This is a genomic window from Candidatus Micropelagos thuwalensis (assembly GCF_000469155.1).
In the GTDB taxonomy this organism is placed as follows: domain Bacteria; phylum Pseudomonadota; class Alphaproteobacteria; order RS24; family RS24; genus Micropelagius; species Micropelagius thuwalensis.
This window is the reverse complement of sequence record NZ_AWXE01000004.1, coordinates 1-57,671: the sequence shown is the minus strand read 5'-3', so window position 1 is coordinate 57,671 and position 57,671 is coordinate 1. Positions and strand designations below refer to the sequence as shown.

The window sequence follows — 57,671 nt, the reverse complement described above, 5'->3', positions numbered from 1 at the left end:
TCCAACACTTCAGTTCTCTGCAGATGGCGAATTTCAACGGCAAGGCGTTCCATAGTGGATGCGATAACCCCGAGCGTGGCGAAAAACATGGCGTGTCTGTCCCGAGGAATAACCTGTGTTGAGATTGGTTCAACAGATAGTCCCATAGCTTTGGCGACATGGGCCTCAACTGCAGGGTCAATATTGGCAAATGTCCCAACCGCGCCGGATATCGCACAAACCGCAATTTCTTCTCGTGCGGCAAGGAGGCGGGTTTTGCATCTTTCAAATTCGGCATAAGCCTGTGCTAATTTGAGGCCAAAAGTTGTCGGTTCAGCATGGATACCGTGACTACGCCCAATACAAGGCGTCATTTTATGTTCCATTGCTCTGGTTTTAAGCGCTGCAAGAAGGGCATCCAGATCGGCGAGCAGAATGTCTGAAGCACGCGTCAGTTGAACGTTAAAGCATGTATCCAGCACATCTGAAGATGTCATGCCTTGATGGACAAAGCGCGCTTCCTCTCCGACATGCTCAGCGAGGCTGGTGAGAAAAGCAATGACATCGTGTTTAACTTCGCGCTCGATCTCGTCAATGCGGTTAACGTCAAATGCACCCTTTTCCCGGACAGCCTTGGCGGCTTCGGCTGGGACAATTCCTAAATCTGCCATGGCGTCCATGGCGTGAGTTTCAATGTCCAACCAGATTGAAAAGCGGGTTTCTGGCTCCCAGATATTGACCATTTCTGGTCGTGCGTAACGCGGAATCATAATTTTTTCTCCAGACCAGCGATGTACCAGATTGCCAAAGGAATCTCCAGCCAAAATGGAAACTTATCTACAAAAGCCCCTCAGATTTAAAACTGTACTCACTGCCTCGCGCAATAATCAAATGGTCGTGAAGGACTATTCCTAGGCTCTTACTGATCTCATCAAGCTGTTTGGTCATTTGGATATCTGCTTTAGACGGTGTGGGGTCTCCGCTAGGGTGATTATGCACAATTATCATTGCTGAAGCAGATAGGGTTAAAGCCCGTTTCATTACTTCTCGTGGATAAATAGGTGTGTAATCAACTGTTCCAGTGCTTAAAATCTCATCAGCGATAAGCTGGTTTTGTCGGTCAAGAAATAGAGCACGAAATTCCTCAATTTGTTTTTCAGCCATGGCAGTTCGGCAATAAAGAACTAGGTCATCCCATGATTTAAGAGCTTGCCGCCCTATAATTCGACTTTGTCCGATTTTTTTGGCTGCACTCTCTACAATTTTTAATTATGTAATTACATTTTCAGAAATGCCTTTGACTTCGCGCAATAACTCTCTATCTGCGGACTATACTCCGGAGAGGTCGCCAAATTTCTGGATGAGATCTTTTGCAATAGGTTTAATGTCACGTCTGGGTATTGCTCGGAACATAATCAGTTCCTGCATCTCATAATCCTGTAAAGCCTCAGCACCGCCATTTCTAAATCTCTGGCGAAGTCTGTCTCTGTGTCCTTTGAAGTGTTTGTCGGCTGGTTTTTGTTGTTTTTCTTTTGCCAAAATAAACCTTATTGAGATGGTGTTTTATGGGGTTGATGAAGTCCTATAGGGGATTCGGTAAAAATTTCACACCCGTCCGGTGTGACGCCTACTGAATGTTCATATTGCGCTGAAAGTGATCGGTCTCGGGTTACGGCAGTCCATCCATCGGATAGTATTTTTACCCCCGGCTTGCCTAGATTGAGCATCGGCTCAACAGTGAAAATCATGCCGGGTTTAAGTTCCATCCCCTCACCAGACATGCCGTAATGTAAGATATTTGGGGCGTCATGAAAAACTTGCCCTAAACCGTGACCACAAAAGTCCCTAACGATTGCCATGCGTTGACTTTCGGCATGAGATTGAATTGCCGCGCCGACATCGCCGAGCGTAGCGCCGGGGCGAATAGCATCCAACCCTGCCATCATCGAGTCATAAGTTGCATCCATCAGTTTTTTGGCACGGATAGGGACATCCCCTAGGGAGAACATGCGGCTATGGTCGCCGTGCCAACCCTCATAAATCAGCGTCACATCTATATTCATAATATCGCCATCTTTAAGAACACGGTCACCCGGTATGCCATGGCATACGACGTGATTAATGGATGTACATATAGATTTTTTGAAGCCACGATAATTTAACGGAGCCGGTACGGCCTTATGGTCAAGGATAAATTCATAGGCAAGCATATCGAGACTGTCAGTTGTCACGCCTGGTTTGGTGAAGTCTGCCAGCATATCTATGCATGCTGCCGCCATTTTCCCGACTTTACGCATGCCGTCAAAAGCTTCAGGGCCGTGAAGTTTGATTTGACCGTTATTCAGAAGCGGTGCGCGGGATGCGTCTATGTAATTCATCTATCGTTTCCAGAATGATTATTCATATTTGTTAATGTTTGTTGGTTGCAGATTACACAATGAGAATTAACAAAGCGACAAAAATTGCTCAAGAAGTGATTATTCGGGCTTTAGTCGGGGCAAGCAAAGTGCTATACGGTTTTTCTGTTTACCTAGCAATGAGCTTGGCCCCCTGGTGGAAGTGGTAGACACAGCAGACTTAAAATCTGCGGCCGAATGAGGCGTGCCGGTTCAAGTCCGGCGGGGGCCACCACCATTCTTCTTAATTTTAACTGAAACGCAATTAAAGTGTTTCGATAATGCCGGAGAAATCTTTGACATCGCCGCCATTGTCACAAAAGGCCTGATACATTTCGGCGGCGTGGCTGCCAAACGGAATATTGGCTCCGCTGGCTTCAGCTGACTCAAGTGCAAGTTTTAGGTCTTTGAGCATCATGGCACCTGCAAAGCCAGGTTGATAGTCCCGGTTGGAAGGTGCTGCCGGTACGGGGCCGGGGACTGGGCAATAACTTGTCATTGACCAGTTCTGACCGGAGGCTTGAGATGAAATGTCAAAAAAGTTTTGCGCATTGAGGCCAAGTTTTTCAGCCATTTTAAAAGTTTCACAGGTACCAATCATGGTGATTGCCAGCAACATATTATTGCAGATTTTAGCTGCCTGACCTGCACCGAAACTGCCTGCAAGCAATGTCGCTTTTGACATGGGCTCTAGCGCTTCTTGCACAGAAGTGAAATTTTCTTCCTTGCACCCAACCATAAATGCCAGCGTGCCAGCATCTGCCGCCGCTGTGCCACCTGAAACAGGCGCATCAGCTGAATTAAAGCCCGCTTCCTGGCACATATTGGCGACTGTTTTAGCGCTTTCAACATCAATCGTAGAACAATCTATTAACAGAGCCCCGCTTTTGGCGTTGGGTAAGACTTCAGCTTCGTAAAGGCCACATACATGCTTTCCAGCTGGGAGCATGGTGAGAACGATATCGGCTCGTGAAATAGCGTCTGCCGCACTGGTGGCTGCTTCACAACCATTTTCAACAGCACGGGCCACAGCGTCTGGGGAGAGGTCAAATGCCAAAACTTGGCGTCCGGCTTTGGCCTGATTAGAGGCCATGCCTGAACCCATATTTCCTAATCCAATAAAAGCTACAGTTGTCATCTTTCCCTCCGATTTACTTACATATCAAGTGGTGCCCATGCCTGGTCAGCAGGCAGTGGGTCGAATACGGCATCAATATCGGCATCCGGCACATCAGCGATGCTGGCATAACGCCATTTCGGGTCATTGTCTTTGTCCAAAATAACTGCGCGGACACCCTCATGAAATTCTGCGTCCATGACGATTCGCGAGACGGCGGCATATTCCATCGCCATATTATCGGCGAAGTCAGACATCGCGCCGCCCAAACGAATTTGCATTAACGCGACCTTGACAGATTGTGGCGACTTTGTTGCCAAAGTGGCAAGCTGTTTAGCTGCCCATGAATCATCTCCGAGTTTGGATTTCTCATCTTCCAACTTTGCAACTATTTCTTCGGCGCGGTTAGAGGCAAAGCAAGCATCTATCGTGGTGCGCGTCTCTTTATTGAGTTGCACGGGCGCGCCAGGATCCTGATGTATTTCATCCAGCAAATCGGCGGTGTTTTTGTCTGCCGAAAGACCCTCGGTAATAAACGCACGTGCGGCATCTATTTGGTCGGTGGTGACAAAATGCGTTGCAATGCCAGCCGCAAAACTATCCGCAGCTTTTAATCTGTTGCCGGTCATTGCGAGCCATGCACCAAGCTCTCCGTCTAGGCGTGGCAGAAACCAACCACCGCCTACATCGGGCATAAGAGCAATACCGGTTTCTGGCATAGCGAAAACCGTGTTCTCGGTAGCGATGCGAAAAGCGCCATGAACTGAAATCCCGACACCCCCACCCATTGTCACACCGTCCATCACAGCTATGACGGGCTTGGGATAGGTCTTGAGCAAATGATTAAGCTGATATTCGAGGCGGAAGAAGGCGCAGGCCTCAACACCGTCGCTTTGACCACTTTCAGAGAGCATTCTAATGTCGCCGCCTGCGCAAAAGCCGCGGGTTTCAGGTTGGTGGTCAATCCATATAGCTTTGACCGCGTCATCTGATCGCCACGCCAGCAATGCGTCAATCATAAGCTTACACATGACGAAATTCAGAGCATGTAAGGCACTCGGCCGGTTAAGTGTTAAGCGACCCAGAGGCGCTTCAAGGCGGCAAAACACTTCATTTTCTTCAGACATGCTTACTCCTATTTTAGAAGAGTTCTTGAAATAATGACGCGCATGATTTCATTCGTGCCTTCAAGAATTTGATGAACCCGCAAATCCCTCAATATGCGTTCGATATTATATTCAGACAGATACCCATATCCCCCATGCAGTTGCAGGGCTTGATTGGTCACATCAAAGGCGGCATCCGTGACATGCTTTTTGGCCATGGCGCACCATTTAGTCGCGTCTACATCTTTTGCATCAAGGCGTGCGGCAGCGTTATAGAGCATCAGTCGCGCGGCCTGAAGCTCGGTTTCCATATCGGCAAGTTTAAATTGTGTGGCTTGAAAATCTGCAATGGCTTGACCGAATTGAGAGCGTTCTTTCACATAGTCTAAACTTTGCTCCAATGCAGCTTGTGCGCCGCCTAAGGAACATGCAGCGATGTTAAGACGTCCGCCATCAAGCCCCATCATGGCGAATTTAAAGCCGTCACCTTCCTGCCCGATAAGGTTTTCGGCAGGTACTTCAGCTTCATCCATAATAACCTGACGTGTTGGTTGGCTGTTCCAGCCCATTTTTTTCTCATTGGCGCCAAAAGATAGCCCCGGTGTATCCTTCTCAAGCAGGAAAGCAGAGACACCGCCAGCACCGTCGCCACCTGTGCGCGCCATAACCAGATATAAATCTGAGGCACCTGCGCCGGAAATGAATTGCTTAGTGCCGGTCAATTTGTAGGTCTCGCCATCTTTTACCGCCTTGGTGGACAAACTTCCCGCATCGGATCCGGCACCTGGTTCAGTTAAGCAATAGCTGCCGATTAAATTCATGGCGGTCATATCCGCACCGTATTTTTCTTTCAGGAGGTCGGAGCCGAAACTCGTCAGCATCCATGTCACCATATTGTGAATAGAGATAAAGGCTGCTGTTGATGGGCAGGCGCGGCTGAGCTGTTCGAAGATCAACACAGCATCAAGCCGCGAAAGTCCGGTCCCGCCGCATTCCTCTGGTGAATAAATGCCACCAAAGCCAAGCTCTGCGCCTTCGCGCATCATGTCGACGGGGAAGTGCTTTTCCGCATCCCACTCATTTGCAAAAGGCTGGATTTTTTCATCCGCGAAATTTTGCGCCATATCGCGGATCATTCCCTGTTCTTCAGTTAATGCAAAAACCATTTTTAAGCTCCGGCTTACTTATCTTTGAATTCGGGGTCGCGTTTTTCGATAAAGGCTTGCATGCCCTCTTTTTGATCGTCAGTTGAGAACAACGCATGAAACAGGCGACGCTCAAAACGGATACCTTCTGCAGTAGATAGTTCCAACGAGGCCGCAACCATTTCTTTCGCTGCCATGAGTGACGGAATAGAGTAAGAGGCAATTGTTCCGGCAACTTCAGCCGCGACAGTCATCAGATCGTCATGTGGCACGACGCGACTTGCCATTCCACATTGCTCAGCTTCTTCAGCTTCAACCATGCGGCCGGTGAGAATCATGTCCATAGCTTTGGCTTTACCGACAGCTTTGGTAAGGCGTTGTGAGCCGCCCATGCCGGGGGTTACGCCGAGTTTAATTTCTGGCTGACCAAATTTAGCTTTGTCGGAAACAAGCACGATATCGCACATTAGCGCCAATTCACAGCCGCCGCCCAACGCAAAGCCGTTAACCGCCGCAATCACTGGCTTGCGGCATGCGGCAAACCTGTCCCATCCTGCGAAGAAATTAAGCTCAAACATATCGTTAAAGCTTTTCGGCTGCATTTCTTTGATATCTGCACCTGCTGCGAAGGCTCGGCCTGCGCCGGTCAGTATACTCACGGCGATGCTATCGGTTTTGTCGATGGTCTCAAAGACTTCGGCAACTTCAGCCATTACTTCACTGTTAAGTGCGTTTAAGCTGTCCGGGCGGTTAAGAGTCACCTCGGCAATACGGCCCTTTTGTTCGAAAGTTAGTGTTTTAAAATCTGCCATTAACGCCTCTTTTTATGAGCTATTGCATGGTTGGAATAATGAATGACTGGTCGTCAACATCGCCGGAAGGCCAGCGTTGTGTCATGGTTTTGACTTTCGTATAGAAACGCACACCTTCAGGGCCATGTTGGTTCACATCACCAAAGGCAGACCGTTTCCACCCGCCAAATGTATGATAGGCAACCGGAACAGGAATCGGGACATTAATCCCAACCATGCCGACATTGACTTTGGACGCGAATTCCCGTGCGGCCAGCCCGTTTCGGGTGAAGATTGCCACGCCATTACCATATTGATGGCGACTTGGTAGGCTTGCGGCCTCTTCAAGGTTCTCTGCTCGGACAACTTGCAGAACAGGGCCAAAAATCTCTTCCTGATAGCTCTGCATATCCGGTGTCACATTGTCGAATAATGTGGGGCCAATAAAGAATCCATTTTCATGGCCTTGCAGGGAATGTCCGCGCCCATCAACAACGAGATCAGCACCTTCATCCACACCCATTTTAATGTAGTTTTCAATTTTTTCTCGATGCGCCGATGAGACCACCGGGCCGTAATGTGCTTCTGCGTCAGTAGAAATGCCGATTTTCAGCTTTCCGACTTCTTCCTTCATGCGGGAGACAAATTCATCAGCCGTATCTTTGCCGACGGGGACAGCCACCGGCAACGCCATGCAACGCTCACCGGCAGAGCCATAAGCTGCGCCAGAAAAGTCAGCAATAACCTGATCCATATCTGCATCCGGCATGATGATGCCGTGGTTTTTTGCGCCGCCCATAGCCTGTACGCGTTTACCGTTGGCTGTGCCGTTGGAATAAACATAGTGAGCAATATCCGAGGAACCGACAAAACTGACTGCTTTGATATCTGGGTGGGTCAAGATTGCATCCACGGCGGTTTTATCACCATGAACAACATTCAGGACACCGTTAGGCAGTCCGGCTTCTGTCATGAGTTCGGCCAGTCTGAGAGGCACGGTAGGGTCTTTCTCTGACGGTTTGAGGATAAAAGCATTACCGCATGCAATCGCCACACCGAACATCCACATGGGGATCATGGCAGGGAAGTTGAACGGGGTAATGCCCGCGACAACACCAAGGGGCTGACGTACGGAAAAGACGTCAATCCCAGGGCCTGCACCTTCGGTATATTCACCTTTGAGCAAATGTGGGATACCGCAAGCAAATTCAATAACTTCAAGGCCACGTTGAATGTCACCTTTGGAATCGGCAATCACCTTGCCATGTTCGGATGACAGTATGGCAGCCAACTCGTCCATATTGGCTTCCAGCAGTTCTTTAAACTTGAACATCACCCGTGCGCGCCTTTGAGGGTTCGTTGCGCTCCAACCTTGCTGGGCTGCCACGGCGACTGCGACGGCTTCTGACAATTCGTCCTGGGTGGCAAGCTGAACTTGAGCCTGAACTTCTCCAGTGCTGGGGTTGTAGATATCCCCGAAGCGACCAGATTGCCCTTCAACGGTTTTGCCAGAAATATAATGGGGTACGGTGCGCATGTTAGTCCTCTCTCAAAAAATAAGGCTGATGAATAAACTTTGCCAGTAAGATAGTATAAATTACTGAAAAACTTCACTGTTAAGAAAATTAGTTAAGTCTTTAGCTGTGACCTTTGGAAGCACATCCATTGGCAGGTGTCCGACCCCCTGATAACTCACCAAACGGGCAGATAAGATTATGGATCTCAACCTTTTGGCATATTTTAGACCAACTATTTCGTCCTCCTCTCCCCAGATTAATAGTGTCGGGTGATTTAACCGACCGATGTGCGCATCAAGCGGTTCATCTAACGACATTTGTTTAATCTGCTTAATGTAAATTTCTCTGTTGGTGCTGTTCACCATTAACTCGTAATATCTGTCAACTAGCTCTTTATTTACAAAAGACTCAGAGCCATAGGTTCTGATGACTGTGTTTTTAAGGGTTTCATAGGGTGTGATGTAGCGAAGGGCCGTGGACATGCCGGGATATTTTGTCAGTTTCATAACGCGAGGGGCTTCATCTGATCTGTCTATTTTAAGGCCAGATGCCCCGATAAGCACAAGTGCTTGAACTTTTTTGGGGTTATCTACGATATAATTCATGGCAATGCCGCCACCCATGGCATGACCAACAAGCACGAATTTGTCGATATTCATCCAGTCCAGAACATTTGTCAGGTAACTGGTCATTGCATTTCGGCTGTAATCGTCGTCTCGCACAGGGGTTGAAAGGCCATGCCCTGGCCAGTCAAAACTAACCAGCCGATAGGTATCGCCAAGTTCCGCTACCCATTTTTCCCAGACATGCAAAGACATACCAAAGCCATGCAGTAATATGAGAGCCTCGCCATCGGGATTGCCTTCATCCCGTATATGGACAGTACTCCCATTTTCTAGCGTTATAAACATGGAGTTCTGATTGCTGTATTTATCTGCCACTTGCGAGCGCGGTAGGTCAGAAACAACGAAGAAACCCGAGATAAAAAATCCGGTGATGAGAAGGAAAAAAAGGCTGGCCGCGAGGATGGCTAGCGTCTTGAAAATATATTTTTTCACGGAATTTCCCCGGATACTCAGACGCTCTCAGTTTCCAGAGCGCACCCTTCAGGAACAGTTTGAGTGGCCTTGAGAGAAGGGTCGTATTTATAAACTGTAGAGCAATAGGGGCAAATGATATTGGAATCTTGACCCATATCTAAAAAAATATGAGGGTGGTCATAAGGGGCGGATGCGCCGATACATTCAAATTCACGCACACCAATTGTAATTTCTTTTACGCCTTTATCATTTTTGAATTTTGGAGTTAATTTACTCGCCATATTACTTGTTTACCCCTCATTTTTTATTTTTACATTCAGAAAATCTATAGCACAAATTAACCTAGATGCTGAGTATAATTGCCACACTTAGGTTCCTTTTAAACGTCTTTTAAACGTCTTGCAAACTATGGTGTGCCATTCACTCGGGGCTAGCGAAGTTCCAAATTAGCTTCTTTTAACTGCACCCGCACCCGCCTAGATGGGCAAGGCCATTTTCGCGCCACGCACTCTCAACAGACTTTTTGGAGGCATCACCGGTTTCAGCAAAACTGTCTTTTGTTTTTTGGCGCAATTCTGCGTCAGTCATGAAATCCAGAGCTGTCATTGCCATGGATTTAGCACCATCAAGCACTGCTAAGTCGCCAGATTCTGAACCCGCATAATGTGCAAATTCAGGATTATGAATGACAACTTCTGGCGGCGCACAGGCAATCATAGGGTGTATGGATGGAACACGGTGGCTGACATTGCCCATATCTGTCGACCCGGCGGCATTTGTTGGTATCATATCAATCGGGAAGAATTCCCTGCCGAGAGCTTCAGCGTTTTGACGATATGCTTCAGCCATATCCCATGAATTTTTAATTTCGAGATAATCCACTTTAGCCCAGTTAATTTCTGCTGTGCACCCGGTTGCCAATGCGCCGGCCTGCAAACAATTTTCGACGCGTTTTTTTAAATCTGCCAATTCCGTTCCGTCCGATGCGCGGACATAAAAAGTGCCTGCGGCTCGATCCGGAACGATATTGGGAGCTTGTCCTGCATCCGTGAAAATCCCGTGAATGCGTTCAGATGATTTAATATGTTGACGTAACTGCGCGAGCGATTGGTAGGCTGAAACAAGCGCATCCAGCGCGTTTATTCCCTCATGCGGCGATCCTGCGGCATGGGCGTTTTTGCCGTGATATATAACGTTAACTTCTGTCATCGCAAGGCTTGGCATAGTGAGTAAATTGACTCCAGCGGGGTGAACCATCATGGCAGCATCAAGCCCGTCAAACGCGCCTTTTTGTGCCATATATTCCTTACCACCACCTTTTTCTTCTGCCGGTGTACCGAGATAACGCACCCGTCCAGGTAACTTGCTGTTAAGTCTAGAGAGTGCCAGTGTTGCGCCTAATCCAGCAGCGGCAATGATGTTGTGTCCGCAGGCATGTCCGATACCTGGAAGGGCATCATATTCCGAGATAATAGCGACTTCGCAATCATGTTTGTTTGGATCTCCGAATGAAGAAACAAAAGCTGTCTCAAGACCATAGGCTTTGCGTGTGACTTCAAGGCCGTTATCTTCAACCATCGTGCAAAGACGATCAGCGGCATAAAATTCTTCAAAAGCCAGTTCCGGGCGCGCATGAATATCTTGGCTGACATTAATAAGATCAGATGCCATGCTGTCTATCGTGTCGATGACATTTTGTTTTAACTCATGCACCTGCATCAGATTCTCCTTTTTTACATGCTACGCATTCCGGTCAGATGGAGCAATCATATCTTCATGTGCTTGCAAGCAATGAAAAACGATTATAGTTATGGATATAACTATACACATTAATGAAGATAGCTAGGGAATAAAACATGGCGGGCGAGGGTATATGGGAAGTCATTCGACAGCAGGTGGAAAACGTGATTGCCTCAGAACCGGTCATGGAGTCCTTTCTTAAGAAAGTTGTTCTCGATCGTCAGTCCCTTTCGGACTCAGTGGCTTATAATCTGGCCACTAAATTTGGCAATGAGCACATTCCACATGATAAAATCCATACCATTCTATCAAACGCTTATAATGCTGATGAGGCAATTATTGCTGCCATTGAAGAGGATATCATGGCGGTCTATGACCGTGACCCGGCTTGTACTTCTTATTTCGCGCCACTTTTATTTTTCAAAGGGTTTTTGTCTTTGCAAACTTATCGCGCAGCGCATCACCTCATAACAAATAATCAACACGGAACAGCACTTTACTTGCAAAGTCGAGCATCTGAGCTTTTTGGCGCGGATATTCACCCCTCGGCGAAAATCGGCACAGGCATCATGATTGATCATGCAACCGGTGTTGTGATCGGTGAGACGGCAGTTATTGGTAATGACGTGTCCATGTTGCATGGCGTGACGCTGGGCGGTAGCGGTAAAGAAGGTGGCGACAGGCATCCCAAAATTGGCAATGGTGTATTAATCAGCGTCGGGGCGAAAGTACTGGGCAATATCCGGGTTGGTGATTGCGCCAAGATTGGTGGGGGGAGCGTCGTTTTAACTGACGTGCCTGCCTACTCAACCGTTGTAGGTGTACCGGCAAAAGTCATCGGTAAAGTTTCCACGCCGGAACCGTCACGCGAGATGGACCATAATATTGGAAAAGATATTTGAGTATTGGGAGAGATTAATATGAATAATGACGAGATCGTCAAAGTTGAAGCCTATTTGAGGAAGCTATTTAAAACCGACGCGTTGGAGCTAAAAAGAAGTCCACGTCAGGATATGGTTGAGGTGCTGATGGATGAGGAATTTATCGCTACATTAACCAAAGATGAAGAAGATGGCGAGGTTAGCTATAATTTCTCAATGGCAATTCTTGATTTTGATTTGTCAGATGATTTTTCCGGCGATGAAAGATTTGATTGATGACTCTTTATGCCTTGGGGGCGTCTTCCCCTGAATTTCCTGAAAGTGGCAACTGGTGGTCTGCTCCGGATGCTCAGATTATCGGCAAGGTGATTTTTAAGGAAAATGCCAGCGTTTGGTTTGGGGTAGTTATTCGCGGTGATAATGAAGCCATTATCATTGGCGAAAACTCTAACGTTCAGGATAAGTGTGTTCTTCATACCGATATGGGTTATCCGCTAACAATCGGCAGTCATAGCGTGATAGGTCATCAGGTTGTTTTACACGGTTGTGAGATTGGCGATAACACGCTCATCGGCATGGGGGCTACCGTGATGAATGGCGCTAAAATCGGTAATAATTGTCTGATTGGCAGTCATGCACTGATTACAGAAAATGTCGAGATACCCGACAATTCGATGGTTCTGGGCGCACCTGGTAAAGTTGTTAAGACATTGAATGATGATGCTGTTAATTTTATCCGGCTATCGGCGCTGTCCTATGTTGATAATTGGAAGCGTTTCAAATCCGATTTATGTGAGCTGGACACATAAACTTCTTGCCTGATGTTTGCACTTCTCACATTATTTTGGATTGTGATTTAATCTGCTTTAGTGCTTGATTAATTTGAAGGCGTGGAGGGGTAAGGTGGAAAAATATGATTATATTATTGTAGGCGCCGGAAGCGCTGGCTGTGTGCTTGCCGCGAGGCTGAGTGAGGATCCCGATTGCCGTGTGCTTTTGTTGGAGTCCGGGGGGCGAGATAGAAGCCTCTTCATCCATATGCCAGCAGGATATTCTCAAATCGTTCCTGAAGCTGGCAAACATAATTATGGTTTTGAGACGGAGGCCGATCCCAATATGGATGGCCGGCAACTCTATTGGCCACGCGGCAGAGGTTGGGGAGGGTCTTCATCAATCAATGCGATGATTTATACGAGAGGTCACGCTAAGGATTATAATTTATGGTCGCAACTCGGCAATAAGGGTTGGGCTTATGAGGACGTCATTCCTTATTTCAAACGCGCAGAGACCTATAAGGGTAATGGGGATGCCGCTTATCATGGCGACTCAGGCCCACTAAGTGTTCAAAAATCTGACCGCAAAAATGATATCTTGCTTGATGTTTTTGTACAAGCGGGAGTTGAGGCCGGTTTTCCTGAAACGCAGGATTTTAATGGAAAGCAGCAGGAAGGTTTCTCGCGCTATGAGCATACAATAAAAGGGGCGCGTCGTTGGAGCGCTGCACGCGCCTATTTGCATCCTTCCCTGAAGCGTAAAAACCTGACTGTCCTCAGTTATGTAACGGTTGATAAAGTTGTTTTTGAGGGTAATCGTGCAGTAGGCGTCGACATTATGAACAAAAGAAAAAAACAAAGACTGACTGCCGACAAGGAAATTATTCTTTCTGCAGGTGCACTTAATTCTCCACAAATATTATTGAGATCCGGTGTCGGAGATGCGCAATATCTGAAAGATTTTGACATCCCGGTCATCCATGACTTGCCAGGCGTAGGGCAAAATTTGCAGGATCATCTTGCTGTGACTTACCAGTTTGCCTGCCCGCAGCCCATAACTATGCACAAATCCGTGGGGGCAATTCCTGAAGCTCTTGCGGGTATTAAATACTTAATCGCTGGAAAGGGTGATGCGGCTCACCCTCCCTGTGCTGCGGGCGCTTTTATTAAATCTGCTCCAGAAAAAGATATTCCTGATATTCAGATACATTATGTCTCTATGGGGCTTGAGGACAGTCACGCGCGAGGTGACAGAACGTCCACCCAGCACGCCTTTAGTGGTTTGGTTTATCTTTGTCGCCCTGAAAGCCGTGGCTCTATTGGGCTAAAAGATACTGACCCGCAATCGCCGCCGGCTATTCGGCCTAATTATTTTTCAACTGAAAATGACCGCCGTGATTTGAGAAACGGTATCCGTTGCATGCATAAAATTTTCAATCAGGCAGCTTTTGATCCATATCGCGGCGAGAGGTTGAAACCAAATCCAGAACTGGATATTGAGGATGACGCTGCGCTGGATGCTTGGATTAGGGAAACGAGTGAGACGCTTTATCATCCGGTCGGAACCTGTAAGATGGGCTCAGATGCCATGGCTGTTACCAATGAAAACGGGCAAGTACATGGCGTGACAGGTTTACGAATCGTTGATGCGTCACTCATGCCAACCTTGATTGGTGGAAACACAAATGCGCCAACGATTATGATGGCAGAAAAAATTTCCGATCATATTCGTTGCAAAGACTTTTTGCCGCGGCAGGTTTTGGATTTTGTTGACTAGCATGGCGCGTCTTGAATTCTTTTTTGATATCTCAAGCCCATGGACATATCTGGCTTTTAGCCGCATTGAGGCTTTAGCTGAAAAAATGCAAGCGGAACTTGTTTGGCGTCCAATTTTGGTTGGTGGGGTGTTCAATAGCGTCAATCAGGAGCTTTACCAAACACGTGCAAATCCCAATAAGGCAAAATTAAATTACAGCGTTAAAGATATAAAAGATTGGGCAGATTTTTGTGGTGTGGAGATTAATTGGCCTGACATTTTTCCGGTCAATGCGGTCAATATCATGCGCGGGGCTTTTTTTGCGCTCGACCACGACAAACTGCCGGAATATGCGCGGCTTGGTTTCGAGGCTTATTGGCGAGATGGTCTGGATGTGAGCCATCCAGATATATTGTCGGGCATTGCTGAGGCTTGTGATTTGCCGGTAAATGATTTCTTAACCTCCCTGAAGGATGATGTCATAAAATCTCGCTTGCAGGAAAATACAGATGAGTTGTGCCAAAGAGGTGGTTTTGGTTCACCAACAATGTTTATCAATGAAACAGATATGTATTTTGGGAATGACCGCCTTTTGTTGATTGAAGAAAAGTTAAAAAATGAAAATCTCAAAAAATGAACCCATTTTAAAAGCGCCGTCCGCCATTCTGTTTTTGATAGGTCTGATGGTAATCATACATATCACTTTCAATAAAATTCTTCCTCCAGAACTTGGCGTCAGCCTATTTCTAAAAATGGCATTTGTTCCTGCTGATTTTTCGCAAGGGCACAAGCTCTGGACACTTGTTAGCTATGCCTTTTTGCATGCTAGCTGGGAGCATTTGCTCATGAATATGGTCTGGCTTCTCGCCTTTGGTTCGGCAGTCGCCAAACGTATGGGTAACGCAAAAATATACCTGCTGTTTTTTTTGATATGCTGTGTCATTGCCATTCAGGTACAATTTTTTTTCAGTCAAGAAACGTCGGTACCTATTATCGGTGCGTCTGGCGGTGTTGCGGCTATGCTGGGCGCGGCAGCGCGTTTCGCCTTTTCTGGAGATATTTTGGCCAGTTCTAATCGTCGAACGCGCCTATTGCCATTAAGAAAAGTTTTCACCAATGGCACAACCCTTGTGTTTGTTTTATTATGGGTGGTGTTAAACGTTTTGTTTGGGTTGATATCTGTCTCGCCGGGTGGGGCATCTGTATCTGTGGCTTGGCAGGCGCATCTTGGTGGATTTTTTGCCGGACTCCTGCTTGTCGGATGGTTCGAAAACCCGCCATTATCACCTTCCGGTGGCCCCGGTAATGTTGATTTTGGTGAATGGTCTGGCGCACGCACTCATAAAAATAAGAGATAGAAACAAGTATTTTTAATCCTCAAAAGCCTTGCCCTTGCATCAAAATTTTTATTGATACAAAATATCTTCAGGAGGATGAATAATATGAATGTTAAAATGATCCTTGGCGATAAAGGGACGGACGTACTTACTATTGATAGTTCCAACAAGCTTTCCGACGCCATTGCGGTGCTCGAAAATCGCTCAGTGGGAATATTGGTCACAACAAGCCCTGAAGAACCTATGGCAGGTGTTATTTCCGAAAGAGATGTTGTGCGTGCTCTGTCCAATCATGGAGCCCCAGCCCTTGAAAGACCAATAAGCGATTTCATGTCATCTAACCCGGTCACCATTACAAATGAAACAACTGTTGTTGAGGCGATGGAAATTATGACCGAAAAACGCATTCGTCATTTGCCGGTTATTGATGAAGGTAAGATTTGCGGTTTGGTATCAATTGGTGATGTCGTTAAACGACGCATCATGGACACCGAGGCTGAAGCCGAGGCACTAAAAAGTTATATTGTCGCCGGGTAAAGTTTAATGCTTTAAAGCTTTGTTGGGTTCGGCGCGTCGCCGTAAACCTCAACAGGGTCAAAGACCTTGTCGTGCTCTTCGAACTGAAGCGTTAGCTTCTCATCGACAGCACCCGTAGGTACGGAACGATAAAAACAGGACCGGTAGCCGACATGGCAACTTGCGCCATTACCAGCAACTTTTACGCGCAACCATACCGCGTCCTGGTCATCATCAATCCGCATTTCAACGATATTTTGAATCAGACCGCTCGTCGCGCCCTTATGCCAGATGGTTTCGCGCGAACGACTGTAATAATGCGCTTCTGCGGTTTCGATTGATTTCAGGAAAGCCGCTTCATTCATGTAGCCATGCATGAGCAATTCGCCGGTTTCATGGTCGGTTGTGACGACGGGGATAAGCCCATTCACATCAAATTTAGGCGCGAGTTCGCTACTTTCCTCGACCTGTTCAACTGAAATTCTTTCCGAAAATGGACCTGACATTTTCAACACCCTTCAAGATCGGTTAGAACCGAAGTGATTTTGAGCGTCTTTATACTGCTAGTTGTTAATCATGGCAAGGAAACGGGCTTCCATGCGCGGATCATTCGCAAAGACCCCAGTAAACCTTGTCGTAATGGTAGCTACATCAGGTTTTTTAATGCCGCGTGTGGTCATGCATTGGTGTTTTGCATCAACTAACAAGGCAACGCCTGCTGGTTCTAGAACGCGCTGAATGCAATCGACAATCTGGGCGGTCATAGTCTCTTGCGTTTGTAAGCGCTTGGCGTAAATTTCTATAACCCGTGCCAGCTTTGATATGCCAACCACGCGCTCGACAGGCATGTAGGCAATGTGCACTTTGCCAAGGATAGCGACCATGTGGTGCTCGCAGTGACTTTCCAAATCGATGTCACGGAGCATGACCATGTCGTCATAACCTTCAACATCTTCAAAAGTGCGACCCAGAACTTCCTCGGGGTCTTCCTCATATCCTGCAAAAAACTCCTGATAGGCATTAACAACACGCTTTGGTGTATCAATTAATCCCTCACGATCCGGGTTGTCTCCAGCCCATGCAATCAGAGTTCGGACAGCTTCCTCGGCTGTTTCTCTTGATGGTTTAGCCACTTTCACATCTCGCTCATTTTCGACATCATTAACATTTTTTGAGTCGTTTACTCGTACATCCATTGTATTCTGCCTCTTGCCTGGGAATAACGCCCCGGCCTACGTCAGGCACATTTTCATGGGATTTTCTTGCCCGTATTAAATGCCCGTGTTCTGTTCTGGCACCCACATGTCACGACTTATGCCATGAAGCGTAAAAGTGTTCGCCGCTAAATCATGCATAGGGTTTTGCGTAAAACCCATAACAAGCTATCAAAAATATAGCTTCTGCTTTTTTAGGGTCAAGCACAAGCTATGACTAATGTGCTTTACGAATAATTTTAGTCTTTGGATGAAGGGCTTTACTTGTTTTAGTCTTGAAAGGGGCTTATTGTGCGGCAAAATGCAGTTAAAACTATATAGTCTTGCCGCCAGAGAGAAGCTGGATTTTCATCCCGTTGATCCTGACAGGGTAACCATGTATGTCTGCGGCCCTACTGTTTATGGGCCTGCACATATTGGTAATGCGCGGCCAGCCGTTGTTTTTGACGTCTTAGCGCGTCTTTTAAGATATCTATATCCAAGACTTATTTATGCACGCAATATCACGGATGTAGACGATAAAATTAATGCCAAGGCGGCTGATGCAGGTGTGGATATTTCGGTAATTTCCGACCTTTTTAAGGCGAAATACCACGAAGATATGTCGCTTTTGGGGGTTGCCGCCCCTGATATCGAGCCGCATGCCACCGGACATATCGAAGAAATGATTGAGATGATTGAGCGCCTCGTTGTGTCGGGTCATGCCTATGAAGCGGAAGGACATGTTCTATTTGAGGTTGCAAAAGACCCCGAATATGGCTCGCTGTCAGGCCGCAACCGTCAGGATATGATTGACGGGGCCAGAGTTGAAGTGGCGCCTTATAAACGTGATGCAGCTGATTTTGTGCTGTGGAAACCTTCATCTAAGGATTTGCCGGGATGGGACAGCCCTTGGGGGCGGGGACGCCCAGGATGGCATATTGAATGTTCCGCAATGATACAAAAACATCTTGGTACGACCATTGATATTCATGGTGGTGGTCAAGATTTACAATTCCCGCACCATGAAAATGAAGCCGCGCAAAGTCGGTGTACGCATAGTGCACCTTTGGCGCGTTACTGGTTGCATAATGGTATGTTGAATATGTCCGGAGAGAAAATGTCCAAATCTCTCGGAAATATAGCTTTGGTGGAGGATTTGCTAGCTGATGCCCCCGGTGAGGCATTGCGGTTGGCGCTGTTGCAGGGACATTATCGTCAGACCCTAGATTTCACGCCGTCTCTTCTGCAGCAATCTGTCAAAAACCTAGATCGTCTCTATGGTGTCTTGCGAGATGTAGCGGATATTGAGGCAAAGGATGTTGCCCCGCCTGAAGCGTTTTTGGCAGCCTTGTGCGATGATATGAATACCCCAAAGGCTTTGGCTGAACTTTTTGCATTCTCTAAATCAATTGAAACAGCCGAGGCAAAAGGGGCTTTTCTCTCGGCGGCAAGCTTGCTGGGCTTGCTGCAGCAATCTCCGGATGACTGGTTTGCTCAGGCCGCTGCCAGCATAGACCGTGATGAGGTGGAAGCACTTATTGCAGAACGTGCCGAATCGCGTAGCGCCGGTGATTATAAGAAGGCTGATGCGGCACGAGACAAGCTGACTGCGATGGGTGTCGTGATTGAAGATGGCCCCAGCGGGACAATATGGCGACTCGCCAGATAGGTTAAACTGTTCTAATTTTTTCATTATGGACGCTTTATACAGCCAGAAAATACTAGCCCTTGTTGCTAAGATTGACCGCATTGGTCAATTAGATGCACCTGATGCGCGTGCTTCAGCCGTGTCGAAACTTTGCGGGTCTAAAGTCTGTGTGGATATGAATATGCATGACGGCATTGTGACCGATTTTGCACATGAGGTTGAAGCCTGTGCGCTTGGGCAGGCCTCCTCGGCGATTATGGCGCGGGAAATTATCGGCGCTACGCCAGATGAACTGCGTACCGTGGCGCGTGACATGCGGCGTATGCTCAAAGAAAATGGCGACCCTCCACAAAATTCTGATAGAGGCGGTAATTGGTCAGAGCTTAGCTTACTCGAGTCAGTTCGAGACTATAAAAACCGTCATGCCTCTACTCTCTTAACATTTGATGCCGTAGAAGATTGTCTCGCCCAGCTTGGTGTTTAATCGAGAGTTATAACTCTAAGCTGTCAGCATCTTCCAATAAACAGGTAGAGCCAACACCAATCCAGCGACCAAGTATAATCCCCAATGGAACCCAAGAACTTCAGGGCAGAGCTTTGCAATCAATAAAGCAAAGAAAAAGACACTAAGTTTGATGAGGCCAATATCATACCATTTAAAATTTATTATTTTACTTTCTGCCCATTTTATATAATTCATCCGATTGTCCTCTATCTTGTTTTTTTAGGGTGTGTTCACACTGGTAATATAACGAACCTTTAATATGATAGTGCAATGAAAATCGTATCTTATTTTTTTCGTGGTTTGTTATTGGTACCGATTTGGGGCTATCGATTTCTGGTTTCCCCCTTTACACCGCCAAGTTGTCGGTTTGAACCGACATGCTCAAGTTATGCGGAAAAGGCGATACGCCAGCATGGAACATGGGTAGGTTTCTGGCTGACACTTAATAGATTGTCGCGTTGTCATCCGATAGAACGGTTCGGAGGGGAAAGCGGATTTGACCCCGTACCTGTTGAGATTTTACCTGCACCTTGGTATGCACCTTGGAGATTAAAAGCTACACAGGCAGAAATGAATAAAAAATGATTACACTCACTCTTCCGGACGGGGCTACACGGCAATTTGATGAACCTTTGACTGGCATTGCCTTTGCCGAGTCGATTTCAAAATCGCTGGCAAAAAAAGCCTTGGCACTCAAAATCAATGGTGAGGCTGTTGACTTGGCGACAGTAATTGACAGTGATTGCGAGATTGCAGTTTTGACAGCTTCTGATGAGGAGGGCGTTGATTTGATGCGCCACGATTGCGCGCATGTTTTGGCGGAGGCTGTTCAAGAGCTTTTTCCTGATACACAGGTGACGATTGGTCCGGTCATTGAAAACGGCTTCTATTATGATTTTGCCAGAGAAACCCCGTTCAGTTTGGACGATCTGGAAAAAATTGAAGCACGCATGCGGGACATTGTTGACCGCGACGAAGAAATTATCCGTGAGGTGTGGAACCGTGACGAGGCCATTGCTCATTTCCGAAATATTGGTGAAATTTATAAAGCCGATATCATTGCGTCCATTCCTGCCGGAGAGGATGTGAGTGTCTATCGACAAGGGGATTGGAAGGACTTATGCCGTGGGCCACATCTGCCATCAACTGGGAAGCTGGGTAAGGCATTTAAACTCACCAAACTGGCTGGCGCTTATTGGCGTGGCGACAGCAATAATGTAATGCTACAGCGCATTTACGGAACTTGCTGGGGGAATGAAAAGGATCTGAAAAGCTATCTCCATATGGTGGAAGAAGCTGAGAAACGCGACCACCGTAAACTTGGTAGGGATATGGATTTGTTTCACTTGCAGGAAGAGGCACAGGGCTCGGTTTTCTGGCACGCCAAGGGATACACAATCTGGCAGTCGCTTGAACAATATATCCGTCGTCGGCTGACTGAAAATGACTATCAGGAAGTTAAAACCCCGCAAATTCTCGATAAGAAATTTTGGGAGCAATCCGGACACTGGGAAAAATTTCGTGAGAATATGTTTGTTGTGCCCGACGAAGTGCCGTCACTTGAGGATGAAGAAGCTGTTCTTTCTGGGGAGGGGGAACTCATGGCTTTAAAGCCTATGAATTGCCCTGCACATGTTCAGATTTTCAAACAGGGCATTAAAAGCTACCGCGATCTTCCGTTACGTATGGCTGAGTTTGGTTGTTGTCACAGAAACGAGCCGCATGGCGCTTTACATGGTTTGATGCGCGTTCGGCAGATGACACAAGATGACGCGCATATTTTCTGCCGCGAAGATCAAATTATTTCGGAGGCTGTTGATTTTTGTAATCTTGTAAAGCAGGTCTATACAGATCTTGGTTTCGAGGATGTGAGTGTTAAACTTGCCTTACGTCCTGAATTACGCGCCGGTGGAGATGATGTCTGGGATCGGGCAGAAGATGGTTTACGTTCTGCTTTAAAAGCCGCGAGCCTAGATTGGGAAGAATTGCCGGGTGAAGGCGCCTTTTATGGACCAAAGATTGAATATCATCTGCGCGATGCCATTGGTCGAACGTGGCAGTGCGGTACGTTACAGCTTGATTTTGTTTTGCCCGAACGTCTTGACGCATCCTATGTCGGTGAGGATGGCAATAAGCACAGACCGGTCATGCTTCACCGTGCGGTTCTCGGAACGCTTGAACGGTTTATTGGCATTATGCTGGAGAGCTATGCGGGTAAGTTGCCGCTTTGGTTGGCCCCAGATCAGATTATGGTCTGTCCGATTACGACTGAGGCGGATAGCTATGGCGTGACAGTGATGGAAGCTCTTAAAGAAGCAGGCTTGCGCGCGGGCATTGATTTGCGTAACGAGAAAATTAATTACAAAGTTCGGGAACATTCGGTGTCGAAAATTCCGGTTATTCTTGCTGTAGGGGGGCGTGAAGCGGAAGGGCGGACCGTTTCCATGCGCAGATTGGGTTCAAAAGAGTCTCAGATTTTGTCGCTTGATGAGGCCGTGCAAATGCTCGCAGCTGAAGCAACACCTCCCGATTTGAGAGTTTAGATATTATCTTAAAGCATGAGGTCGAATTTCAGCTAAAGTTAGAAACCATTGCCATTTGAGGTTTTAATCCCTTTGCGAATATTCTCCATTGTACAAAAGATAGTTGGCATGGGCAAAATCTTTACGGGGTACGACGTGTCATCCACATGAATTAGGTTTTGAGTGACGATGTTGTCAAAAAAGAGCTAAGACGTCACTCTATCAGTGCTAAACTCAAAAAATTCACCTCGATTTTTAAATCAGACTAATCGCTATATATCTAACTATTTTTCAAATCAGTTCCTAAATTTGGGCAAAGCTGGTATTGACCTATATCTTGGTGAATATGTTTCCGTCGAGAGTTTCATGACCAACTATCAAACATCACAACTTCATGAGTTTCTAAAATCGCGTCGTTCTGTTATGGCGCGCAATATGACGACGCCCGGGCCGACAGAGTCACAAATTAAAGACCTTATAGAAATTGCAGCACGTGTTCCCGACCATGGCAAATTGGCGCCTTGGCGGTTTATTGTATTTGAAAATGAGGCCCGTGAAATAGCTGGAAAAGGTTTTGCCAATATACATAAGCAAAATGTGCCAGAGGCAACCGATGAAGATTTGCAATTGGAAGTAAACCGCTTGCAACGCGCGCCGCTTGTGATTGGAGTCGTTGCTTCGCCAAAAGCACATCCGAAAATTCCAGACTGGGAGCAGTTTTTGTCTGCGGGTGCGGCATGTCAAAACCTCCTCACGGCAGCACAAAGCATGGGTTTTGCTGCACAGTGGCTCACCGAATGGATTGCTTATGATACGAAAGTCGCCTCCTTGCTGGGACTTAATGAAAAAGAAAAAATTGCAGGCTTTATTTATATTGGCACAGCGATGGAACCGCCAAAGGAGCGTGCCAGACCCGAAATTAACGACGTTTTAACTTACTGGCCCTCTCAATGAGCCGTCCCCCACGGAGCTTATGGCAGGAAATTGCCTCTCTGGTCGAACTGGCTTGGCCAGTTGTCATCAGCCGGGTAGCCATTTTCAGTCTTGTGGTCGTCGATACGATTATGGTTGGACGCCATGCCTCTGACGAGCTGGCATTTCTGGGAATTGGTCTTGTGCCAAGCAGTATTTGTATATTGTTTATTGTCGGCTTGTTGATGGGGACGATGGTTAAAGTATCCAATCATTTTGGCGCAGGTCGTTATGAGGAGTGCGGTGCTAGCTGGTGGCGTTCTCTACCTATTGCAGCTGTGCTTGGACTTTTAGCTTTGGCTATTTGTGCTTGCGGGGAAACGCTTTTGACCTTGCTGGGTCAACCCTCTGAAATTGCTGAGGCAGGAGGCAGGGTTTCGATGATTATGGGCCTCGGCATGCCATTGATTGCGGTGCAAGTCACCACCGGATATTTTCTGGAAGGCATTAATCGTGTTCGACCCGGCATGATTATTATTCTCATCGTGAATGTCGCGAATATTTATCTAAATGATATTTTGATTAATGGTCGTATGGGGTTCCCTGCAATGGGAGCCGAGGGTTCGGCATGGGCAACCAATATTGTACGCTTAATTATGGTGGTGATGATTTTTGCTTATGTCTGGTTTATGCATGACCAGAAGAAATATGCAGTGCGTAGGCGTCCTCTTCGAAATTCCGATGCGTCGCGAGAGCAAAGACGTATAGGTTATGCTGCGGGGGTGAGCATGGGTATTGAAAATACGGCCTTCTCATTTCTGTCTGTTTTTGCAGGTATGATTGGTACACTCTCTTTAGCTACGCACACCATCACGATGAATTTTTTTAGCCTCTGCTTCATGCTTGGTCTTGGGGTTGGTACAGCAACGGCTGTCAGGGTCGGCAATGCGAATGGTGCAAAAAATTGGCGGCAGGTTTATAGGCTTGGCTGGATTGGGTTAGGCACTCAATTTGCGCTTATGTTACCGCTGACACTGTGTATGATTTTTTATTCGGATTATATTGTCGGTTTTTATTCATCTGATCGTGAACTTACTGCACTTGCGGCCAAAGTCTTGTCTTTCGCAGCCTATGCGATTTTGTTGGATGCGGGACAATCGCTTATTGCACAATCTTTCCGCGCAAGAGGGGATAACTGGTCGGCACCTGTTATTCATTTTATGTCTTTTGGCTGTTTGATGATTCCCATATCCTATATATCTAGTATCTATTTAGAGCGTGGTGTTTTTGGTCTCTATGATGGATTGTTTATCGGCTCCTTGGCCGCCCTTATACTTTGTCTGAATAGAAACATTATGTTGAACAGAAAATTGCCTTTAGATGAAGCAGGTGATGTGACTATTAATATGTGAAGCATATTGAGCTAAGAAGTAAGGCGCGAATATCGGTAGCTATGACATATTTTGAATTCATTAAAAAAAATGCGCGTTTTACCGGCTTTGGCATTATAACCATGGCTTTTTCAGGCTTTGGGCAAACCTATGTTATCGCCCTTTATAATAACCAAGTCCTAAAAAGTTTTGATCTCAGTAAGTCCGATTTGGGTTTGATTTATTCCATCGCGACACTGTCTAGCGGTCTTCTGTTGATGTGGTCGGGTTTGTTTGTAGACCGGATGCGCTTGTCATATTTTACGTCCATAACGTTATTTGGTTTGATTACGAGCTGCTTTCTTATGGCGTTTTCCTCAAATATTGTGACACTTTTTCTTGCCCTTTTTATGCTTCGACATTTTGGGCAGGGGCTTTGTACGCACACTGCTGGCACAGCTATCGCCCGCGCCTATAATAAAAATCGCGGGCGGGCTTTGGCATTGGCACAGACAGGGCTTCCATTGAGTGAAGGCCTTTATCCGATAATTGTGGTTTTTCTCATTCTGAATTTAGGCTGGCAACAAAGCTGGCTGGTCTTTGGTCTGTTTCTGTTGTTTATCGGATGGCCTCTCGTGCTTTGGTTGGGTAAGGCACAGCCCGTTCCCTCAACCTCCAGTGAGAACGAAACTAATCAAGAAATTGAAACAGGCATGTCGCGGATGGAAGTGCTAAAGGATTGGGCATTTTACCCTTTCACCTTATTTGTGCTTACGTCGCCACTATTGCTCACAGGGATTTATTTCCAGCATACAGTTTTGGTGGCTGAAAGAGGCTGGGATATTTCTACACTTGCCTCGGCTTTCATGCTTTATGCAGTTATCAAGGTTGTCATATCCTTGTTTACGGGCTTTATGATTGACCGTTTCTCAGCGGTTAATGTTCTGCCTTTTACTGCTATTCCAATAATTGGGGCTTATATTTTTCTTTTAAATTCGCATGCGCTACCGGAGACTTTGGCGCTATTTTGTTACATGTCGCTTGTTGGAATGAATGTTGGATCGATGGGGACATGTGGTGCAAGCTTGTGGCCAGAGCTCTACGGCACAAAATTCCTCGGCTCAATTAAATCCCTTACCGGCGCTTTTTTTATTTATGCAACGTCTCTCGCGCCATGGGTCTCGGGTATTTTGCTAGATAGTGGCTGGACTTTTGATAACCTTGTTGGGTTGAGCCTCGCCATTACTATGTTCACTCTATCGCTACTTTTGATGACTTTATTTGTTAAAAGAGGCTTGGGGCGTCAAACAGAAACTGTTTAATTAACAAATTGCTCGTTAAGAATACGTTCATCAAGATTGTGATCAGCATCGAATAAAATTTTCAGTTCAGTTGATTTATCCTGCTCAATATCAACCTCTGTCACATTTAAAATCTCAAAATTATCTGCCATGGCACTGACCGGGCGTTTCTCATAATCTAGGCATTTGATGGTTACCTTGGCATTATCGGGCAGAAGGGCGCCGCGCCAACGCCGAGGGCGAAAGGCAGAAATCGGGGTCAAGGCCAAAAGAGGTGCATTTATTGGAAGAATAGGGCCATGTACGGAGAGATTATAAGCTGTGCTCCCTGCAGGCGTCGCAACCATCACACCGTCACATGCCAGTTCTGATAATCTTTCTCGGTCATCAACCATGATTTTCAAATGTGCGGCTTGCGCGGATTTGCGTAATAAAGAAACTTCATTAATGGCCCGTGCCTCTTGTTTTGTACCCCCAATATCGGTTGCGGTCATTCTTAGCGGGCTAAGTTTATTTTCAACGGCTGCTGTCAGTCTATCTTCCAAATTATCTGGGCTATAATTATTCATCAAAAAACCGACAGAGCCACAATGCATGCCAAAAATTTTCTGATGGGTATCCATGCTTTTTTTGAGGCATTGCAACATAAGACCATCACCACCGAGCGCGATGATTATGTCGGCGTCTATTGCATCGACAATATCATAACGTTTGGAAAGTTCGGCGTGGGCTTCTTGCGCCTTGGGTTGGTCTGTTGCGGTCAACGCTATTTTCATATGCGGGGTTCCTCTTTAATATAAAACAAAACGTAAAAGGTGTGACTCGTCAATAATTTTGATATGAAAGCAGGATGAGCGATAAAGTTATTCTCAGCATTGATCAAGGCACGACCTCCAGCAGGGCGGTTGTTCTTTCACAATCCGGTCAGGCATTGTCAATCGCACAAAAAGAACTGACACAGCATTACCCCGAGTCCGGTTGGGTCGAGCATGACCCTGTCGATATCTGGCAGGATACGTTGTCCATGTGTCGTCAAGCGCTTCAACGGGTGCCGAATGTTGAGATTGTGGGTATCGGAATTACCAATCAACGTGAAACGACCATTCTTTGGAACCGGCATACGGGGCAAATTATTTACCCTGCCATTGTCTGGCAGGATCGCCGTACAGCAGATTTTTATGACGCCCTGAAAAGTCAAGGGCATGAAGAGATGGTACATGCCCGCACCGGGTTGTTGCTTGATGCTTATTTCTCAGCCGGGAAAATTAAGTGGATATTGGATAATGTGGCGGGCGCTCGCGCAGCCGCAGAAGCGGGTGACCTGGCATTCGGAACCGTGGATAGCTGGCTTATCTGGAATTTGACCGGCGGTAAGGTGCATGCCACGGATGCGACAAACGCATCGCGTACAAGTCTCTTTAATATTTCTACCAACGCATGGGATGAGACCTTATTGCGCCTGTTCGATATTCCGGCGGCCATTTTGCCAGAGGTTAAAGAATGCGCGGATGATTTCGGCATGACAGAGATCAGTTTATTTGGAACTGAAATTCCAATTGCCGGTGTTGCCGGAGACCAACATGCCGCAGCTTTCGGTCAGGCCTGTTTTCAGGTGGGCATGATGAAATCAACCTATGGGACGGGATGTTTCGCGCTGGTGAATACGGGTGCGCAGCAGGTGCAATCAACCAATCGCCTGATTTCTACGATTGCCTATCGTTTAAATGGCGAAACAGTTTATGCGCTGGAAGGCAGCATTTTTATGGCAGGTGCGATTATGCAATGGTTGCGGGACGGGCTGAATATGGTTCGTGACACATCTGAAACCGAAGCACTGGCTCTCGCTGCTGATCCAGATAATGAAGTTGTGTTAGTGCCCGCCTTTACCGGCTTAGGCGCACCGCATTGGCGTCCTGAGGCACGTGCAGCGATTATGGGATTGACCAGAAATGCGGGAAAGGCCGAGATTGCTCATGCTGCTCTGCAAGCTGTTTCGTTGCAAACAGAAGACCTTTTAATTGCCATGCGCTCCGATATGTCTGCACAAGGTTTATCATCCCCGTCACATTTACGGGTCGATGGCGGCATGGTGAATAATAATTGGTTCGTCCAAAACCTGTCGGACATTACCGATATTCCAATTGACCGTCCTGTCACGGTTGAAACGACGGCTCTGGGCGTGGCCTATCTTGCCGGATTGCAGCAGGGTATGTTTGATACGCTTGACGATATTACCGAGAAGTGGCAACTCGATAGAAGTTTTAAACCGCTTATGCCTTCGGCGCGGCGGGAGACGATTTTATCACGCTGGTCAGGGGCAATTTCTAAGATTTTGCATGACGAGTCTTGAATTAAGTGAGATAGTAGCGCTGCCTACAATATTGGGAGGGAATAGTGTTTAAAAGATTTTTTATTCTGTTGGGTATTCCTGTTTTAGTCGGGGTATCGCTTGCAGGTTTGGAACCTCTAATGGCGCAGAATGACGAGGCCATCAAGGCGGCTCAAGAAGAAAGAAAACAAAGATTTAAAGCCAGTGGTGCATCTATGAAAGCCCTGTATCGTGAACATCTTCCTGCGGAAGATTATCAGGCCATCAAAGCTGAGGCGACGGTTCTGGTTAAATGGGCCAAAGATATGCCTGAGGCATTTCCATTCGGTAGTGACAGCGATAATGACGAAGCCAAGCCGGAAATATGGACAGATTTTGAAGGATTTAAATCTGCTGCCAAAGCATTTGAGACAGCGTCTTTAGACCTGCAAAAAGCGGCAGAACAAAATGATATCAGTTTGGTTAAAACCGCGCTCGGTAGTGTTGGTGCGAGTTGCAAAGCCTGCCATAAAAAATACCGCGAAAAATAAAAAGTAAATTGGTATCAAAGCTGACTAGTGTAAAAGTGTCAGGCTCCAACTCGCCAGAACACACGCTACCATGACAGCAAGCCCTGAGAGGGTTGCCGGTTTACATTGATTCTTATTCTCTAAAAGCAGGTTACCTTCCTGTGCTTTGCCTGTAATCATTTGCGATACGAGTTTCTCTTTGAAAAAAATGCGATGGCAAACTATTGCGATGAGATGTAGAGCAATAAGAGATAGAATTAAGGGTGGCAAAAATTGATGCAAACTTCCTGCAAATTTTGTGAACATCGGAAAAACATTATAAAGCGGGCCGTCATAAATTATATCGTCAGTGGAAAGTGTGCCGGATAGCGCTTGTAACAAAATAACTGACAACAAAGCGATGACCGATAAAGCGCCAATCGGATTGTGTCCAAATGAATAAACTTTTTCACGTCCGATAAGTTGGTGTAGGTAGGCAAATATTGCGCGCGGCCCTTTGACAAATTGCGCGAAGCGGGCAGTTGGGTAGCCAATGACACCCCAAATAAGACGGAAGGCCAGTAGCCCCAAAATTGTCAGCCCGCATTTTTCATGCGCTAGCATCCAATCATTCTGAATGGTGATGAACGAGCCACAAATACTGAGAACGAGTAGCCAATGAAAAATGCGTATAGGTAAATCCCAGACCATGACAGCACAATATCAGAGTTTGTTAATCCCGTGAAGTTTGTGTAAGTTTCAGGAATATTCAACGGAAGGGGTGTGTCGTGAAACTTAAACTATATGGGGCGATGTTGTCGCCATTTGTCCGCAAGGTCAGAGTTATGTTGGCGCTTAAAAAAATCGATTATGACATTGATGTTCAAGTTTCTCCGTTGAGTGTGCCTGAAGGCTATGAAAAAATTCACCCTCTCAAAAAAATCCCAGCTCTGATGATTGACGATGGCAACAGAGAAATTGCCCTCGCTGACAGTTCAGCAATTGCAGGATTTCTCGACAAGCTTCAGCCTAGCCTGTCTTTTTATCCCACAGATCCGATAGACTACGGGCAAGCACTTTGGCTTGAGGAATATGGCGATACATTTATTGCCCTGAATTGCACCTTTGGCGTTTTCGGAAATGTTTTCTTTTCTTGGGCGCGGGGCGAGACCTATGATGCCGAAAAAATAAAAATAGCTTTTAAGCATATGGAAGAAGTTATTACCTATATTGAGTCTATTCTTGGTGATCGTGACTGGTTAATTGGGGATAGGATGACGATTGCCGATATTGGTGTTATGACTCATTTCTTCAATGTCGAACATGCGGGGTATCGCCTAACTGAAGCCGACTCACCAAAACTTTACGCGTTGAAGAAACGTATTGAGGAACATGCAGATATCGCACCCATACTGGCGGAAGAACGCATAGTTATTCAAAAACTTAAATTTGAAAGCCCTGACCTGACTGCTTTACGTCACTAGTTAGCCATTACCTGCTCAGTGCGCTGGTGGAAAAACCACAGGGTCATCCTCATCTTTCCAAACTTCATATTTATGCATGACGGTATTGAATATATCTGAGGTCAGAAAGTTTTGTAGCCAGAGGTGCAAATCCTCCAACTGGTTTTGCGAGTCAAACCAATCGCTATTGGCGATCCGACATTGTCGAATAAACGGTAAAATTGCGTAGTCAACCATACGTGCTTCCGCGCCGAACAGCCAGTTATTGCCATTGAGCTGAGCATTTAACTTTTCGAGTGTTTCGAGACAACCATCTCGGTGGGTTTCAAGATTTTCTTTTTCATATCTGTCTGCATATTTATAACGATCAAGATGATGTTTAAACGGCCCGTCATTTTCTTCAATGAGTTTGGTGGCCAGAAAAATTTCATTGGATGTGTATTCAAGCCAGCCAAGCGGGTCATTATTGTGTAGCGCCCAATACATGATATCAAGGCTTTCATCTAACACCCTGCCATCTGGTAACCACATAACCGGCACCGTCCCTTTTGGGGATAAGGTCAACATGCTTGCAGGCTTATCCCGCAAAAGAATCTCGCGATGTTCGCAAATTTGTTCGCTGGCGAGTAAGGCAAGCCGTGCCCTCATGGCATAAGGGCATCTTCTGAAGCTGTAAATAACTGGAACTGACGGTAACGCGACCACGTGTTTTAACTCTCATTCATATCTTGAAAACTGCCTATGTGTGCTTCCCCTCTTTGCTTGGCGAGCTTCACCTGTTTTTGGCGGTCTGAAAACCTTTTAATCTGGGCCTCGCTCAGATTGTCGATACATTTAGGGCACGATATTCCAGGGCGATAAGCGGGGTGTTGTTTTTCTTCTGATGATAAAGGCATGCGACAGGCATGGCACATATCATAGCTTCCTGGCTGTAAATCGTGCCCGACAGAAACCCGACCATCAAAGACAAAACATTCACCCTGCCATTTACTATTATCTTGTGGGATTGTTTCGAGATATTTGAGTATCCCGCCTTTTAGATGGAATACATTTTCAAACCCTTCTTGTAGCAGATAGCTTGTAGATTTTTCGCAGCGTATCCCCCCCGTACAAAACATAGCGATATTTTTGGGCTTCTTATCTTTAATCAGAGGTTTGAGCTTATCTTCCACAAAATCGGCAAAGTCACGGAAGCTTGATGTTTCTGGATTAACGGCATTTTCAAATGTGCCGATGGACACCTCATAATCATTGCGTATGTCAATCACGAGCGTATCTGGGTCGTCAATCAGGCGATTCCAGTCTGCTGGGTCAACGTAAGTACCCACCGTATTCGTCGGGTCAACAGCGGGCTGACCGAGTGTGACAATTTCTTTTTTGAGGCGGACTTTCATCCGATAAAAAGGTTGTTCTTCCGCGAAAGAGAACTTTACTTCTAGGGCACCTATGGCGGATACTCGTTCAAGTCGTTCAAGAAAACTACCAATTGCCTCGCGGCTACCGGCAAGCGTGCCGTTAATGCCTTCATGCGCCAGCAAAAGTGTGCCGCGCACACCTGCCTTACGCGCGGCTGTTTGAAGCGGCGGGCGTAGCTCCTCAAATTGGGGGAGGGATGTAAATTTATAAAGTGCAACAATCACCACAGGTCTGTCCGCAGGTGGTTGTGGGACTTTATCTATCTCAGAGAATGTTGACATTCCGTTCATATGAGAAAAATGACGTTATTCATGATGAATTTCAAGCATAATGAGTTTTTATGAGAAGTTAGTCAATTACTATGAATTTTCAAAAAAATGCTGGAAAAGCATTTACATAGTCGTTATACAAATTCTTGTTTTAAGCCGGTATAGCTCAGTTGGTAGAGCATCTGATTTGTAATCAGAGGGTCCGCGGTTCAAGTCCGTGTGCCGGCACCATTTTTCTAAAATTTGCGGCATTTAATTGATTTAAAATATGTTGCAAATAGCTTCTTATTAAGAACAACAAGTTGCATCAAACATAGATACTAATTACTTAATTCAAATCAAAAGCTAGAGGTTATGAAATGTATTTGGTCACCGGTGGAGCCGGTTTTTTTGGTGAGACGTTGGTTCTTAGACTTTTAAAGGCGGGACATAAAGTTACTTGTTTTGATTTAAATCCCCCGCAATATGAACATCCCAATCTGACTATCGTTCAGGGTGATATCAGGGATAGAATTTCAATTATTAAGGCGCTAGAGAATGTAGAGGTTATTCATCATAATGTTGCTCAAGTTCCTATAGCAAAAGATCGTAAGCTTTTTTGGTCAGTAAATTATGAAGGGATGAAAATCCTTCTAGATGAGGTTTTAAAAAAAAGGTAAAGCGATTTGTTTATACATCTTCTAGTGCAGTTTTTGGGATTCCTGATACTAACCCTGTTAGTTCATCATCTAAGCCTAAACCCCAGGAAGATTATGGAAAAGCTAAATTGGCTGGAGAAAGTTTGTGTCATGAATATTCTCAAAAAGGGTTAAGTTGCTCTATTATACGTCCTAGAACTGTGCTTGGAACAGGCAGACTTGGAATTTTTCAAATTTTATTTGAATGGATTTATCAAGGGCGGAATATTCCTGTTATTGGGTCTGGTAAGAATATATATCAGTTTGTACATTCAGACGACCTAGCTACTGCATGTATACTTGCTGGCGATGCCAAAATTGATGGTATTTTTAATATTGGTACAAATCGATTTGGCACAATGAGAGATGCTCTTGAAAATTTAGTTCGTCATGCTGGTAGCCAATCACAAGTAAAGTCAGTGCCAGCAAAATTGACAGAAATAGGTATGAACGTCACAAGCGCTCTAGGTATTTCGCCGCTTGGCGCGTATCACTCTTTAATGTATGGTAATAGTATGTTTTTTAACACCGATGAAGCTTATAAATCGTTAGGTTTTGAAGCTAAGTATTCGAATGATGAAATGTTAGCAGCTTCATATGATTGGTATTGTGATAATCGATCCGACATTTTAAATGGAAAAATAGTTGGTTCAAAACACCAATCAGCTATGAAACAACGTATATTACAAATTGTTCCCTACTTTCTTGTTTGATGGAAGGTTAAGCCTATGAAGTGGGCAATGTTTTTTGTTTTATTGGCAGGCATTAATTCTACAATAGGTAATATATTATTAAAAATAAGTCGAAAGGGTATATCTAACGATAGCAGTTTATATGAGCAATACATATCACCTTATTTCTTATTAGCACTAACCTTCTATGCCCTTAATGTGATTTTATTTGCTAAAGCACTTGATTATCTACCAGTCAACGTTGGTTACCCAATTTTGGCTGCTAGTGGTTTCGCAATATTATCTTTATCATCATTCCTTATTCTTGGTGAAAGTCTTAGCTTTATCCAAGTATTAGGTATATTCGTAATTATTATTGGTATTTGCATGCTTTCTTATTCCTTAACAACTTAAAAAAAGAAATTGGATAGAATTTATTATGAGCTTGCAAAAATCTTACAAGTTAATATCAGATGCATTGCTTCCAGATTTCCCAGTAGTTTCTGAAGTAGAAAAAACAAAAATCGTGGACGACGCATCTATTTTCATTCAAAAACAAATAAGCCTACAGCCATATTTCATTCTCGTGCCTATTCTAGTTCTGGTATTTTTAATGGCAGTCACTATACGAATTGCTGGCCCTTCATTTATTGTTTTTTGGCGCAAAATACCTGGTGGAAAAATGGTTGAAAGGTTATTTCGTTCTCTAGTCATTATAAAATTTATGGAGAATGAAGAAGTTTTGTCATTGTTGGGCGAAAAAACTGGTAAAGAAAGAATTGAAATTTATAGGAAAAAAAGGAATGTCTGATCACAATCTTCATAAAATTGAAAACCTTGATTGTGATGTATTAGTTATTGGCTCTGGCGCTGGTGGAGCATCAGTTGGTAATGAATTAGTAAATGCAGGTTATGATGTGCTTATGCTTGAAGAAGGCGCATCTATTCCATTTGAAAATGCTCCAGAAACATTGTCAAAAAGTTTCAATAAAATGTGGCGAGCTGGAGGGCTGACGTTAGCAAATGGATCATCGCCTGTTGCATATGCTGAGGGAAGTTGTGTAGGGGGTAGCACTGAAATTAATAGTGCTATATTTCAAAGGACCCCCGAAGAATTATTGGAAAAATGGGCCTCAAAATACTCCATAGAAAATTTTTCAGCTGGAAAGCTTCTCCCTTTTTATGATCAAGCTGCTAGGCTTGTAAACGCATCATTTACTGATGGGAGTCTTGGCCTTCACTCAGAAATACTGCGAAAAGCTGGTGAATTAAAAAATTGGGGGGTCATGCCCTTGGAGCGCGGCCAGAAAAAATGCGTTGGCACCAATCATTGTTCAATTGGGTGCCCAACTGGCGCAAAACAGTCAATGTCGACATCAGTTCTTCGGCAATATACAGATAATGGTGGAAGGTTAATTTCTCATTGTCGAGTAGAAAGGCTGATTAAATCTAAAACTTCTGTTAAAAGTGCTCGGGCTAGAGTGAAAAATAAAGAAGGTATTTATCAAACTATTAAAATTACGGCTAAGTATTTTTTTGTATGTGGAGGTGCAACTCAAACACCAAACTTATTGCTTAAAAGTGGATACAAAGCCCCCGTTGGAAGCGGTTTTAAATTACACCCAACAATACGTATTTTAGCAGAATTTGATGAGAAAATTAATGCTCAGAGAAGCCGACTGCCTCTTTATGCAATAACAGAATTTTTACCTAATTTTAGAATCGGTGGTTCCATAGCTTCGCTACCAACTTTCGGAATGTTTTTAGCTGAGGACTGGGAATTTAGATCGCATATGATGCCATCTTTTTCGAATATGGGGATGTATTATGCTATGGCAAGAGGAACAGGTGTAGGCAAGATTAAATCCATTCCATATTCTAAACATCCATATGTTAGCTTTCAACTTTCCGAAGAAGATTGGGAGAACCTAGAAGTTGGGCTGCAAAGCTTAGCAGTTTGTTTATTTGAAAGTGGCGCAAAAAAGATACAACCATCGATTGCAGGCATGGATGCTTGGGACTCCATTGACGCAATGTATTCGGCTCTATCTGGAGGTCTGCCCCGTAAAATGTGTAATCTTATGACAATTCATATTTTTAGTAGCATTGGTATGGGTGAAAATCCAAAAATAAGTGCCGCGAACTCTTACGGAAAAATATGGGGTAGTGAAAATTTGTATGTTGCAGATGCCAGCTTAATACCTGAAGCGCCCTCGGTTAACCCGCAAGCAAGTGTCATGGCTCTAGCTTTACGTGTAGCAAAAAATTTTATAGAAAAAAATGGAAAATAATTGAGGGTTGATGAGACGTTTTATTAATTATTGGTTGTTATTGAGGCCTAAGCAGTGGATTAAAAATGGCTTTGTAGTTGCGCCTTTATTTTTTTCAGGAAATTTTATATCACCTGATACTATAATTTGTTTTATTAGTTTCCTCTCATTCGCGTTGTTATCGAGTTCTGTTTATATCCTAAACGATTTGACAGATATTGAGGCTGACAAACTTCACAAAAAAAAGAAGATACGTCCTTTGGCTTCTGGAGCGATAAGTAAATTTGAAGCAGTTACAATTATGCTTTTGCTTCTTAGTTGTATTATTGCTTTAAGTATATCATTCAATTATTCTACAACAGCTAACTTGTTGCTATTTTTATATGCTATCATAAATCTAGGATATTCTTTTGGCTTAAAGCATATACCTATTCTTGAACTTTTGATGGTGGCCAGCGGGTTTGTTATTCGCTTAATGTTTGGTGCATCTACATTAGCTATAAGCCTTTCTCCCTGGATAATAATGTGTACAGGTTTACTATCACTGATGTTGGCTGTAGGTAAAAGACGAGGAGATTTAGTTCAGAGTAACGATCAAAACTTAAAAAGGCATTCTTTAAAAGGTTACAATTTGACATTTCTTGATCAGATTAATACTTTTGCGGCCGCAGCTGTTTTCACTTCATATATAATATTCTGTACTTCCTCATATGCAATAACTCAGTTTGGCGAAGAGGTTCTTTCAACCTCAGTATTTGTGTTATTAGGTATATTAATTTATTTAAAATTACTCGCGGTTGATGGGTTGGGCGACGATCCAACATCCTTAGTTTTGAAAAATAGAGGAATAAGATTAACCGTAATTTGTTGGATAATAAATTTCATAATTATTATTTACTTTTAAAGAAACAATTTAATGATCGATTACTCAAAAATTATTTTGACGGGTGCAACTGGATGGTTGGGAAGTAGATTAGCGTTAGCATTAACCCGTGGCATTAAAGAACTAGGTGCAATTGGTAGTGGTGGAAAACAAATAAAATGCTTAGTGAAGAGCGGTGACAACTTTGATGATTTAGTTGATCTTGGTGCTGATATTATTGTTGGTGACATAACTAATCTAGATGACTGCCGTGCACTGTTAAAAGATGAGGAGGGCTGTCTCCTTATTCATACTGCAGGAATTATTCACCCTAAACTTTTTACATCAGATTTTAGTCGTATAAATGTATATGGAACTAAAAATCTTCTAAATGCGGCAGCGACATTTAAAGCGTCAAGATTTTTAGTTATTTCTTCTAATTCTCCGATTGGTTGCAATCCGTCTCCGGAGCATCTTTTTACTGAGCGATCACCGTTTAATCCATATATGAAATATGGAAAATCAAAACAAGTTATGGAGACATTTCTTCAAGGAGCGATAAATTCTAAAGGTTACCCTGAAATATCTATTATTCGACCGCCTTGGTTTTATGGCCCTGGGCAACCGCCACGGCAGACAGATTTTTTTAGAATGATAAGGGACGGGAAATTTCCTCTTATGGGGGACGGCCTAAATAAGCGTTCTATGGGGTTTATTGATAATTTAGTCTTAGGAATATTATTAGCTGCTTACTCAAAAAAAGCAGCTGGAGAAATTTATTGGATAGCTGATGAACGCCCATACACCATGTTAGAAATTGTAGAAACAGTCAAAAATGTTATGAGAAATGAATTTAAAATTGAAGTTAAAGAAAATAATCTTCATGTACCATCATTCATCTCTGATTTTGCTAGGATAGCTGATATGCTAACTCAATCGGCTGGTCTTTATAATCAGAAGATCCATGTATTATCTGAAATGAACCAAACTATCTCATGTGATATAAGCAAAGCCAAAAGTGAATTAGGTTTTCAACCTATTTGTAGCATAGATGAGGGTATGCGCCGGAGCATAGATTGGTGCCTTAAAAACAATCAGGAATTTTGATTTGCAAACGCCATATTATATTTTAGCTCCAATAGTTGGATATTTTGTTGCGGGTGGTTTAAAGTTTTTCTTAAATTCATTAACATACCGAAAATTGGCATTCAAAAATATTGGCATGGGAGGTATGCCAAGTACTCATAATTGTATTTGCTCGTCTACTTTTTTTACAATTGGGATTGGGGAGGGATTTTCATCACCAGTCACCGCAGTTGCCTTCACGGTGTCAATCATAGTTGCAATTGACTCAATGGATCTAAGACAAAAAATTGAGGCTCATGCCTTACTTATTGCTTCTGAATTGGGAAAAGTAAACAAACAAGCAAAAAATTTGCGAACCTCTATTGGCCACAAGCCAAAAGAGGTTTTAGCCGGTTGGCTACTCGGGGTAATCATTGCACTGTTTTTAACTGAAGGGCAGTTTTTATTATTTCAAGTTTTACTATCTACCTAAAATTAATACGTTTAACTTACTTATAATTTCTTCAATACGACGATTTCGGTATTCAGCCTAAAGTCGAATTTTATAGTTTATTAAGGACTGTTATGAAAATGTTTTGCCTTAATTTCATTAGATAAATTTACTACCTGTGGTAGACTTCTTCAGCAATCTAAAATGCTTTTAATAAACTAAGTATTTTGGATTTTTAATTTAAAAAAGGGTATTGCCGTGATCAATTTAAGCCACGTTTTAGCCAGTTTTAGTAAATTTTTTCAATATTATTTGTTTGCCCTAATTTTGTTAACTCTGTCTCCATTTGGGGTCCTAAGTGGCAACGAAGAAATGTACTATGGCCTAGCAAAAAAGTTCTTAGATACTAGTTGGAACGGAGAATACTCCTCCTTTATATTTTCTGGCGACTACAGGATGATTTCTGACTCGCTTATCGGGTCTATGGTAATAAAGATTGGATTCGAAAATACCCAGATTATTGGATCCTTTTTAGCCAGCCTGCTTTTCAGTCATGCGATTTACAAATTATGTAAAACCTTGGAGCTATCAAATTTATATGGACTGTTATCTATTATTATATTTGTCTTACTGGGGCAAAGTTTTATTGGCCGAGAGTGGCTGTTTGAAGATTTCGAAGCAAAAATATTTGCATATTATTTTGTCATATTAGGCGTAAATCATTATTTGAAGAACAATCTTAAATTAATGGTTATGTTTCTGGCGATTGCAACCTACTTCCATTTACTTGTTGGGGCTCAGTGGATAGCATTATTAGCTCTAGCAATTCTTATATATGACGGGAAGTTTCGAATTCCTACCCTGGTTATGTCCGGTTACTTTTTGTTGTGTTGTCCAATATTGTTAGTAGCTATCTCTGGGTTTTATGGTTCTGGTTTTATCCAGGGTGATGATACTCCGTCTCCGTCATATATTTATAGTTATATCCGACAATATAAAATGGTTCTTCCTTTCTATAGTTTACCAAGATTTATTCTGCAATGGCTGCCCGGGATAACAATTTTTTTGGGTATCTTGATAAGTTTTTGGGCTATCAAAAGAGAACCAAGTGGTCATATATATCAACGCTTAAGAATTCTTGCGTTATCATCAATAATATTAATTTTGGTTTTTTATTGGTGTCGTTTTTTGATAGGGACGGTGCTTTCGCTAAACTATATCCCTACCGCTTTACTAGCTTATTGCTACTTTTGATACTTTTTTATGCTTGTATTCTCTTAAAAGAAATGGACGCTAACAGCGCCGGAAATTTTGGTGAAATTTTAATTATTGTTCTTTTACCGTTTTTTTTGATTAATGGATCTATCAGTAGCCTTCGGGAGGTTCACGAGTGGCGAGAAACAAATCCAGCAAAGGCGGAAATGTATAAATTTCTGTCTGAAAATAGTGGCCCCGAGGATATAATTTTGGTTGACCCAAAGATAGAAAAAATTCTTTTTGATGTAGAAAGAAAATTGAATAGACCAACGCTGGTTACATTCAAGTACATACCTTCTTCTAAAGAGGGTTTAGTAGAATGGTATAGAAGGCTTAAATTCAAAGAAAGTGTTTTCAATGGGAAAGGCCTAAATACAAGACAGTATCCCTATAATCTAGTGGTTGCCAGTAACAAAGCTGATACTTCTAATCTGTTATCATCTCATATAAAAATTTTCGCTAACCCTGAATATATGGTCTTTAGAAAATAAGTTGATTACCAATAAGTCTTTTAACGACAACAAAATTAACATTTTAGATTTTGCACTTTCGTAAGCTTTTTTTGTGCACAGATTATAGTATCATTGTGTTGCGATAATAAAACCATGTATGCGAAGTATTATGCTACTGAGTGTTTATTGATCAGTGTCTGAAAACTTTCATAAAAATGTCTGGGAGCTTAGCACTTATCATTAGCCGGAAATCACTCCCCAAGAGTATTTTCGAAAAATAAATAGACCTTAAAACAAAAAATTTATCGGAAACAGGCGCGAGTAGAATAATTGCTAGCCAGCAAAATGCAAAAAAGATAGTTGGAGCAATAGTTTGCCGGTATAACACAGTTGGTAGAGAGTCTGATTTGTAATCAGAGGGTCCGCGGTTCAAGTCCGTGTGCCGGCACCATTTTTCCATAACCCTATCGATAATTAATCTTGTGAAAGCGTTAATTCTCTATATATTTGGAGTTAACCAAATTACGGCTCCAAATGTTTTTTTGGTGTTCATGCACTTACGTTTGTTTCCAGAGTAGCTCAACTCTAAACTAAAACAACTTTTTGGATTAGCCTCTTGTTTTAAGCTAATCATTATGTTTCCAATTGAAAAAGTTTTAGGTAATTTTCTGCTATGATTTTGATTTTCATTTAATAGAGCGCTTAAGCCATAAGCTATTTTTTCGGTATTTTTCGACGATAGAATAATTTTTTTAAAACCCAATGCACCATTAGTGTGTTTAGTATTATTATCTTGAGCTATTCTTAAATTTATTGGGGTCTTATCTTCTATCAAAAATGGTAAATCATAATCTTTGGAGCATCCCAATTCCCATTGAACAATTTGACCGTCGGGTCTTTTTCTTTGGTATGCTAATTTTTTTAAAGTAGGAATTTTGTTTCTAGCTAAGCTATTGAGAGCATACTGAATATTTTTTGTGCGAAGACACCAATCCAATGCGCCATAGCTTTTTGTAATCCAGCGAATTAATCTCCATGAGGTGTCTGTTTTTTTGTTTGCATAGTAATTTAACAATCCAATCTTAGCCGCAAACCTGATTATTGGTCGAAACCAAAATTTTTTCAGGGCAATAATTTCAATATATGTTTGATCTCTAAAAATAATCAATGCGTTGCATGTATATTTATGTTCACCCCCCCTACTTACTATAAAGCCTAGCTCTGAGAATTGTTGAATGGCTAGATTAAGATCTGGAACAAAAATTACACAATGGTCAAAACATATTTTAGTCATAAAATTTTAATTTTGAGTAAACCGTAAAAGAGACATTTGATAGGGCTCTGTTTTAGCGTTTCAATTTTATAACTCAGGCTCATATTTCACAACTTCATAAACTCTTAAAGCCTTTGTTAGCCATGGCTAAATCTTCCTGATAAAAGTCAGTTTAGCTGTACCTTTTTACTTTAAATACCTTCAGCTATGATGTGTCAAAAATGTTAGGACTATTTAATGGCCGACATACTGGTTTTTACAGATTTGGATGGATCCCTAATGGATCATGAAACTTACGCATTCGACGCCGCACTTCCTGCGTTAGATGCGCTGGCACAGGCTGATATTCCTGTCAGTGTCGTGAGTAGTAAAACCCGGGCAGAAATCATCCCACTCGTTTCAAAGCTCAAACTAACAGGCCCAATCATTGCCGAGAACGGGGCCGTCATCGCTTTTCGAGACGGAACGTTAAATATGGCGGGTCACATTAACGACATTAGGCAGGCGTTGGATGCTCTGCCGGAAAAACATCGCAATGCTATTAAAGGTTTTGGAGATATGAGTGTTGCGGAAATTTCGCAATTGACCGGGCTGGATGAAGCTGCATCAGTTCGCGCTGCTCAGCGTGAGGCCAGTGAGCCTTTTATGTGGTCAGGTAGGGATGCGCCTGATAAAAATTTATTGGTAAATAAAGGGTTTCAAATCATCCGTGGTGGGCGGTTTTATCATATCATTCCGCACCGGGATAAAGCCGATGCCATAAAGTGCGTCACGGCTGAGATGGGCAAGCCGGATGCAGAGATATGGGCGTTGGGCGATGGACCGAATGATTTAAGCATGTTGCTTGCCGCCAATAAGGGTGCCCTTATTCATAATCCAAATCTGCAGGTCAGGGCTCAATTACCAGAAACACATGCGCTTTATTTAACTAAACATTCCGGACCAGCAGGATGGGCTGAGGCTATATTTACTTTTCTTGCGGGGAAGAAGGCCTAAATTATTTGAATAAGCTAGTGGACCCAATTGATGGCAGATTTTTTTCAGAACGGTAGTATTACAACCCTCCATAATCTAACACGACGATCTGTTGAAGATCTGGAGCGAGAGCTTTCTGCCTTTGCTCAGAAACGTTCTATCGGGCTCGTCTTGCCGAGTCTTTATTCCGAACTTGAAGGTCCTGCGCTGGAGAATATTGTGCAGGAGCTAACGAAAGTTCCTTATCTCGACCAAATTGTTATTGGGCTTGATCGCGCTGATGAAAAACAATTTGCTTATGCAAAAGAATATTTTTCTCGTCTCCCACAAGAACATGCAGTTTTATGGCATGACGGCCCACGCCTCACAGCGCTGGATAAAGAGTTGTCGGAACTTGGGCTGGCGCCGACTGAGCCCGGCAAGGGGCGCAATGTTTGGTATTGTTTCGGCTATATGCTGGCTTTACGCAATGTTGATGTCATAGGCTTACATGATTGCGATATTCTTACCTATAATCGCGAAATGTTGGCGCGCTTGCTTTATCCGGTTGTACACCCTGTTTTCCCTTATGTTTTTGCCAAAGGTTTCTACCCACGCATTAACGAGCAAAAGTTGGGCGGGCGGGTGACACGTTTGCTCATCACCCCTCTTTTAGAAGCGCTACGCAAAGTTTGCGGTGAAAATGACTATTTACGGTTTCTGGATAGCTTCCGTTACCCGCTTGCTGGTGAGTTCGCCATGCGCAGTCATGTCGTAAATGATATTCGTATCCCGTCTGACTGGGGGCTTGAAATTGGTGTTCTGTCTGAGGTGCGCCGAAATTATTCAAATCGCGTCATTGCACAGGTGGATATTGCCGATCAATATGATCACAAGCATCAAGAAATGTCCGCCGGGGATGTGACCAAAGGCTTGTCGCGTATGAGCGTTGATATCAGTAAAGCTGTGTTTCGAAAGCTGGCAACAGATGGTGAAATTTTTTCGGCAGAGAAATTCAGAACGATTAAAGCCACCTATTACCGTGAGGCTTTAGATCGCATAGATTGCTATTATAACGATGCCATGATGAATGATTTGACCTTAGACCGGCATACGGAGGAAGCGGCTGTTGAGTTGTTTGCCCGAAATATTATGGTCGCCGGTGAAACCTATTTACAAAACCCAATGGAAACACCATTTTTACCGAGCTGGAACCGAGTTAATGCGGCCAAGTCAGATTTTTTATCGCGCTACGCGGAGGCCGTGAAGCTTGATAATGCTGAGTAAGATATTGCTGAGTTATCCTGAAACATTGGTAATCCATATGCTCTGATAAGGTGACAGAGTAAGTACTTCGTCGGACGGATCAACGATTGTGTTGCTCAGTAAATCTTTCCATTGTGCTTGTTGATAGAGGTTCATATCACGCAGGCTGAGTAATTTTTCTTCATGGGTGATGTTGGTTACGACAAAAAGTGATTGCTTGCGATCCAGACTTTGCCGCCAGAAGCCAAACATCCCAGGCTTGAGGTGAAGGGTAAACTGTGTTGCGTCGGGATGGAACGCCTTTTGTTTTTTCCTGATTTCTAACCGGTTTTTCAGTTCATAAAAAATCTGGAATAATGGTGAGTTCTCATCTGACATAGCGGCGTCAATATCTTCGCCAGACCATTGTGTTCTGTTTAAGGCACGGTTATGACCTGCTTGTCCGGCGCGGGCTTCATCATTTTCTGAAGCCAGGAGACTTTGGATATAAAAAGCAGGTATGCCTTCAAGCGACATCATTATGGTTTGTGAGGCAATGAAACGCGCGACATGAAAGTTATCTTCGCCATGAATCGTACCTTTAAGCGCGCTGAAAAGAGTGGTGTTCATTTCATAAGGTACTTCGCGCCCTTCATAACTGCGCATGGTTACACGCCCACCAAAACCCATAATCGTATCAATCATTTTGGCGATTTCATCTTCAGGAAGCAGGCCCTCGACAGGGCGTAGACCTATGCCGTCATGGGATGCAGAAAAATTAAACAGCGTGCAGCCATCCTGACTTGGTGGCATGGCCATCATCCAACGCCGCAAATATGTTGACCGTCCGGTGAGGAGTGCATGCACGAGCAAAGGCGGTAGGCTGAAATTATAAATCACATGGGCTTCATTGCCATTACCAAAATATTGAAGGTTTTCATGATTTGGTACATTGGTTTCGGTAATCAGTAAAATTGTGTCTTCCAGATGGTCCACAAGTGTCCGTATGAGTTTGATGATTTCATGTGTCTGAGGAAGGTGCAGGCAATTCGTACCATTTTCTTTCCATAAAAAACCGACGGCATCGAGCCGGAATACGCGAATACCTTTGTTAATATAAAAGCGCATGAGGGAAATGAATTCGCATAGCAGGTCAGGATTTGAAAAATCTAAATCAGCCTGATCGGCGCCGAAAGTACACCAGACATGTTTCTCGCCTGCAGTCGTTTGAAACGGGATGAGCAGGGGAGAGGGGCGTGGGCGCGTGACCAGCGCGTGGTCTTCAGACGGGTCAGAGGTCTTGATATAGTGACGACCCGGTTTTTCATCCGATAAAAATTGCTTAAACCACTCATGGCTCGTGGAGGCATGGTTGATAACAACATCGGACATCAGGCGATAATTCTCACCAATGTCTTTAATATCTTCCCAATCGCCCAAATCAGCGCGGACGGCACGGTAATCACTGACAGCAAAACCATCATCTGAGGTGAAAGGAAAATAGGGAAGAATGTGAACCCCTGTAATGGCTTTCTCAAGATAATCGCCCAGAAATTTATGGATATTTTGTAGGGGATGTTTGTCTTCGGATAAAATTGTGTCCCCATAGGTTATGAGAAAACTATCATTTTCATCCCAGTAGTCTCGCTCGGCCTTATTTTCGGTTGTCGGGGATATGTCAAAGCTTTCACATATTTTCTCTACCAGAGTCGATGAATTTGAATGCGGATAAATGAACTCAATATGCCGGGAGAGTATATCTTTTAACACTGTAACTTAGCCTTGGAATACACTCTATAAATAGCTGAAAACATAGTTAGAGTCCCGATAAATATGAAAATCGGCATATTTTGGTAAATATTCCCAAATGCCTTTGGTCCAGCTTTCATAATGGGCGCAAAAATCGGCGACGGCCTCACGGTTTTCAAATTGCCAAACACCACTGTCACGCGCATTTTGTTGTTCTTGTGTCCAGCGGCTATCAATTACCTGCTCAAAATCTTTTTGCCTCAATAATATGAGCGCATCTCTGGAATTCCAGATATCTTTATAAGTCTCGGCCTGTTCCATTGCCCAGCGCTTCCATATACCGTCGGGATCGTGCTGACGCTCCCAATCGGTCGGGGGGGCATTGGCAACAAAGCTTGCCTCGGCACCAACGCACCAGCCTTCTATTATGATCACATCGGGGCGACCTTCAAAAATGGGCCAATCCTTTTCAGGAAATCTGTCGTCATGGCTCTTGCTGAATCTTGGTATTTGGGTACGAGACGTTTCGTCTGCCGCTTGAAGCTGAGCCAGTGTGTGACGCATAAGGGGCAGGTCATGCGTACCTGGCACGCCGCGTGTGGCGCATAATGGATGGATAGTGTCTGCGAGCTTTAGTCGTGTTGCGGCGCTGTGATAAAAATCATCCAGCGATAGGGTGAGAGTTTTTTTATCTTTAGGTGTCAGTGCGTCCTCAAGGGCTTTGCACATGGTGGATTTACCGGCGCCCTGACCGCCAGAGATGGTAAGTATATAGGGGGCGTCTGAGATTTTGTGATTCAGAAAGTCAACAAGGTCGGAAATTACATCTGCGAGCAACATAGTAAAATTTACTCATATTCTCACTGACGCGTAAAGGTTTTAAGGTGTTGGGGCGTTTGAATGTTGGCGTTCCCTTCAACTATGTCTTGGTGTAGAATTTTTTAAATATGGAGGGGTTTATGGACAAGAATAGCATAACCATTGACGATTTATCTGCACCCGTTCTGACCGAAGCGGCACAAGCCGCCATGGAGATGGTGGCGGAAATGTCTGTAGTGCTCAACCCCGATGATATTATAACCGAAGCCAAAGACACACTTTCTCTTGATGATTTTGGTGATATGGAGTTTATGTCGCGGCTCACCTTGCTGTGTGAGGAATGGAGCCAGGATAAGACGATTAATAATCTGGGGCTTCTAGGGTTGCGAGGAAAGCTGGTGACCTTTGCCAAAAACCGTCTGCTGATACAGGACTTGTTAACCCGTCACCCTGAAATACATGACGTTAAAATTGAAGCACCAATCATTGTGGCTGGGTTGCCACGTTCCGGTACAACGCATTTACTGAATCTATTGGCGGCGGATAGCCGCCTGAGATCATTACCTTTATGGGAGTCTTATGAGCCAGTCCCAACACCCGAAGAGGAGGCGGGCGAAACTGGTCAAGACCCGCGATATGAAAGATGTGATGCCCAGTGGCAAGCTATGCAACAAATTAGCCCGCTTATGGCAGCGATGCATCCGATGAACCCTGAGCATATTCATGAAGAACTTGAATTAATGGGGCCAGATTTTGCCTCCTATAATTTTGAGTGGCTAAGCACCTCACCCCGTTGGCGTGATTATTATTTTTCAACCGATCAAACCCCGCATTATGAATATATGAAAACTGTTTTGAAAATTCTCACCTGGCAGGATGGTGATGTAAGTGGGGCACAAACGCGCTGGGTGCTGAAATGCCCCCAACATCTTGAGCAATTACGGGTGCTGAAAGAAGTATTTCCCGATGCGATTATTCCAATTACGCATCGTGACCCGGTTTCGGTTATCCAATCTGCGGCAACTATGGTCGCTTATGGACGCCGCGCAATTCGTGACAGTATTGATGTGCCCGAAATTGGCGCCTATTGGGCAGACCGAATCTATAGATTACTTGAGGCATGTGTGCGTGATCGCGAGCAAATTCCTGCGGCGCAGAGCATTGATATTTTGTTCCACGAATTTATGGCTGATGCTTTTAAGACGATTGAGGTTATTTATGAGAAGGCCGGATTGGATTTAACGGATGAGGCGCGCTCCGAATTGCAAAATTTTATAGATAATCATCCCCGTGGCAAATATGGGCAGATTGAATATCATTTAAAACGTGATTTTGGAATTGAACCTGCAGAACTCCGAGAAAAATTCAAATTTTATTTTGATGCTTTCCCTGTCAAAGCCGAAGCTTAAACTTTTAAAGTCCGTCTCTCTATTATAGCTAATATGCGACAACTTTACGGATTGATAATTATCCAATTCATGATTGTTTAATTAGATGCAACGTGTCTTTTTCATAAGATGTTTTCTTGCGGCTTGTTTTGCGGGTGCAAGTTTTTTCTTTATACCAAGCTGGGCTTTGGCTGATGACTCACAGAAAGCCCTTATGCTCAATTCATTAATTGTAACCGGCAAGCGCGCAGAGTCTCTCAAGCAAAATATGCCCGGGAATATAAAAGTTATTTCAGAAGACGAAACATTTATTCATCCTGTTGAAGCACTTGCCGGTGTCCCCGGGGTGATGATGCATCGAGGCAGTGGGGTAGAGCATCTGACCGCAATTCGCTCGCCGGTGCTTGTTGGCGGTGCGGGCGCTGGGTCGTTTTTATTCATGGAAGACGGTATCGCTTTTCGTGCGGCTGGTTTTTCAAATGTGAACGCTCTGCTTGATGCGCAAAATGAACATAGTGAGCGCATTGAGGTGATTAGGGGCCCCGGCCCTGCCATGTATGGATCAAACGCAGTTCATGGTCTGGTAAACTTTATTACCACATCGCCTTATGATGCCGACTCAGATATGCAGGCGCGGTTTGGGAGTTATGGCAGGTATCGCCTTACATCCAATATGACCTCTCAAAATAAAGGCGCGGGAAAAGCCTATAGGCTTGGCGTGACACTGTCAGGAGAGACAGAGGGCTATCGAGCTGCTTCGGGTTTTGACCAGCAAAAAATTAAATTTCAATCCGGTTGGAAGGGCGGCGCAGACACAAATTACAGATTAATTATATCTGCCAATCATCTGGAACAGGAAACAGCTGGTTACGCGTCAAGTTATCGCGACAGGCAAGTTGCCAAAATGAACACGGATGATAATGCCTTCAGAAATGCGGAAAGTTTAAGGGCGGCTCTCTATACGGAAACATCACTTTCCGGCAATAAAACTTTACGCATCACACCTTATATGCGTTATCACGATATGCGTTTTTTAATGCACTTCCTTGCAAGTGCTGATCCGGAAGAGTCCAATCGACATTATAGTTTTGGTGTTCAATCTGCGATTACGCAAAAATTCGATGACTCCGAATTTTTGTCTGAATTGGTTTATGGTTTAGATGTTGAAGCTACTGAAGGGGAGCTAATGCAAATTCAAACGCGCCCGGCGCAATTCGGCTTCCTGCCGGGTATCCATTATGATTATAGCGTTAAGGCTGAGACTTTTGCCGGATTTATTCAGGGCGAAATGCCGATGGGAAAGGCTTCTTTATTGACGGCTGGTCTGCGCGGGGAGCATACATCCTATACCTATGATAATAAGACGAGCGATGGATCTTTTGGTCGTTTTTTCCGTCCGGCTGATAGGGAGGATGATTTTTTAACTTGGTCGCCAAAGCTTGGATGGGTTAGTAAAATTGAGCAGCAGACATTTTTTGCTAATCTTACGCGCGGTCATCGTGCACCCCAAACAACAGATTTATATCGCCTCAGAAATGGACAAACACCCGAAACACTCAAAGCCGAACAGATAGATAGCTTTGAAATCGGGATGCGTGGCTTGATCGGTAAATCGACGGCTTCACTTAGTTATGAGATTGCGGTCTATAAAATGCAGAAGAAGCATTTTCATTTTCGCGACTCCAATAGTGAAAATGTGAGTAATGGAAAAACCGACCATGAGGGTATCGAACTTGATTTACAATTCAGCCCTACGCAAAATCTGATTCTAAGCTCACAACTGACTTATGCGGTTCACAGCTATGATTTTAGTCACGCGCCTAATGGCATCGTAAAGGGGCGTGATATTGATACCGCGCCTCGTCGTTTGGGGCATGTCACAGCAATTTGGACACCGGATGATGTCTCATCATTAAAATTGAGCTGGCAACATATTGGGAAATATTTCACCGATGAACGGAACAGCAATACCTATTCCGGGCATGAAGTGGTTGATGTGACATTGGTGCGTGGGATTGCTGATGGCGCATTTCTCAGTTTAAGCGTGATTAATTTGTTTGATGAAAAATACGCGAAGCGCGCCGATTATGCTTTTGGGAATGCACGTTACTTCCCCGGCGAAGCGAGGCATTTTAACATTGGTTTAAAAAAAGCCTTTTAGTTAGTCTGTAAACGACTCTCAGGCTGTCCATGTGATGGGTAAATTATCCATGCCCATTGTTGTGCCGCCATGGGCTTTAATTTTGCTTTCATCGGAGATTGAAAATGCGTTAACCCGTTTGGCAAATTCTTCCAGCACAATTTTAATCTCCAATTTGGCAAGATGCATACCGATACATTTATGTGGGCCATCGCCAAAAGCGTGGTGCATAGTACGTTCAACTTTTGAGCGCTCGGGATTAAAATTATGTGGATCCGGAAAAGTCGTAGCATCACGGTCAGTAACGAATGATGGAACAACGATATTATCGCCCTGTTTGAACTGCACACCGTGAAATTCTGTATCGGCCTCACATATACGATTGAGATTGATGAAGGCGTGCATGCGGAGGAGTTCATCAGTTGCTTTTTCCAGGAATTCTTTATCTGCCTTTATCTTTTGATAGAGGTCTTGGTTTTGCGCGAGGTAATTGGCGATGAAGGTTAGCATGGCGGCAACTGTGTCTACCCCGGCGAGAAACAACAAATAACAAATTGCATCCACCTCGTCGCGAGATAGTCTTTCGCCTTCGACCTCTACCTCAAGTAACATGCTCATGACGTCGTCGCGCGGATTGGTAACATGGTCTTCTGCCGCTTGGCTTAAATATTGCGCGATTTTTTGGCCATAATCGACACGTGCCTCGACGGTTTCAGCTCTGTAAAAACCGTTCTCCCATTCAAAAAATTGCGGTTGCATATGCTGGGGTAGGCCGAGCATTTCCAGAAACACACCTGTTGGAATGGGCTTAGCAATATCCCACAAAAAATCAATCTCAGGAGATTGTAGAGCCTCATCAAGGACATTTATTGTACGCTTGCGAATTTTATCTTCCATCTTACTGATGATATTGGGTGCGAATACTGGGAGCAGCAGTCGACGGTAACGAGGATGGCTCTGAGGGTCGCTTTCCAAAGGTATTAAGCGAGGTCGTTGTTCGTAATTAGCCGGTACACCAATTGGGAATGAACCGAAAAGATCCGGATTGCTCAGAATTTCGTGCCCCATTTCATAATTGGTGACAATCCAGTGTCCGCCATTATGAGGTGTGTAGAAAATATTCCGTTCATCGTTGACGAGTGCATCTGTCATTCTTTGTTGTGGGTTACGCATCATCTCAGGATCTGCAACCAAATCAAAATCACTTAGTAGGTTTTTTGGAACATCAGCTATATTGGTTGGCATAGTATCTCCATTATTTGCGCTCTATTTTTGTGATGGATTTGAAACAGCTTGGCAATCAGGAACCATCTCTCATTTTTCAATTATGTGCGTGTTTTAAGAGAATAAATAGTAAGAAAGAATGGAGATAATTCTCCTGCCTTTTTCTATAGGGTCTTTTCCCATAAGCTTTTTGATGATGGCTATGGAATGACTTGTTACAAATTTGTTACGAATAGTGCTTGACCGGCTCAATTCGTGTTCGCATAGTGTTAATGTAACAGTATTTAACTTGTTGCATTGCTTGTGATGCGGTGGTTTTGCGGCTTTTTTAAAAGTATGAGAAGCTTTTTTGATTCACCGACATCATATTTGTTCAGGATTTTGTTAACTGAATCCTGTTAAGCGACTGTATAGGCTCAGTTCGGCTTATACCTGGGAGGGTAGCCGAATTTACAGTCGGAATTGTTGAGGAGTAGAGTATGTCCGGTTTGTTAGCTGAGCTTATGGAGGGAATGGAGGCGTTTCAGACTCGTTCTGACTCGCATGTTTCTTATAAGCATCTCCAAAAAAATTCCCATAATCTCAAAGAGATGTCTCATGATCTGCTTTCGAATATTAAAAGCCAGATGCCACCTGCTGACCATCCCTTAAATGCCGCTGCCATGCATCATTTTGCTGAACCCGGTAAGCTTATCCGTGGTCAAATCGCTCTTGCCGCTGGCAATATGCTTGATTTAAACCCTGACATTGCAATGCAATGGGCCTTAAGTGTCGAATTTTTGCATAATGCCTCACTTCTGCATGACGATATTTGTGATGAAGATACCAGCCGACGAAACCAAGAGACCATATGGAAAGCTTTTGGGCTTCAGCAGGCTATTTGTCTCGGTGATTGGTTGGTTGCACAGTCATTTGTGCATGCCGCAGAGGCTGACCGTCTGACTTATTCCCTAACCGGTTCGCACGCGGCGAGCGCGGCCTTGCTAGCAAAAGGTATGTCTGCGCTTTCAACTGGGCAAGCCGCCGAATTTGTATCTTCTGCCTATCCTAATTGGGCGCATTATAGTCGAATTGTCTCGGGGAAAACCGGGCAACTAATTAGTATTCCTGTCGAGGGTATATACCTCCTTGCAAGTTTGCATGAGGATTATCACAGTTTGGAAAATGTTTTTGGTAATCTTGGCCTTGCTTATCAAATTACCAATGACATCAAAAATCTAATGGGTACAGATGGGGCTGCGCGACAGGGTGGAGATGTTTTGAGACAATCGCCCAACGCTGTTGTTATTCTTTTCAGAGACAGTTTGGTCAATGGATCGCGCCAGGAATTTGATGAAAAATTTATGCAAGGTATGGTTTGCGAGCATACAGATGAAAAATGGATGCAAGAACTTTTTATAAACGGCGGAGAATTGGCGGCAGATAAAATTTCATCCTTGCTGGCAGAGGTTGAAAAAGATCTCAATGATCATGAATACGATATTAAACCTGTCCTTTCGCCGGTTACGGATTATCTCTATGCTGCAAGCCAGAAAATCAATCGCACATCGTCAACCTCCAACACAGCCAGTTAGGTTAACTGTCACATGAACGAATATCTTCCCAAGGCCCTGGTTATCGGTTCTGGATTTGGTGGAATTGGTGCTGCGTTAAGATTGCGTGCGCTTGGGTATCACGTGGATTTGGTGGAACGGTTGGACAGTCTTGGCGGGCGGGCTCAAGTCTTTGAAAAAGATGGTTTCCGTCATGATGCTGGCCCAACTGTTATCACTGCGCCCTTTATGTTTGAAGACCTGTTTTCACTTTTTGATGAAAAGCTCTCTGACCATCTGGAATTTGTACCTGTGTCACCATGGTACAGATTTCATTTCCCTGATGGATCGGATTTTGATTATGGGGATGACATGGCCGAATTTGAAGCAGGCATGGCTAAATACCGTGAAGCAGATATTGAAGGTTATCGCAGATTACTTGATGCTTCCCGTGAAATTTTTGAGGTCGGGTTTGAAAAGCTTGCAGATCAACCGTTTTTAAAATTTACAGACATGTTGAAACAAGTCCCCGCGCTTTTGAAGTTGCGGAGCGATCTAACGGTTTCCCAGTTTGTGAAAAAATATATTACGCATCCATATTTACGGCAGGCTTTATCCATCCATCCGTTACTGGTTGGCGGCAATCCATACGACACAACGAGTATTTATGCGTTAATACATTATCTTGAGCGCAAATGGGGTGTGCATTTTTGCATGGGAGGAACCGGTAAGCTCGTCACTGAACTCGAAAAATTGATGCGGCGACACGGTGTTGCCATTCATACCGGTGCAGATGTTGAGGAAATTGTTGTCAGTGGCAAAAAAGTTACTGGTATTAAATGTACGGATGGCCGTGAAATGCTAGCAGACCTTGTTGTTTGCAACGCCGATCCACCTACGGTCTATCGTGAAATGATGCCTGTAGGAGGCAAGTCATTTTTGCGTCCTAAGAAAATTATTCCAGAAGCATTAACCAAATATTCGATGGGTCTGTATGTCCTTTATTTTGGTACCACACGGCAATATCCAGATGTGGCACATCACACCATTTGGCTTGGTGAACGTTTTAAAGGTTTGCTGAATGATATTTTCAACAAGCAAATTGCGACAGATGATTTTTCTCTTTATCTCCATCGCCCGACTGCAACCGATCCTTCTTTTGCGCCGGAGGGGTGTGATAGCTTTTATATTCTTTGCCCGGTGCCGAATTTGCAGGGCAATATTGACTGGGATGTTTATGGTTCTGAATTGCGTGACCGTATTGTCAAAGCCCTTTCAGAGACAATCATGCCGGATCTGGAGTCACATGTAACCGCGGATTTCTGGATGCATCCGGGCGATTTTGAAAAACAATATCGCGCGACGCATGGAGCAGGCTTTTCTATCGCGCCGGTGTTCAGGCAATCAGCATGGTTCCGATATCACAATCGGGATCCGGATATCGGCAATCTTTATTTTGTTGGCGCGGGAACGCATCCGGGAGCGGGACTGCCCGGTGTTTTAAGTTCTGCGAAAGCTTTGGAGAAAATGATACCGGCTCAGTCAAATCTGCAGTCGCAATCATACTCAGACGAACTTGCTTCTGATGTTTTGGCGGAGGCGGGTGAATGAACGGACCAGCGACTTTTTCTGAAAGTGAGATTTTTTCTCCTTATGAAGACTCAGCGGCAACGCTCGCCAAACATGGTAAAACATTTAACTGGGCACGGCGTTTTTTGGGTAAGGAAAATGGTGACAAAGCGGCGCAACTTTATTCGTTTTGTCGTTACCTAGATGATCTGGCAGATGACGGGTTGGCGCATGGTTATACGCGCATTGAGACCATGCAGAAAAAATTATCAGGAGCTGTCATGCCTCCGGGTCACATGGATGAGTTTGCAAGATTTCTGGATTTTGCCAATACAAATCATTTGTCATTGTCAGCCCTCAACGCGTTGCTGGAAGGTCTGATTGGTGACAAAGAGCCTGCCGAATTACAAAGCGAAGCTGATTTGTTAAATTATGCATACCGTGTTGCCGGAACTGTTGGCGTGCTTATGTGTTCAGTTCTGGGGTGTTATGATGAAGATGCTTATGCCCATGCCATTGATTTGGGCATCGCAATGCAACTCACCAATATTGCCCGCGATGTTGCCGAAGATGCTCGTATGGGACGGCGTTATATCCCAGCTGACTGGTGCGCTGAATTATCTGCCGCAGAAATCTGCAAGGCCGCCGCAGATGATGCTGAAACCGAAATAAGTCATTTGGTGCAATTATCTCTTTATCGTTTATTGCGACTTGCCGATAAATATTATGACTCAGGCTTTCATGGGTTGCCTTATCTTCCCCCCCGGGCGCGAACAGCTATTGCGGTAGCGGGTCGAGCCTATCAGAGTATTGGTCATAGCATGCGGCATAAAAATTTTCATAGCTGGCCTACCCGTGAGGTTGCTGGGCCAGGAGCAAAAATCGTTGCAAGTTTCTCTGCCTTAATTGACGTAAGGTTTAGATATACAAAAAAAGTTAAGCATTCATCTGAACTCCATAAACATCTAATTGGTTTGCCGCATGTCCGGTCGTCGCATTGCTAAACAAAGGCGTCGTGCCGATGTAGGAATTATCGGGGGTGGGCTTGCAGGTTTAAGCCTCGCCTATCATCTTTCACAATTCCATAATCTCAAAATTCTGGTTGTAGATGACGGTATGCCAAAGCCGGATCATATTTGGGGTTTCTGGGATAATGGAAGCCCGCATCTTGAACTGGCGCGCGAACATGCCTTATCGCAGTGGTGGCACTGGCAGATTGCCGAGCCGGGTAATGCACATGTTATGCGCGGACAAGACTACCATTATTATGCCGTTTCATCCGCAACTTACATGAAAGCATTGGCAGATAAATGTTCCAAAGCAAATGTTAGATTTATAAATGGCACGGTAATGAAAACCTCTATTCATGAAAATTATACGCGCATGCTCATGCGCGATGAGCAGACGGTGACGGCACATCATGTATTCGATACTGTGAATTATATTACGCCTCACGATTGCATGAAGCAGCATTTTCTAGGCCAGCACATTAAGGTCTCAAAAAACACCTTTAACCCGGGTCAGGTTATGTTGATGGACTTTCGTGTGTCTCAGGAAGACGGCATACACTTCATGTATGTTTTGCCTTTTACTGAAAAGAAAGCCTTTATTGAGTCGACGGTATTTTCGCAAAGGCCAAATGAGCCGGAGTGGTATAGGGAGCAGATTGCAGAATATATTAATCGGTCTTTGCATCTGAAAGGTGAGCAAGTCACGATATTGAAAGAAGAAGAAGGCGTTTTGCCGATGTCGCAGGTGAAACCAAAGCACAATGATGGATGCATTCCATTTGGCTTGCCTGCCAATGCGATGCGGGCCTCGAGTTCCTATGCTTTTGCTCAGATTAGCCGACAGGCTTATGATTATGCGAAACGTGAAACGCTTATTTGGGGCTTGCCGGAAGCGGGTGCTGATTTTTTTGAACGGTGGATGGATGATGTTATGTTGGATGTGCTGAACAAAAAACCCGAATTGGCGTCACATTTCTTTACCCGCATGGCGTCGAAAGTTCAGGCGGATTATTTTGCAAGATTTATGAATGGGCGATCAGGTTTTGTGCCGAAGCTAATGACAATTAACGCCATGCCGTCCAGGCCGTTTTTGAAAAGTATTGTCAGATTTTAATGTCCCATATGACACTTATCGATTTGCTTCCGGTTTTATTTATCATGCTCGTCGGTTTGCCCCATGGGGCGGGAGACGGTTTACTCGCCTTTAAAAGTTTCCAGCCCACGACAAAAGGCTGGGTAATTTTTGTTACGTCTTATCTCGTTATTGCGGGAATGGTTTTGGTTTTGTGGTATTTCTTCCCGGTGCTGGGTCTTTTACTGTTTCTTATCCAATCCTGCATCCATTTTGGTCTGGGTGATGTGTCGGCGACAGACTCGATAGCAAAAGGGGCCCAATCTCAAAGCCGGTTTCATTATTGGGCGCGCATAATTGCCATGGGCGGCGGCCCAGTTCTGCTCATTCCGTTATTCCATCCAATTCCGGTTAATGATGTATTTGTTCTCATATCGGGTCAGGCTGCTTCTTATCTGATACTCTTCATTATCTTTTTACTGCCGATATGGTTGGCAGCTTTTGGAATTATGCTTTCCTATCTGCCTAAAACTGGGGGCAGTGAGGTGACACTTTTATTGTTTCTTGTCGTGCTGTATTTCATTTTACCGCCATTATGGTCTTTTGCGATTTATTTTTGCTGTGTGCATTCCGTTCGGCATTTTAGGGTGCTGAATACTCAGATTGAAGGTGGTTTCATTAAATCGGGTCATCTTGGTCAAATTGTGCTGTTTTCAGTTCTGCCCATCGCGTTGATTTTTTTGTTTGCGCTTCAGGCGCATGATCATTTCTCGGAGGGGTTAACTACGGGGCTTTTTATTGGTCTGGCCGCGCTCACCGTGCCGCATATGGTGCTGGTTGACGGTTTAAGAAAACATTAAAAAAATTTCTATCTGACAATTTCATAAAGCGCGACTGCGGTGGCTGTCGCAACATTAAGCGTCGCAAAACTTGAGGCATCAGAGGCGGTGAGACGCACCAGTTGCGCGCAATTTTCCTTTGTAAGGCGTCTTAAACCTTTACCTTCCGCGCCCATAACGCAAGCAATCGGCCGGTCACGGGGGATATCGCCTAGCCATTGTGCGCCGTCCTCATCAAGTCCGCATGTCAGGTATCCGGCTTCCGAAAGGCTTTCAAGGCATCTGGCAAGGTTTGCCACGCGCACGAGTGGCATTTTTTCAAGTGCTCCTGAGGCTGTTTTCGCTAAAGCTCCCCCCGATGCAGGGCTATTATGTCGTGTCATAACCAGTCCCCCAGCACCAAAAACAGTGGCGGCACGGATAATTGCACCAATATTTCTGGGGTCTGTTACCTGATCCAGCACGATTATAGGTTTGCCATTGGCTGTAACTGTTTCGAGGCTAACTTCTGGGAGTGGGGCGGTGTTCAGTAAAGCCCCTTGATGCACAGTGCCGGGTTTTAGTTTTTTGTTGATTTGATCCGGTGATGCCTTTTGAACCTCCAGATTTGGGGGAATTTCTGCCTGCTGTTGGATTTCATTGAGGGCATTTTTCGTAACCGTCAGCTTTTGACACTTGCGGGCAGGGTTTTGCAGAGCCGCAATGACGGCGTGTAAACCGTAAATGATGCTGTCATCATCATGTGATGTATCTTTTCGCCCGGATTTGTTGGATCTCCGATTTTTGGGGTTTTTAGAACTGAATTTCGAGGGGGTGGACGATTTCTTCATCCGGTATTTATAGATAATTTGATTATCCTTGTATATGGGCTGGTGGGTGGTGATGAGAAAAGAGATAAATATCTGTTTCCCCACGTTTTTCTCTATTTGAGGCTTGCACAAAGGTCTTTCTATGCTTATAAGGAGCCGTTAAATGTCGCAAAGACTGTTTTGACTTGTGATTAGCCGGTGGTTTTAGCCAACTGGTTATTCAGTGGTCTGGGCGGCTTTTGTGTGTTTTTTGTTCGCTGAATGTAGCAGGCTTCGCTTTTCTGTGAAATACCTGTTGGATTTAGTTTGGACGGGAATCCCCGCTAGGGGCCTGATACGCATAGGGTTTCTATGGGCCTGGAATTTTCAAGGTCTGGAGGGATGCCCGAGTGGCTAAAGGGGACGGGCTGTAAACCCGTTGGCTATGCCTACGTTGGTTCGAATCCAACTCCCTCCACCATAACCCTGCGTGGTATCTGGTTCGGGGAGGCTGGTTTGTACTGCGGGTGTAGCTCAATGGTAGAGCAACAGCCTTCCAAGCTGATGATGAGGGTTCGATTCCCTTCACCCGCTCCATTTGGTCTTCTGACAAACGTCATGAGACCGGAGTGAAATTTAACCGGGCTTGATAGACAGGCCCTACAAGACAAGGATGTGGAAACATGTCGAAAGAGAAGTTTGAGCGCACGAAGCCCCACGTTAACATTGGCACGATTGGTCACGTTGACCATGGTAAGACGACGTTGACGGCAGCGATTACGAAGGTTTTGTCTGAGCATGGCGGAGCTGAGTTTTCTGATTATGCTGATATTGATAAGGCCCCAGAGGAG

At 44.4% G+C, this 57,671-nt stretch carries 59 protein-coding genes, 5 tRNA genes and 1 pseudogene (1 of these 65 running past the window's edge); 41 read left to right on the top strand and 24 right to left on the bottom strand.

Annotated features, from left to right (window positions below; genetic code table 11):
- The 4 genes from purB to map form a co-directional block, all read right to left on the bottom strand.
- Positions 1-749: the 5' portion of an adenylosuccinate lyase gene (gene purB / locus RS24_RS04880; protein ID WP_021777076.1), read on the bottom strand. It extends 538 nt beyond the left edge of the window; only the first 749 of its 1,287 coding nucleotides appear in the window; it begins with the start codon at positions 747-749; its stop codon lies beyond the left edge, outside the window.
- A gap of 67 nt (positions 750-816) precedes the next feature.
- Positions 817-1,242, bottom strand: coding sequence for a JAB domain-containing protein (locus tag RS24_RS10070; protein ID WP_275575040.1), 426 nt, complete (start codon positions 1,240-1,242; stop codon positions 817-819).
- A gap of 66 nt (positions 1,243-1,308) precedes the next feature.
- On the bottom strand, positions 1,309-1,518 hold the full coding sequence (locus RS24_RS10065; protein WP_239642403.1) for a JAB domain-containing protein: 210 nt from the start codon (positions 1,516-1,518) through the stop codon (positions 1,309-1,311).
- An 8-nt stretch (positions 1,519-1,526) separates the two neighbouring features.
- Positions 1,527-2,357 carry a type I methionyl aminopeptidase gene (gene map, locus RS24_RS04870; protein WP_021777074.1) on the bottom strand — a complete coding sequence of 277 codons (831 nt, stop codon included), beginning with the start codon at positions 2,355-2,357 and terminating at the stop codon, positions 1,527-1,529.
- A gap of 166 nt (positions 2,358-2,523) precedes the next feature.
- Between map and RS24_RS04865 the strand changes: the two genes are divergently transcribed.
- Positions 2,524-2,610 (top strand) — tRNA-Leu (locus RS24_RS04865).
- 30 nt (positions 2,611-2,640) lie between these two features.
- On the opposite strand, the gene mmsB is transcribed toward RS24_RS04865, so the two are convergent.
- From mmsB to RS24_RS04825, 8 genes are all read right to left on the bottom strand, one after another.
- On the bottom strand, positions 2,641-3,513 hold the full coding sequence (mmsB, locus tag RS24_RS04860; protein WP_021777073.1) for a 3-hydroxyisobutyrate dehydrogenase: 873 nt from the start codon (positions 3,511-3,513) through the stop codon (positions 2,641-2,643).
- 17 nt (positions 3,514-3,530) lie between these two features.
- Positions 3,531-4,619: an enoyl-CoA hydratase/isomerase family protein gene (locus tag RS24_RS04855; protein ID WP_021777072.1), complete on the bottom strand. Its 1,089-nt coding sequence runs from the start codon at positions 4,617-4,619 to the stop codon at positions 3,531-3,533.
- An 8-nt stretch (positions 4,620-4,627) separates the two neighbouring features.
- Positions 4,628-5,764: an acyl-CoA dehydrogenase family protein gene (locus tag RS24_RS04850; RefSeq protein ID WP_021777071.1), complete on the bottom strand. Its 1,137-nt coding sequence runs from the start codon at positions 5,762-5,764 to the stop codon at positions 4,628-4,630.
- 14 nt (positions 5,765-5,778) lie between these two features.
- Positions 5,779-6,555 carry an enoyl-CoA hydratase-related protein gene (locus RS24_RS04845; RefSeq protein WP_021777070.1) on the bottom strand — a complete coding sequence of 259 codons (777 nt, stop codon included), beginning with the start codon at positions 6,553-6,555 and terminating at the stop codon, positions 5,779-5,781.
- A 19-nt stretch (positions 6,556-6,574) separates the two neighbouring features.
- The gene (locus RS24_RS04840) at positions 6,575-8,071 is read right to left on the bottom strand and encodes a CoA-acylating methylmalonate-semialdehyde dehydrogenase (protein ID WP_021777069.1); all 1,497 of its coding nucleotides are present in this window, start codon (positions 8,069-8,071) and stop codon (positions 6,575-6,577) included.
- Positions 8,072-8,131: 60 nt separating this feature from the next.
- Complete coding sequence (locus tag RS24_RS04835) at positions 8,132-9,109, bottom strand: alpha/beta fold hydrolase (protein ID WP_021777068.1); 978 nt, start codon at positions 9,107-9,109, stop codon at positions 8,132-8,134.
- 17 nt (positions 9,110-9,126) lie between these two features.
- Entirely contained in the window at positions 9,127-9,372 is a 246-nt protein-coding gene (locus RS24_RS04830) for a zinc-finger domain-containing protein (RefSeq protein WP_021777067.1), read from the bottom strand.
- Between the two features lie 175 nt (positions 9,373-9,547).
- Positions 9,548-10,810 (bottom strand): M20 family metallopeptidase, encoded by a 1,263-nt coding sequence (locus RS24_RS04825; protein WP_021777066.1) that lies wholly within the window; start codon positions 10,808-10,810, stop codon positions 9,548-9,550.
- Between the two features lie 137 nt (positions 10,811-10,947).
- On the opposite strand from RS24_RS04825, the gene cysE reads away from it, so the two are divergent.
- From cysE to RS24_RS04790, 7 genes are all read left to right on the top strand, one after another.
- Positions 10,948-11,733, top strand: a complete 786-nt coding sequence (gene cysE / locus RS24_RS04820; protein WP_021777065.1) for a serine O-acetyltransferase — start codon at positions 10,948-10,950, stop codon at positions 11,731-11,733.
- An 18-nt stretch (positions 11,734-11,751) separates the two neighbouring features.
- Positions 11,752-11,988, top strand: a complete 237-nt coding sequence (locus tag RS24_RS04815; RefSeq protein WP_021777064.1) for a DUF3126 family protein — start codon at positions 11,752-11,754, stop codon at positions 11,986-11,988.
- Positions 11,988-12,521 carry a gamma carbonic anhydrase family protein gene (locus RS24_RS04810; RefSeq protein WP_021777063.1) on the top strand — a complete coding sequence of 178 codons (534 nt, stop codon included), beginning with the start codon at positions 11,988-11,990 and terminating at the stop codon, positions 12,519-12,521. The genes RS24_RS04815 and RS24_RS04810 overlap by 1 nt, the downstream gene beginning before the upstream one ends.
- Before the next feature lie 94 nt (positions 12,522-12,615).
- Positions 12,616-14,262, top strand: coding sequence for a choline dehydrogenase (locus tag RS24_RS04805; protein WP_021777062.1), 1,647 nt, complete (start codon positions 12,616-12,618; stop codon positions 14,260-14,262).
- 1 nt (position 14,263) lies between these two features.
- Positions 14,264-14,878 carry a 2-hydroxychromene-2-carboxylate isomerase gene (locus RS24_RS04800; RefSeq protein WP_021777061.1) on the top strand — a complete coding sequence of 205 codons (615 nt, stop codon included), beginning with the start codon at positions 14,264-14,266 and terminating at the stop codon, positions 14,876-14,878.
- Positions 14,859-15,599: a rhomboid family intramembrane serine protease gene (locus RS24_RS04795; protein ID WP_021777060.1), complete on the top strand. Its 741-nt coding sequence runs from the start codon at positions 14,859-14,861 to the stop codon at positions 15,597-15,599. The genes RS24_RS04800 and RS24_RS04795 overlap by 20 nt, the downstream gene beginning before the upstream one ends.
- Positions 15,600-15,683: 84 nt before the next feature.
- Entirely contained in the window at positions 15,684-16,115 is a 432-nt protein-coding gene (locus RS24_RS04790; RefSeq protein WP_021777059.1) for a CBS domain-containing protein, read from the top strand.
- A gap of 11 nt (positions 16,116-16,126) precedes the next feature.
- Here the strand turns inward: RS24_RS04790 and hisI are convergent, their stop codons facing one another.
- Both hisI and folE read right to left on the bottom strand, forming a co-directional pair.
- Complete coding sequence (gene hisI / locus RS24_RS04785; protein WP_021777058.1) at positions 16,127-16,600, bottom strand: phosphoribosyl-AMP cyclohydrolase; 474 nt, start codon at positions 16,598-16,600, stop codon at positions 16,127-16,129.
- 57 nt (positions 16,601-16,657) lie between these two features.
- Positions 16,658-17,290, bottom strand: a complete 633-nt coding sequence (folE, locus tag RS24_RS04780) for a GTP cyclohydrolase I FolE (protein WP_021777057.1) — start codon at positions 17,288-17,290, stop codon at positions 16,658-16,660.
- Between the two features lie 319 nt (positions 17,291-17,609).
- On the opposite strand from folE, the gene cysS reads away from it, so the two are divergent.
- A complete protein-coding gene (gene cysS / locus RS24_RS04775; RefSeq protein WP_021777056.1) occupies positions 17,610-18,959 on the top strand; it encodes a cysteine--tRNA ligase in 1,350 nt (449 codons plus the stop codon).
- A 22-nt stretch (positions 18,960-18,981) separates the two neighbouring features.
- Positions 18,982-19,422, top strand: coding sequence for an iron-sulfur cluster assembly scaffold protein (locus RS24_RS04770; RefSeq protein WP_038300833.1), 441 nt, complete (start codon positions 18,982-18,984; stop codon positions 19,420-19,422).
- A gap of 15 nt (positions 19,423-19,437) precedes the next feature.
- Here the strand turns inward: RS24_RS04770 and RS24_RS04765 are convergent, their stop codons facing one another.
- Positions 19,438-19,638, bottom strand: a complete 201-nt coding sequence (locus tag RS24_RS04765) for a hypothetical protein (protein ID WP_021777054.1) — start codon at positions 19,636-19,638, stop codon at positions 19,438-19,440.
- Positions 19,639-19,713: 75 nt separating this feature from the next.
- On the opposite strand from RS24_RS04765, the gene yidD reads away from it, so the two are divergent.
- The 5 genes from yidD to RS24_RS04740 all read left to right on the top strand — a co-directional run bounded on the left by yidD (position 19,714) and on the right by RS24_RS04740 (position 25,569).
- Positions 19,714-20,028 carry a membrane protein insertion efficiency factor YidD gene (gene yidD / locus RS24_RS04760; protein ID WP_081696242.1) on the top strand — a complete coding sequence of 105 codons (315 nt, stop codon included), beginning with the start codon at positions 19,714-19,716 and terminating at the stop codon, positions 20,026-20,028.
- Positions 20,025-21,986 carry a threonine--tRNA ligase gene (thrS, locus tag RS24_RS04755; protein ID WP_021777053.1) on the top strand — a complete coding sequence of 654 codons (1,962 nt, stop codon included), beginning with the start codon at positions 20,025-20,027 and terminating at the stop codon, positions 21,984-21,986. Before yidD ends, thrS begins: the two co-directional genes overlap by 4 nt.
- A 345-nt stretch (positions 21,987-22,331) precedes the next feature.
- Positions 22,332-22,919: a nitroreductase family protein gene (locus RS24_RS04750; protein ID WP_021777052.1), complete on the top strand. Its 588-nt coding sequence runs from the start codon at positions 22,332-22,334 to the stop codon at positions 22,917-22,919.
- Positions 22,916-24,289: an MATE family efflux transporter gene (locus RS24_RS04745; protein ID WP_021777051.1), complete on the top strand. Its 1,374-nt coding sequence runs from the start codon at positions 22,916-22,918 to the stop codon at positions 24,287-24,289. Before RS24_RS04750 ends, RS24_RS04745 begins: the two co-directional genes overlap by 4 nt.
- A 41-nt stretch (positions 24,290-24,330) precedes the next feature.
- A complete protein-coding gene (locus tag RS24_RS04740) occupies positions 24,331-25,569 on the top strand; it encodes an MFS transporter (RefSeq protein ID WP_038300754.1) in 1,239 nt (412 codons plus the stop codon).
- Here RS24_RS04740 and RS24_RS04735 read toward each other — a convergent pair.
- Entirely contained in the window at positions 25,566-26,324 is a 759-nt protein-coding gene (locus RS24_RS04735) for an NAD kinase (RefSeq protein ID WP_021777049.1), read from the bottom strand. The two genes, RS24_RS04740 and RS24_RS04735, sit on opposite strands and share 4 nt — an antisense overlap.
- Before the next feature lie 74 nt (positions 26,325-26,398).
- Here RS24_RS04735 and glpK point away from each other — a divergent pair, with 74 nt between their 5' ends.
- Entirely contained in the window at positions 26,399-27,898 is a 1,500-nt protein-coding gene (gene glpK / locus RS24_RS04730) for a glycerol kinase GlpK (RefSeq protein WP_021777048.1), read from the top strand.
- Between the two features lie 44 nt (positions 27,899-27,942).
- Positions 27,943-28,407, top strand: coding sequence for a c-type cytochrome (locus tag RS24_RS09740; protein WP_021777047.1), 465 nt, complete (start codon positions 27,943-27,945; stop codon positions 28,405-28,407).
- A gap of 24 nt (positions 28,408-28,431) precedes the next feature.
- On the opposite strand, the gene RS24_RS04720 is transcribed toward RS24_RS09740, so the two are convergent.
- Positions 28,432-29,076: a cytochrome b/b6 domain-containing protein gene (locus RS24_RS04720; RefSeq protein ID WP_021777046.1), complete on the bottom strand. Its 645-nt coding sequence runs from the start codon at positions 29,074-29,076 to the stop codon at positions 28,432-28,434.
- Between the two features lie 77 nt (positions 29,077-29,153).
- Between RS24_RS04720 and RS24_RS04715 the strand changes: the two genes are divergently transcribed.
- The gene (locus RS24_RS04715) at positions 29,154-29,849 is read left to right on the top strand and encodes a glutathione S-transferase family protein (RefSeq protein WP_131443737.1); all 696 of its coding nucleotides are present in this window, start codon (positions 29,154-29,156) and stop codon (positions 29,847-29,849) included.
- A 15-nt stretch (positions 29,850-29,864) separates the two neighbouring features.
- Here the strand turns inward: RS24_RS04715 and RS24_RS04710 are convergent, their stop codons facing one another.
- Both RS24_RS04710 and trhO read right to left on the bottom strand, forming a co-directional pair.
- Positions 29,865-30,533: a glutathione S-transferase gene (locus tag RS24_RS04710; protein ID WP_239642402.1), complete on the bottom strand. Its 669-nt coding sequence runs from the start codon at positions 30,531-30,533 to the stop codon at positions 29,865-29,867.
- 5 nt (positions 30,534-30,538) lie between these two features.
- Entirely contained in the window at positions 30,539-31,525 is a 987-nt protein-coding gene (trhO, locus tag RS24_RS04705) for an oxygen-dependent tRNA uridine(34) hydroxylase TrhO (RefSeq protein ID WP_051295618.1), read from the bottom strand.
- 143 nt (positions 31,526-31,668) lie between these two features.
- On the opposite strand from trhO, the gene RS24_RS04700 reads away from it, so the two are divergent.
- The 11 genes and pseudogenes from RS24_RS04700 (at position 31,669) to RS24_RS04650 (ending at position 39,669) form a co-directional block, all read left to right on the top strand.
- Positions 31,669-31,744, top strand: a tRNA-Thr gene (locus RS24_RS04700).
- 128 nt (positions 31,745-31,872) lie between these two features.
- Positions 31,873-32,903 (top strand): annotated as a pseudogene (locus tag RS24_RS04695) (NAD-dependent epimerase/dehydratase family protein).
- A gap of 15 nt (positions 32,904-32,918) precedes the next feature.
- Positions 32,919-33,275 (top strand): DMT family transporter, encoded by a 357-nt coding sequence (locus RS24_RS04690; protein WP_021777040.1) that lies wholly within the window; start codon positions 32,919-32,921, stop codon positions 33,273-33,275.
- A gap of 25 nt (positions 33,276-33,300) precedes the next feature.
- Positions 33,301-33,672, top strand: coding sequence for a hypothetical protein (locus RS24_RS04685; protein ID WP_021777039.1), 372 nt, complete (start codon positions 33,301-33,303; stop codon positions 33,670-33,672).
- Positions 33,665-35,152: a GMC family oxidoreductase gene (locus RS24_RS04680; protein WP_021777038.1), complete on the top strand. Its 1,488-nt coding sequence runs from the start codon at positions 33,665-33,667 to the stop codon at positions 35,150-35,152. The genes RS24_RS04685 and RS24_RS04680 overlap by 8 nt, the downstream gene beginning before the upstream one ends.
- 10 nt (positions 35,153-35,162) lie before the next feature.
- The gene (locus RS24_RS04675) at positions 35,163-36,035 is read left to right on the top strand and encodes a prenyltransferase (protein WP_021777037.1); all 873 of its coding nucleotides are present in this window, start codon (positions 35,163-35,165) and stop codon (positions 36,033-36,035) included.
- A 12-nt stretch (positions 36,036-36,047) separates the two neighbouring features.
- On the top strand, positions 36,048-37,100 hold the full coding sequence (locus tag RS24_RS04670) for an NAD-dependent epimerase/dehydratase family protein (RefSeq protein ID WP_021777036.1): 1,053 nt from the start codon (positions 36,048-36,050) through the stop codon (positions 37,098-37,100).
- Position 37,101: 1 nt separating this feature from the next.
- Positions 37,102-37,551, top strand: a complete 450-nt coding sequence (locus RS24_RS04665) for a divergent PAP2 family protein (protein WP_021777035.1) — start codon at positions 37,102-37,104, stop codon at positions 37,549-37,551.
- 216 nt (positions 37,552-37,767) lie between these two features.
- Positions 37,768-38,763: a hypothetical protein gene (locus RS24_RS04660; protein WP_021777034.1), complete on the top strand. Its 996-nt coding sequence runs from the start codon at positions 37,768-37,770 to the stop codon at positions 38,761-38,763.
- Positions 38,764-38,795: 32 nt separating this feature from the next.
- Positions 38,796-39,257 (top strand): DUF6798 domain-containing protein, encoded by a 462-nt coding sequence (locus RS24_RS04655; RefSeq protein WP_021777033.1) that lies wholly within the window; start codon positions 38,796-38,798, stop codon positions 39,255-39,257.
- A 336-nt stretch (positions 39,258-39,593) separates the two neighbouring features.
- Positions 39,594-39,669: transfer RNA gene (locus tag RS24_RS04650), tRNA-Thr, on the top strand.
- A gap of 48 nt (positions 39,670-39,717) precedes the next feature.
- On the opposite strand, the gene RS24_RS04645 is transcribed toward RS24_RS04650, so the two are convergent.
- Positions 39,718-40,512 carry a VOC family protein gene (locus tag RS24_RS04645; protein WP_021777032.1) on the bottom strand — a complete coding sequence of 265 codons (795 nt, stop codon included), beginning with the start codon at positions 40,510-40,512 and terminating at the stop codon, positions 39,718-39,720.
- Positions 40,513-40,728: 216 nt separating this feature from the next.
- On the opposite strand from RS24_RS04645, the gene RS24_RS04640 reads away from it, so the two are divergent.
- Both RS24_RS04640 and RS24_RS04635 read left to right on the top strand, forming a co-directional pair.
- Complete coding sequence (locus RS24_RS04640) at positions 40,729-41,487, top strand: HAD-IIB family hydrolase (protein WP_021777031.1); 759 nt, start codon at positions 40,729-40,731, stop codon at positions 41,485-41,487.
- A gap of 30 nt (positions 41,488-41,517) precedes the next feature.
- Positions 41,518-42,732, top strand: a complete 1,215-nt coding sequence (locus tag RS24_RS04635; RefSeq protein WP_021777030.1) for a glycosyltransferase family protein — start codon at positions 41,518-41,520, stop codon at positions 42,730-42,732.
- Between the two features lie 12 nt (positions 42,733-42,744).
- Here RS24_RS04635 and RS24_RS04630 read toward each other — a convergent pair whose 3' ends face one another.
- Together RS24_RS04630 and RS24_RS04625 are read right to left on the bottom strand one after the other, a co-directional pair.
- Positions 42,745-44,460: a sugar phosphorylase gene (locus RS24_RS04630; protein WP_021777029.1), complete on the bottom strand. Its 1,716-nt coding sequence runs from the start codon at positions 44,458-44,460 to the stop codon at positions 42,745-42,747.
- 24 nt (positions 44,461-44,484) lie between these two features.
- Complete coding sequence (locus RS24_RS04625) at positions 44,485-45,279, bottom strand: Peptidoglycan glycosyltransferase protein (RefSeq protein ID WP_021777028.1); 795 nt, start codon at positions 45,277-45,279, stop codon at positions 44,485-44,487.
- Between the two features lie 119 nt (positions 45,280-45,398).
- On the opposite strand from RS24_RS04625, the gene RS24_RS04620 reads away from it, so the two are divergent.
- Together RS24_RS04620 and RS24_RS04615 are read left to right on the top strand one after the other, a co-directional pair.
- Positions 45,399-46,667 (top strand): sulfotransferase family protein, encoded by a 1,269-nt coding sequence (locus RS24_RS04620; protein WP_021777027.1) that lies wholly within the window; start codon positions 45,399-45,401, stop codon positions 46,665-46,667.
- An 85-nt stretch (positions 46,668-46,752) separates the two neighbouring features.
- Positions 46,753-48,807, top strand: a complete 2,055-nt coding sequence (locus RS24_RS04615; RefSeq protein WP_021777026.1) for a TonB-dependent receptor — start codon at positions 46,753-46,755, stop codon at positions 48,805-48,807.
- Between the two features lie 18 nt (positions 48,808-48,825).
- Here the strand turns inward: RS24_RS04615 and RS24_RS04610 are convergent, their stop codons facing one another.
- Positions 48,826-50,031: a cytochrome P450 gene (locus RS24_RS04610; RefSeq protein WP_021777025.1), complete on the bottom strand. Its 1,206-nt coding sequence runs from the start codon at positions 50,029-50,031 to the stop codon at positions 48,826-48,828.
- A 458-nt stretch (positions 50,032-50,489) separates the two neighbouring features.
- Between RS24_RS04610 and RS24_RS04605 the strand changes: the two genes are divergently transcribed.
- The 5 genes from RS24_RS04605 to RS24_RS09735 are packed head-to-tail and all read left to right on the top strand — an operon-like array spanning position 50,490 to position 56,053.
- Positions 50,490-51,584: a polyprenyl synthetase family protein gene (locus tag RS24_RS04605; RefSeq protein ID WP_021777024.1), complete on the top strand. Its 1,095-nt coding sequence runs from the start codon at positions 50,490-50,492 to the stop codon at positions 51,582-51,584.
- Between the two features lie 12 nt (positions 51,585-51,596).
- Entirely contained in the window at positions 51,597-53,153 is a 1,557-nt protein-coding gene (gene crtI, locus RS24_RS04600) for a phytoene desaturase family protein (RefSeq protein ID WP_021777023.1), read from the top strand.
- Entirely contained in the window at positions 53,150-54,115 is a 966-nt protein-coding gene (locus RS24_RS04595) for a phytoene/squalene synthase family protein (protein ID WP_021777022.1), read from the top strand. Before crtI ends, RS24_RS04595 begins: the two co-directional genes overlap by 4 nt.
- A complete protein-coding gene (locus RS24_RS04590) occupies positions 54,093-55,235 on the top strand; it encodes a lycopene cyclase family protein (protein ID WP_021777021.1) in 1,143 nt (380 codons plus the stop codon). The genes RS24_RS04595 and RS24_RS04590 overlap by 23 nt, the downstream gene beginning before the upstream one ends.
- Positions 55,235-56,053: a Brp/Blh family beta-carotene 15,15'-dioxygenase gene (locus RS24_RS09735; protein ID WP_021777020.1), complete on the top strand. Its 819-nt coding sequence runs from the start codon at positions 55,235-55,237 to the stop codon at positions 56,051-56,053. Before RS24_RS04590 ends, RS24_RS09735 begins: the two co-directional genes overlap by 1 nt.
- A gap of 8 nt (positions 56,054-56,061) precedes the next feature.
- On the opposite strand, the gene RS24_RS04580 is transcribed toward RS24_RS09735, so the two are convergent.
- Positions 56,062-56,946, bottom strand: coding sequence for a TrmH family RNA methyltransferase (locus RS24_RS04580; RefSeq protein ID WP_239642401.1), 885 nt, complete (start codon positions 56,944-56,946; stop codon positions 56,062-56,064).
- A 270-nt stretch (positions 56,947-57,216) separates the two neighbouring features.
- Between RS24_RS04580 and RS24_RS04575 the strand changes: the two genes are divergently transcribed.
- The 3 genes from RS24_RS04575 to RS24_RS09865 form a co-directional block, all read left to right on the top strand.
- Positions 57,217-57,301: transfer RNA gene (locus RS24_RS04575), tRNA-Tyr, on the top strand.
- 42 nt (positions 57,302-57,343) lie between these two features.
- Positions 57,344-57,417, top strand: a tRNA-Gly gene (locus RS24_RS04570).
- 86 nt (positions 57,418-57,503) lie between these two features.
- On the top strand, positions 57,504-57,671 hold a 168-nt coding region (locus RS24_RS09865; protein WP_021777018.1), incomplete at its 3' end, for a GTP-binding protein.

Bases quoted from the DNA above. Each gene is read 5' to 3' on its own strand.
- RS24_RS04605 (WP_021777024.1), top strand. From the start codon at position 50,490: ATGTCCGGTTTGTTAGCTGAGCTTATGGAGGGAATGGAGGCGTTTCAG.
- RS24_RS04590 (WP_021777021.1), top strand. From the start codon at position 54,093: ATGTCCGGTCGTCGCATTGCTAAACAAAGGCGTCGTGCCGATGTAGGA.
- cysE (WP_021777065.1), top strand. From the start codon at position 10,948: ATGGCGGGCGAGGGTATATGGGAAGTCATTCGACAGCAGGTGGAAAAC.
- folE (WP_021777057.1), bottom strand. From the start codon at position 17,290: ATGGATGTACGAGTAAACGACTCAAAAAATGTTAATGATGTCGAAAAT.
- RS24_RS04830 (WP_021777067.1), bottom strand. From the start codon at position 9,372: ATGGCGAGTAAATTAACTCCAAAATTCAAAAATGATAAAGGCGTAAAA.
- RS24_RS04620 (WP_021777027.1), top strand. From the start codon at position 45,399: ATGGACAAGAATAGCATAACCATTGACGATTTATCTGCACCCGTTCTG.
- RS24_RS09735 (WP_021777020.1), top strand. From the start codon at position 55,235: ATGTCCCATATGACACTTATCGATTTGCTTCCGGTTTTATTTATCATG.
- yidD (WP_081696242.1), top strand. From the start codon at position 19,714: ATGAAAATCGTATCTTATTTTTTTCGTGGTTTGTTATTGGTACCGATT.
- RS24_RS04750 (WP_021777052.1), top strand. From the start codon at position 22,332: ATGACCAACTATCAAACATCACAACTTCATGAGTTTCTAAAATCGCGT.
- RS24_RS04840 (WP_021777069.1), bottom strand. From the start codon at position 8,071: ATGCGCACCGTACCCCATTATATTTCTGGCAAAACCGTTGAAGGGCAA.
- RS24_RS04745 (WP_021777051.1), top strand. From the start codon at position 22,916: ATGAGCCGTCCCCCACGGAGCTTATGGCAGGAAATTGCCTCTCTGGTC.
- RS24_RS04675 (WP_021777037.1), top strand. From the start codon at position 35,163: ATGAGACGTTTTATTAATTATTGGTTGTTATTGAGGCCTAAGCAGTGG.
- trhO (WP_051295618.1), bottom strand. From the start codon at position 31,525: ATGTCAACATTCTCTGAGATAGATAAAGTCCCACAACCACCTGCGGAC.
- glpK (WP_021777048.1), top strand. From the start codon at position 26,399: ATGAGCGATAAAGTTATTCTCAGCATTGATCAAGGCACGACCTCCAGC.
- RS24_RS04740 (WP_038300754.1), top strand. From the start codon at position 24,331: ATGACATATTTTGAATTCATTAAAAAAAATGCGCGTTTTACCGGCTTT.
- RS24_RS04735 (WP_021777049.1), bottom strand. From the start codon at position 26,324: ATGAAAATAGCGTTGACCGCAACAGACCAACCCAAGGCGCAAGAAGCC.
- RS24_RS04795 (WP_021777060.1), top strand. From the start codon at position 14,859: ATGAAAATCTCAAAAAATGAACCCATTTTAAAAGCGCCGTCCGCCATT.
- crtI (WP_021777023.1), top strand. From the start codon at position 51,597: ATGAACGAATATCTTCCCAAGGCCCTGGTTATCGGTTCTGGATTTGGT.
- RS24_RS04640 (WP_021777031.1), top strand. From the start codon at position 40,729: ATGGCCGACATACTGGTTTTTACAGATTTGGATGGATCCCTAATGGAT.
- RS24_RS04790 (WP_021777059.1), top strand. From the start codon at position 15,684: ATGAATGTTAAAATGATCCTTGGCGATAAAGGGACGGACGTACTTACT.
- RS24_RS04720 (WP_021777046.1), bottom strand. From the start codon at position 29,076: ATGGTCTGGGATTTACCTATACGCATTTTTCATTGGCTACTCGTTCTC.
- RS24_RS04655 (WP_021777033.1), top strand. From the start codon at position 38,796: ATGGACGCTAACAGCGCCGGAAATTTTGGTGAAATTTTAATTATTGTT.
- hisI (WP_021777058.1), bottom strand. From the start codon at position 16,600: ATGTCAGGTCCATTTTCGGAAAGAATTTCAGTTGAACAGGTCGAGGAA.
- RS24_RS04615 (WP_021777026.1), top strand. From the start codon at position 46,753: ATGCAACGTGTCTTTTTCATAAGATGTTTTCTTGCGGCTTGTTTTGCG.
- RS24_RS04680 (WP_021777038.1), top strand. From the start codon at position 33,665: ATGTCTGATCACAATCTTCATAAAATTGAAAACCTTGATTGTGATGTA.
- RS24_RS04825 (WP_021777066.1), bottom strand. From the start codon at position 10,810: ATGCAGGTGCATGAGTTAAAACAAAATGTCATCGACACGATAGACAGC.
- RS24_RS04625 (WP_021777028.1), bottom strand. From the start codon at position 45,279: ATGTTGCTCGCAGATGTAATTTCCGACCTTGTTGACTTTCTGAATCAC.
- RS24_RS04670 (WP_021777036.1), top strand. From the start codon at position 36,048: ATGATCGATTACTCAAAAATTATTTTGACGGGTGCAACTGGATGGTTG.
- RS24_RS04815 (WP_021777064.1), top strand. From the start codon at position 11,752: ATGAATAATGACGAGATCGTCAAAGTTGAAGCCTATTTGAGGAAGCTA.
- RS24_RS04850 (WP_021777071.1), bottom strand. From the start codon at position 5,764: ATGGTTTTTGCATTAACTGAAGAACAGGGAATGATCCGCGATATGGCG.
- RS24_RS04845 (WP_021777070.1), bottom strand. From the start codon at position 6,555: ATGGCAGATTTTAAAACACTAACTTTCGAACAAAAGGGCCGTATTGCC.
- RS24_RS04610 (WP_021777025.1), bottom strand. From the start codon at position 50,031: ATGCCAACCAATATAGCTGATGTTCCAAAAAACCTACTAAGTGATTTT.
- mmsB (WP_021777073.1), bottom strand. From the start codon at position 3,513: ATGACAACTGTAGCTTTTATTGGATTAGGAAATATGGGTTCAGGCATG.
- map (WP_021777074.1), bottom strand. From the start codon at position 2,357: ATGAATTACATAGACGCATCCCGCGCACCGCTTCTGAATAACGGTCAA.
- RS24_RS04765 (WP_021777054.1), bottom strand. From the start codon at position 19,638: ATGAATTATATAAAATGGGCAGAAAGTAAAATAATAAATTTTAAATGG.
- RS24_RS04800 (WP_021777061.1), top strand. From the start codon at position 14,264: ATGGCGCGTCTTGAATTCTTTTTTGATATCTCAAGCCCATGGACATAT.
- RS24_RS04635 (WP_021777030.1), top strand. From the start codon at position 41,518: ATGGCAGATTTTTTTCAGAACGGTAGTATTACAACCCTCCATAATCTA.
- RS24_RS04855 (WP_021777072.1), bottom strand. From the start codon at position 4,619: ATGTCTGAAGAAAATGAAGTGTTTTGCCGCCTTGAAGCGCCTCTGGGT.
- cysS (WP_021777056.1), top strand. From the start codon at position 17,610: ATGCAGTTAAAACTATATAGTCTTGCCGCCAGAGAGAAGCTGGATTTT.
- RS24_RS04810 (WP_021777063.1), top strand. From the start codon at position 11,988: ATGACTCTTTATGCCTTGGGGGCGTCTTCCCCTGAATTTCCTGAAAGT.
- RS24_RS04645 (WP_021777032.1), bottom strand. From the start codon at position 40,512: ATGACTAAAATATGTTTTGACCATTGTGTAATTTTTGTTCCAGATCTT.
- RS24_RS04690 (WP_021777040.1), top strand. From the start codon at position 32,919: ATGAAGTGGGCAATGTTTTTTGTTTTATTGGCAGGCATTAATTCTACA.
- RS24_RS04685 (WP_021777039.1), top strand. From the start codon at position 33,301: ATGAGCTTGCAAAAATCTTACAAGTTAATATCAGATGCATTGCTTCCA.
- RS24_RS04595 (WP_021777022.1), top strand. From the start codon at position 53,150: ATGAACGGACCAGCGACTTTTTCTGAAAGTGAGATTTTTTCTCCTTAT.
- thrS (WP_021777053.1), top strand. From the start codon at position 20,025: ATGATTACACTCACTCTTCCGGACGGGGCTACACGGCAATTTGATGAA.